This is a genomic window from Psychrobacter aquimaris (genome assembly GCF_016107525.1).
Lineage (GTDB): Bacteria > Pseudomonadota > Gammaproteobacteria > Pseudomonadales > Moraxellaceae > Psychrobacter > Psychrobacter aquimaris.
The window spans coordinates 1-57,671 of sequence record NZ_JABASR010000013.1; the positions used below are offsets into that span (position 1 = coordinate 1).

A 57,671-nucleotide genomic window follows, 5' to 3' on the forward strand; every position below is an offset into this window, starting at 1 on the left:
ACGACCTAAGCAGCGGTAGTTCAGTTGGTTAGAATACCGGCCTGTCACGCCGGGGGTCGCGGGTTCGAGTCCCGTCCGCTGCGCCATATTTAAAACGAATTTAGACTTTCGAGTTTAAGCAAGTTTCGCCTCAAACATTAGATTGTTTGGGGTTTTTTTGTGTCTATTGATTCTGTCATACCCCTACTCATTTTCCTCTCATATTATTTATCCCAAACCACCCTACCAGCTACTTCAACACATCTCCTTCTTTACAAAAAATAAAGCTGACCATTTAGTCAGTTAATTTAATAAAATCATAAACTTAGCAAATATCAAATACTTAGAACGCTTGATAGACCATTATTCTGCGCCAGCTTATGGTTGTCAGTCATTATAAAACATGCTTAACTGTTTCAAAGTGTTAAGAATTATTGCGAATAATATAGCCAACAGAGCATTTTTTGTATTTTTAACAATACTTATCTTTATAGCATTTATCTTCATTGTTTTAGATTGCTATCAAAAATTGACCGCGCTTCATCCTTAGCAGCATTGACCCGATTTGACAGGAAGTTAAAACGCGTCTCTGTCATATATCCAGCCTGCTAGGGTGACCCACTATATATAAAGGAATATTACTGTGCGTTATCACTTATTTGCAAACCTGCCACTGGCTAGCCAATTATGTAGGACCAATATTCAGAAAAAATTATTTTTCAGCAGCTCATTAACCACCGCTTTAGCCGCGCTCGTTGCCTTGGGGACGATGAGTAGCAGCCATGCAAAGGTGCTTTTCACCAATACCAGTCTTTCTGTACTTTATGGTAATGACTATGAAATGGTAAAAGACGGAGAATTAACGACCATCACTTTGGAGCACGCATCTACCCACAGCTGGGGCGGCGTATTTTTCTTCGTCGATCGTCATCAAGGCGCAAATGATATTGAAAACAATAGATTTAAAGAAACGTATGGCGAGTTTGCACCCAAGCTTAAGCTTACAACGTTCGATGATAGCTTTATCAAGCAGCTCAATCTAGCGGGTCAATATGAGTTTGGCTCGAACAGCAAAGGCTTTAGCCAAGACAACTATATGATAGGGCTAGGGGCAGATTTGAATGTCCCTATCGCAGGTATGAAGTACGCCTCAGCTTCCTTGTATCATGTCTTCAATGATAATACTGATGATGACCAGCAAATCACCTTAACTTACGGTTGGGAGAAAAAAAATTTTGTGGTAGATGGTTATGTAGACTACTCTTTTAACAACGATGACTTAAAAAACCAACTACATATCAATCCACAAATAAAGTATAACTTACAACCACTATTAGGCATTGATAATCGCTTAGAAGTCGGTATGGAATATAGCTACTGGAAAAATAAGTATGGCAGTGATACAACTCAAAATGTGCCTAGCGCTCTAGTGAAGTTTCATTTTTAACCGTTTAACTGTTTAACTGGTTTGACGAATAGTTCTAAAATAGCTCTCAACTATTTATTTTATATGTAGTAGATTAACACTTAGGATTCCACTGATTCTCAAGCTGGATACGCATCCATACGGTTTGTAAGGCTGTTACGACGTATAATTATTGGCTATTCATATCCGCTAAACAATCCTCTTTAAGTGACTTTATCAATGGATATGTTTCAAACTTATTCAACATTTCCTTATTATAAAAGGGACAAAATATGGAATATAACCACATACCCAGACAGTCATTGGGCTTCTTCCCTACTCCATTGATAGTACTCAGCAGATTGAGTAAAGCGCTTGATGGACCTACTATTTTTATGAAACGAGATGACAACACGGGTCTGGCATTGGGTGGAAATAAAACCCGTAAGCTTGAATTTATCATGGGTGATGCCCTTGCTCAAGGTGCTGATAGCGTGATTACGGCAGGTGCCGCACAATCAAACCATTGTCGCCAAACTGCGGCGGCAGCAGCAAGCTTGGGACTTGACTGCTATTTAGTATTGGGCGGAGAAGAGCCCGAACAAACAAGTGGCAATCTTTTATTAGACAAAGTTTTTGGATCGCATATTTACTGGGCAGGTGCCAATCGCAAAGGAGAAGACATTCCTAAAATATTTGAGCAGTTAATAAAACAAGGTAAAAAACCATATGTCATACCCTATGGCGGCTCCAATGAGCTGGGTGCTTTAGCCTTTGTAGAAGCTTTTAAAGAGTTGGAATCGCAACGTGAAAGCATGGACGTATCATTTACTCATATCGTTTTTGCTTCTAGCTCTGGTGCAACACAAGCAGGCTTGATGCTTGGCAAAAAAATGCTTAACTCGCCCGCACAAATCGTAGGTATCAATATCGATAAAGGTGAAACAGACAAAGTGCCTTTTGATCAACATACCCTCGCGCTCGCCAATAGCACTGCCTCCCTCATCGGTGCCGATCATCAGTTTTCAGAGACCGATTTAATACTCAACTCTGATTATGTAGGCGAAGGTTATGGCGTGGTTGGTACATTAGAAAATGAAGCCATTGCGATGACGGCTCAAACAGAAGGCATACTTTTAGATCCTGTCTATACAGGTCGTGCGATGGGCGGACTCATAGATATGATTCGTTCTGGCAAAATCAAGAAAACCGATCGTGTCTTATTTTGGCATACTGGCGGGGCGCCTGCTTTATTTGCCTACTCAAATGACTTAGATATGATTAAAAAATAGATAAATCAGCTTATTGATTCATTAACTCGATCTGTATGTATTAACTGAAACCTTATGAGCGTTGATTCAGCCTGCTCACACTAGCGATCAACGCCACCATAATCACTCCAATAATAATTAGAATTCCAGACATCATGTGTGCTGCCTCGTAATTCAGCGCCTCTACTTGCTCGTATATCGCAATCGAGACCACTTTAGTCTCATCGGATATACTACCCCCGATCATCAAAACCACACCAAACTCACCAATAGTATGGGCAAAGCTGATTAAGCTGCCGAGCACAATACCAACACGCACTTGTGGTAGAGCGACTCTGAAAAACCGTTTAAAACGGCTTGGCTCCAATAAATGTGCCATTTCCATCACGCTTTGTGGAATACGTAAAAATTGGGCGTAAACAGGTTGAATATAAAACGGCAAGGAGTAAATAATAGAACCAATGACCAGACCTTCAAAGGTAAATATCAAGGGGCTGATATTATGTTCGCTAAGCCATTTACCAATACCGACACTAGGGCTTAACAGTAATAACAGATAAAAGCCGATGACGGTAGGTGGCAAAACCAATGGCATGGCAATGATACCCAGAAGCAAGACTTTAAGACGTGCCACCACTTTCCTGCGGCTGGGCTTAGCGAGCCAATAAGCCACAGGCGTTGCGAACAGTAATAGACAGATGGTAGTGACACTGGCAAGCTTGATACTTACCCAAAATGGGCTAAGCATGTCTGACATAAGAGACGGGTCTATCATAATGTCATTGCTCGTTGCTCGTTGCCATTGGTTATGAGGATAAAGGGTATATTGTATCTAATGATATACGATTGAATAGACAAATATAATTGAAGCACTTATGAATAACTGGTTTATAAATAAATATTGTAGCGTTTATCAGTCACAGTATCAGTCTTCTTGTGTCGATATTATTTATTAAAACCTAACAAGATTATAGTCTGTTGCAAAATAATCATAGCGTAAAATAAAAAAGCACCCTAATAAGGTGCTTTTTTATTGTATTCACTAAGCTCATCGTAGTAAATATTACGGTCAAAAATGATGGTTAAAAAATTTCTTTTAACACGGTAATATTAGAATCAATGCTAGTCAAAAATCGTTCTATCAATATGCTTCACCACGAGGCCAACGATGACGCACTACGCTGAGTGATAAAGCCGTCTGGAGTCTGACCATTGTCTGCTTGCCAGCGCTGGAACGCCAATCGAGTATTGGTGCCCACGATACCGTCAGCGCCCTTGGTATCGTAACCTGAGTTGGTCAAACGCTGCTGTAAATTTCGTACTTGCGCTGTAGATAATGGACGCTCATAACGCGGCCATGACTTCTGTAATCCGCCCTGACCAGCAAGCGCTTTACCCAATAAGCTGACACCTAGCGCATAGCTCGATGAGTTGTTATAAACCTTGATCACATCAAAGTTTGGGCTGAGTAGCAGCACTGGACCATCCTTGCCCGCTGGTAGCCACAGTTCCATTTCGGTATTGGCATCCAAATAGACATCAGCTATCGTATCCACACCCATCGCCGCCCATCTCGCGGCAGGCTGCTTACTACCAACCACGGAATAATCGAATGAGGCAGGAACAGTCGCTTCGTAAAATGGCGCTAGACCCCGAACCCAACCTGAATTGCTCAAATAATTAGCGGTGGACGCCAATGCGTCACTTGTTGACCATGGATTGCGGTGACCATTACCATCGCCATCCACTCCATGCTTCAGCCAAGTATCAGGAATAAACTGCGTTTGCCCCATGCCACCTGCCCAAGAGCCATCCAGCTGCGACCAAGACACATCACCGCGTTGCAATAGCGTCGCTAATGACAACAACTGAGTTTCGGCAAATTCTTGGCGGCGACCATCATAAGCCAGACTAGCAAGCGAGCTTGGTATACTGCTATTACCCGTCACCACGCCGTATGACGACTCCATACCCCAAATAGCAGCGATTATTTCTGCATTGACACCATATTGCGATTCTAATTGCGACAAAAATGACCGTTGCTCGGCAAACTTACGCTTACCAGTACTCACACGCCCATCAGAGACGGCAGAATCAACATATTCCCATGGCATCTTAGAAAACTCTGGCTGTCCTGAGTCAAGGGAGATGACTTGTTGATTTAAATAAGCCGTATCAAGTAGACGACGCACCGTCGCTGCATCATGACCTGATGAAATCGCCCGCATAGAAAAATCCGACTTCCAATCAGAGAAGCTGTTATAACTTGGCTTTGCCACTGGCTGCGGCTTAATGACGGGCTTCGGTGTTGGTTTCACTTGAATGGTTTGAGTTTGGGTAATCTGAACGTTGCCTTGACGCACGGGTTTGCTAGGTTTTTGCATCGCCTGTTGGCTGGTACACCCAACCATCACTAACGCAGGAAACAGGGCAAGATATTGTTTTTTTAACATCATAAAATTCTCAAGTATGAATAAGTAAAGCAACTCAAATAAACCGATTTAGTTAAGGTGGCTTTATTCAAGCACTCTGAATAAAGCCACTAAGCTCGCCAAATCAGTCACAACTTGGCATCACATTTAACGCCCCAGTACCGCACGTGGATCAATAGGATTACCATTTAAGCGCACTTGGAACTCTAAACCGACCTGATTGGTTTCGCCACTATTACCCATATTTGCAATGCGCTGGCCGCGCTGTACAGCATCGCCTTCTTTGACCAGTAGCTGACTATTATGCGCATAAGCAGTGATGTAATTATCACTATGACGAATCATAATAAGATTGCCATACTCTGGCAGACCATCGCCCGAGTACAGTACAGTGCCAGATTGGCTAGCAAGTACTGGATCACCGATATTACCGGCAAACCACATACCCATCGTGCCCGCTGCCGCATCAAAGTTACGGGTCACTTGATTGCGACTTGGATATTCATAGCCTGACGTTGCGTTAGCCGTCACTTCGTATACAGGGCTTTGCGAGCTATTATTAGGCACGCTCGTTACAGGTGGTGTGTACGTTGGCTGTGTCGTTGTAGACGCGTTATAACGACTGTTATTGGCTGGTGTAGCTTGCCACAGCTTGAGCCATTGACCACTATAAATCGTATATTTACTGTCCAAACCATTCAGCGAACCGATTTGACGGTAACTGAGACGATAGCGCTCAGCAATCTGGCTGACCGTATCGCCACGCTGTACGCGATGGTAGTTAGGAACGCCTTGTGCATTGGTAATAATCTTAGGTCCCGCTTGGTTGGCTGATTGGTAAGTAGGCTTGGTTGCACAGCCCACCATCGTTAACGTTGCTGCTGTTAAAGTACCTATCAACGCCACTGTTACAAAGCGAGATCCAGCAATAAGCTTCTTCATACAAGATTTCCTATTCTTTATGTTACTCACAAACTCCTTGTGTTACTCACAAGCATTTTGCTAACTTTTATACCGTTTAGTATTCGGCAAATACCACCATTAATGATTCGATGATAAATCATTTTCTAAGGCATGTCCTCATTTTGAAAATGGTGATAAAAATGAGACAAATGGCAGCCAAACAAGAAAAATAGCGCAGATAATATCAGGATATTGACCAGCAGTTTGACGCATTTTGGCAGCGTAAATTTATAGCATTAACGCCGACAGCGTTTTAAGCGTGTCTGCTGGGGTATGATGCAGGCGCACTGGCGATAGACTAATATAACCCGCCGCTACCGCTTGATCATCCGTCATATCTGTTGCAAAGGACTGCAAACCTTCATTTTCTAATGGCAACTCATGTGGGCGTTTACGTAGCGACAACCAATAAGCATCGCGCCCGCGTGGATCGACTACATGATGTACAGGACGCGCAATCTGACGGTGCCCTAACGCCGTTATTTTCCGACCTTTGATATCATCAGCACTATCCACATCAGGAATATTAACGTTTAATACATGATAGGGCAAATTTTTGCAAGCATCTAATATCGGTGTTTCTATCAATACTTTAACAATTTCAGCTGCCGCCATTTGATAATGACTGGCCTGCTCTTGCCCTTCTCCTTTGACGCCGCCGCCCACTAGGGAGGTCGCAATGGCAGGTATTCCAAAGAGCTGTGCGGTTGATGCAGCACCAAAGGTACCTGAAAATAAAACGTCTTGACCAAGATTGGCGCCGGAATTAATGCCAGTAATCACGCAGTCAAAACGCGTATCACGATACAACTCATGTAACGCCAAATACACACAATCCGCTGGCGAACCATTTACCGCTATAAAACCAGAATCCAATTGATGAGTATATAATGGCGTCGAGAGGCTCAAGGCACTCGCGCAGCCACTTTGCTCACTGTTTGGCGCGACCACTACCACCTCTGCCATCGTAGACAGTGCTTGATATAGTGCCAACAGGCCTGGCGCATAAACCCCATCATCATTACTAATTAAAAACTTCATTTTCACTCAATATACTCATTAATGACCGTCTGTCCACTTATGAACTTTATCATCATAAAATTGCTATAATCAGACCCGCAAATAGAGGTTAGATTCTTTAACGATACTTTCGATGCTTGCATTTACATTGGCTTTTTCTGCATACACAATATGTGATAAATGGCAGTTGGATTTGCTATAAAATAAAAAAAATCCAACACCACAATCCATATAAAGTGACACTATATTTATATGAGAAAATTGCTATAGCAAAGCGCTAATGCAACCATAATTGTGGGCGATTATACCCTAATAGTACGCTGACACGAACCCTGTCTTTGCGCAGAATCCACCTGATTTATGATTTCATCCCTACGATTTCGGTATCAATAACAGCAGAAATTCTTGGCGTGACGTTACAATAGGCAACAACGTACAACAATATGAACTTATACTTTCATGCTGACGTAACTTATGAGTCTATGCTACTGATATGTTGCTAAAAAAGAGCTTTGGCTCACAAGATATCCACACATAAATCAATATTTTATGTGACTTTTGTTTTTTTACCCATTAACATATCACCATTAAATAAAGATAAGCGAGTGTAATACTGAATGAAAAATCAATCGATATTATCTGTAGCTTCTGTGATAGCAAAGACGGCGTCGAAAGTTGGTCTTGCAGGACTGATAACGTCTGTTGCCATGCTATCTCAAGCATCCTTTGCGGCGAACAATCCCGCCACCACCATACCTCTAGATATGTCTGGCATCAATGTCACTAAACATGAAATTGCGGTCATGCAAGTACTATCAGAGATATGCCCACCGATGCTCAATGGCAAACAAAAACAGCGCTTTTATAAATCTTATACTGTGCAGCTTCACGAATTGATGCCGTCTTTAGAAGATCCGAAAGCAGCGATCCAATATCTATCAACCCAGCAAGATTATCGCCAGATATTACAAGGCATTCGTAGTTGGACAATGGGTTTCTCCAAACAAGAAAATAAAGCTCTATGCGAAGATTTAGCGAATGCTGAATACTAGTAGCGGAACGTCATAAGTAAGCCTAATAATCACAACGTTATAATTGGCTTGCTTATCATACCCCCTATTGTATCGCCTACAATAAATAAGCCACAGCGTTGAGTTTAGATTGATAAAGCCAGCTATAATCAATGATAATAAATCATGGTATTATCTATTTTAGAATGCTGAACATGAGCTATTTAGCCATAACTTATAAGCTTGTTCATCAAACTTATAAGGATAAAAAGCTTGCTGTAATCCTGTTGAAATCTACAGGTGATGCAGCAGGCTTTTTTATGACAGTCAAATTGTTTTATTCGGGACATTGTAGTAGTCCTAGAGCATGTCCTCATTTTGAAAAGGTTAATAAAAATGAGAGAAATTGCAGTTAAGCAAGGGAAATAGCACAGATAACGTCGAGATATTGACCAGCTTTTTGACACAGTTTGACAAGACTTAGCCATCTTTAGCGCATTTAGTCGCTTTTGTTTAAATTAAGGACACTCCTAGTCTGAGCAAACGTTTGCTCCTAGCCACGCTTTCTTTTTAATCGGGTCTTTTTTTGTATTTATCGATTCCCCATCGGTTGGCATTTTGCTAAGATAAGGCGTTAATTTTATGTCTGTCGCTCAGCCATCACTACTCTTATTAATACATTGTTTTTAAAAAGAATGTTTAAGACAGGCTACTTGAAAGAATGCATGAGGTTTAGTACGGGGCACAAGCGATAGATACATTTGGTTTCATGATGCGGTGTAACGATATATGACAGTAAAGCGTGTAAAAAATCAGCTGGTGCAGCTGGTAGTTGGTGTGAGTATCTCTATGAGTGCAGTGATGGCAAACGCAGCCATACAGCCGCCTGAGATGGATAATACCGCCTATGTATTGATGGACTATAATACTGGTGAGATTTTGGCGCAAAAAAACGCCAATGAGTCGCTACCGCCAGCGTCTTTGACGAAAATGATGACCAGCTACATCATTGAGCAGCGCTTAGCATCAGGTGACCTCAAAGAAGACGACCAAGTCATAATGAGTCCAAATGCCTGGTGCCGTGGTAGCAGCAGCCAGTCTTGCATGTATGTGCCGGTAAATAAATCCGCTAGTGTTATTGACATGCTACGCGGTATTATCATTCAATCAGGTAACGATGCCTCAAAAGCCATGGCGGAACATATCGCTGGTAGTGAAGCCTCATTTGCTATCTTGATGAATGAACAGGCAGAAAAGCTTGGCATGGAAAATACCCATTTCGTCAACTCTACTGGTATGCCTGACGAAGGACACGAGGCATCAGCACTAGATTTGGCTAAATTGTCACGTGCTATTATTAAAAATAGCGGCGACTATTACGGTATTTATTCAGAAAAAGAGTTTACCTATAACGGTATCACTCAAGGTAACCGTAATGCCCTACTCGCAACTGACCCCACTGTTGATGGTCTAAAAACTGGCCACACTGATGCAGCAGGCTATTGCTTAGCGGCTTCAAGCAATCGTGACGGCATGCGTCTGATTTCTGTGATTATGGGAACCGATAGCCAACAAGCACGTGCCGATCAATCACGTGAGCTGCTTAATTGGGGCTTTGGCCACTTCACTACCGTCACCAAAGCCCCTGCTGGACAATTCGTCAGCAAAGTCCCGGTATGGTTCGGTGAAGCCGATGAAGTCGAGTTAGTCACTGCAGATAACCTACAAATTCTGACCAGCAAAACGCAAAAAAATAAAATCACGACTGTGGTCGATATTCCTGAGAGCTTAGAAGCACCCATCAAAAAAGGTCAAGAAATTGGCAAAATGATGGCCGTTATTGATGGTAAAGCCGTGGCTTCAGTGCCTATTATAGCCACCAGCGATATTGAACAGTCGGGCTTTATGAGCCGCACTTGGCAGCGTGTAGTACGTTGGGCACAAAACCTATTTTAAAAAATATCAGGAAAGTGCTATTTTTAAGAATATTGCTAATAAAAAAGACGCCTCAAAACAGGGCGTCTTTTTTATGTCCTCACTCACCACAGAAATTGTATTATTCCTATAAAACAGCGTCATAAGGAAACAGGTGTAAACATGGTATTTAGTAGACTAAGAAAGTTTGACACCGTTCACCATATTTTGCAGGTTAGGAGCAATCACACTTTTCGAAAATTCGATGGTCAAAGCCATTTAAAATAAGTACAAGGCAATCGAGTACATTAAACGAGGTTAGTACCGTAAACATGAAAAATACTGTAACTCTATTACTTCCATACCAACCAGCGCTTAAGCAAGTCGCTTAATGCTTTATCTTTATAAGTGGCACCATAACAGTAATCCACACCAGCCGCTTTTAAACCATGCTCAAAACTATCTAACTGCTTCGCTCGATGTGGTGGATACCAATATACCAGTAAAGCCCGATGCTCGCTTTCAAATTGTCGAATACGCTTGGCTAACGACGCAGCTTTACTTGGAAAAATATCTTCTGCAAACATCACCATATTCACCTTTCTTATACTCATCTCATCTATAACCAATGCTTCATGCTGGCGATAGATGACCGTAGCGCCTAAACGCTCTAGCTCCTTCGCTAAAAATCCAACCTCATGATAATAATAGTAAATAACAGTCAATCCAGCCAATAAGTGCTGCTGCCGAGACTGATGTTTATTGGTCATCGATATAGTTAGCATGAACTGGGTTCCTAACCCTAACGTACTATCTACCTCTATAGTAGCACCCATAAGCTGAGCCATTTGCTTGACGACTGGCAAACCAACACCTGAGCCTTCATATTGACGAGTTTGTGATGAATCCACTTGGAAAAATGGATTAAAAATATCATCAATATGGTTGCTATCGATACCAATACCCGTATCTTTCACGCTGATTTGCCAGCGATTACTTTTATCAAAATGGGTCAATTGCGACGTAATAGTCACCTGTCCCGCTGGGGTAAATTTAATCGCATTGTTCAGTAGTATCGATAATATTTGTTTTATTTTTTCCGCATCACCTTCAAGGCAGTAGTCTATATGATGAATGCGGCTAATTAACTCTAGCCTTTTCTGCTGAGCAATAGGCTCATATTCTGCCAACAGATCGGCGATCAACTGTAATGGGTTGAACGTAATACAATCAATATTCATCTGACCTTTTTGTATTTGATTCAATTGGATAATATGATCAAGCGACGACACCAGTTTGTCACTACCATCACTGATGATTTCGACCGCATCTTTTTGCTCTCTGTTGAGGGTATCGTAATCTAACAGCTGCAAGCCGCCTACGATAGCATTTAGCGAGGTTTTTAGCTCATGGGTTATCATACTTTGAAAGTTATGCAGCTGCACATCAAGGGATATGTCTTTGTTATGCAATTGCTGCTCAAAAGCAGCCAGCGCTTCATAATCTTTTCTGACTTTCTGTAAACGATCAAACAAAGTAGTAAAAGTTTGCTTAATTTGCACCAGTTCCTGAAACTCAAAAAGCTGTGGAATCACTGGTAACTGCTCAAGTTCTGGGTTTTTCACAACGATGTAGCAGACTTCATTCAGAGCATTAATATCTCTGACTGGCCATTGAAGTTTGCGCAGAATGTATAATACCCAAAGTACCGTCAGTATCGTAGTGATAAGCCATAATAGTAGATTGGCTCGGAACCAATTTAAACGCAAGGTGTTTAGATCTAAAGTTAGATTGATATAGCCAACTAACGCGCTATTTTTATTAGCTTCACCAGACGTTGATAATCTATACTCGCCATCTGATGAAGTCGTAAACGATTGCTGACTGGCCTTTAATGTATCTAGCGCGCTATCATCATCGTCAGATGCGCTGGTGACTGGATAATTAAAACTGACCGTATCTGCAAATAAAGCATTTTTCCAATCGTCTCTAGATTGATTAACATTATCAATAGGTTGGGGGGTTGAATAAAATAAAATACTTCTAATGCTTGGCTCACTCTCTAACAAAAATCTCACTTGCTCAGCCACGATATCAGCACCATCGGCTGTCGATGCACTAACAGTCAACAGGGTAGCCAGCTGCTGGATATGTTGACGCTTCTCTTTATAGTGGTGTAATAAACCATAAATAATAGACATTAAGAAGCCAGCCAACACAGCCAAAAGAATGGCTTGTAAGACAGAGCGCCAGATAAACGTAGGAATGGTTCGAGAGGGATGGTTGTTCATATCACTCAACTGAGTTAAGACAACTTTTTATTATAGTATAGGTATTTTATAGGAGTAGTAAAGGAAATATAACATATTAATAAAACTTAATAATGTATGAATATGTCATGATGACTGATATAGCCATCACGACAAAGTACATTACAGAGAAGCATGAAAGATAGAATAAAATAGTCTTTATTTGCTACCACAATAAAAAGACGATCATTATTTTGCTAAATTAACGCTTTTTATCTTTATTGGTAAATTTCTGCTTATCTTTGGTGGTAAATTTCTGTGCCCGATTACGCTCACGTTGGCGCAACTGTTGCGTCTTCGCTTTGGTTGGGGTATCGCTCTTGTTGGCATATGGGTTGTCATTTTGTTTAAGTACGACGTTGAGCGGCGTGCCTTCGAGCTTAAATACTTGGCGGAATTGGTTTTCAAGATAACGCTGATAGCTCTTAGGTAGCGCACTGGTTTGGTTGCCATGAATAACAATCACAGGCGGATTATGACCACCGATGTGAGCAAAGCGCAGTTTAATACGGCGACCCGCAACCGTTGGCGGTGGATTGGCTGTCACCGCATCTTGTAGAATCTGAGTCAAACGATTGGTTGACACTTCAAACATCGAAGACTTATAAGCACGTAAGATAGATGGGTATAGATTACCCACACCAGTACCATGTAATGCTGAAATTAGATGCACTTTCACATAAGGGATAAAGTTAAAGCGGCGATCCATCTCGATCTTGATATAATTTTTCTGATCAGCAGTCAAACCATCCCACTTATTAATCGCAACAACCAGAGCACGACCCGCATCTAGCGCATAACCAATCATATGTAAATCTTGATCAACGATACCTTCATGTGCATCAATAACAATAACGGTTACGTTAGAATCTTCGATTGCTTGCAAGGTTTTAATAACAGAGAATTTTTCTACTTTTTCGTCAATTCTGCCGCGGCGACGCACACCAGCAGTATCGATCAAGACGTAGTCTTTACCTTCGCGTGTATAAGGAATATAAATACTGTCACGCGTGGTGCCGGGCATATCAAAAACCACTACTCGGTCTTCACCCAATAGACGATTGACTAGCGTTGATTTACCGACGTTTGGACGACCGATAATCGCCAGCTTTAGACCTTTTGGCTCTACGATATTCTCTTGCTCAGGCATATCAGCAGTCAATATTTCAAGCAAATTACCGACACCGCGACCATGACTGGCCGCCATCGGATATGGCTCACCCAATCCTAATGCATAAAACTCGGCAGGCGCAGCGTCGTGAGCACCATCGACTTTATTGGCAACGACATAGACTGGTTTACCAAGCGTATGTAAAAACTTACCAATCTCAGCATCTGCACCAATCATACCAGCACGAGCGTCAACGACAAATACAATGATATCTGCTTCATGAATCGCCGTATGCGACTGCTCAGACATATAGTCATCAATATTGCCGCTACCATCATCCGCTTCACCAATACCACCAGTGTCTACAACGATAAAAGATTTGTCTTCATAGGTCGCATCACCGTATTGACGGTCACGAGTCAGTCCTGACAAATCAGCAACCAATGCCTGCCGACTTTTTGTGAACTGATTAAATAAGGTAGATTTACCGACGTTTGGACGACCAATTAAGGCGACCACAGGCTTGATACTCATGGGTTACTCTCAGTGAAATGCACGATGGCGGGCAGTACAGTTATTCTTATAACCAGTGATATAACAGTAGTCGTGAATAGGCTGCTCTTGACCGCAAATTAAAATGAATGATAAAAAAATAGCAAAAATAATCGTCAGCTATTTTACACTTAGCAAGTGGTACATAGGACGACTAAATTATAGATAAATAATATATATATATATATGGATAACACCTACGGCGCATCGGTCGCATAGAGTACGCGAAAGCCTGTGTTTAAACAAGCGATTTACACAAGGCACTAAACGCTGACGAAGCAGCGTTTGTGTTCTCTAAAATTACAATCAACCAGTTGGCTTACAGTTGACTTAACGATAGTATCAAAACACACTATCTGAGTAACTGTTAACCGATAAAAAGCTTAGCGGGCTAACTGCCAAATAGCAACTTGTCCTGACGTGCTTTGGGTCATTAAGCGGCTGCCTTGTACCTGCAAGCTACTCAAAGCGCCCTTGGTTTGTACACGGCTAACGATTTTACCGCTAGCTGGATCAAATAAGTGTACCACGCCGTCAAAATCACCCACAGCAATATAATTGCCAATCATCACAGGATTGGTTAAATGACGATAAGCCAGCTCTTCACTTTCCCATAACATCTCACCAGTACTGCGATTATAGGCAACCACTTTACCCTCTAAACTGGTAGCAATAACTTGCTGGTTATTTACAGCAAGTGATTTTAAGCTGGCAAGTTCGTTGACAAACATGACTTGGCGCGAAGCCAAATCAATACCGAGCAACTGACCACTATAACTGATGGCAAATAACTGGTTATTATCGACGATTGGCGTACCATCGACATCACTCATGCGCTCAACTTCGCTACTGCCAGTACCAACGCCAACACGTCTTGACCACTGCGGTAAACCACTATCAGTCGTTACCGCATGTAAGCGACCATCGGCAGTCGCTAGTAAGGCTGTCTTACTGTCTAACAACGTTGGCGCCGCACTACCGCGCACACTGATGGCTGGTACTTGCGTGGCAAACTGCCAGACAGACTGACCTGTCTGTAGTGACAAGCCATGTAAAAAGCCATCGTTCGCTGATAGAATGACACGGTTATTAGTAATTAAAGCAGGTGTCAGTACTGATCCTGATAGCTGCTGCTGCCAGCGTTTTGTACCAGTCACACTATCAAATGCCATCACTTGACCGCCGCGTGTGCTAATAATCGCTGTCTGGCTCAAGGCATCTAAAGCGACGCCACCCGTGATTTGATCGCCAACGTTGATCGACCATAAACGTTCGCCTGCACTGTTAAAGCCGGTCAAATCCCCACCGCGCGATGCAGTGACGATTTGTCCATTGACATAACCTACTTGCAAATCTAATGGATCTTTTTTACTGGCTTTTTTGTTGCCAATATCTGTGCTAAACACAGGTTGCAAAACACTAATAGGCTCAGCAATCTGCACCAGCTTGACTGGGTCGTTGACGACGGGTTTAATACCGCGATTACACCCAATCACCGCAGTGCTCATCACTGCCAGTACTGCCACATGCATCACCGTCGATTTGATGGTTTTAGCTTTTGATATATTGCTAGAGCGAATAGATTGAGTCATTATGAGTTCTCACTACAAATAAATTATTATTAATTAGTAAATTGGTTATCAGTAAATGTAAGATCGGCGATTAGTACTGACCAAGCACATTCAATGAGTGCTGGCTGTCCATGCGACGCTATTGTTTTACTGCACCACTTAGCTTGTAGAACGGTTATAGATACGCGCTATTGACTAGCAATTATCAGGCATTAGGTAGAACGCAAACGCTATTATTGGTTAACAGCGCTTGTCAGCAATTATTGCGCAACCTCAGCGGCAGCATTTTCTTCCACTAAGGGCTGTGCAGGACTACTTGACTCTTGAATCAGACTGACTGGTTCGTCTATAGGCTCAGGTACGATGCCCAGACTCTCCATCTTTAATGCCAATACTGCACGCGTTTCTTGACGGTTGCGTAACAGCTCCCAAGCATTATTGTACGACTGGATCGCTGAGTCTTTATTACCTTGTGCTAAATAAATATCCCCTAACAATTCTTGTTGGCTGGCTTCAAAGGAGCTTGGCATATCATTGTTTGCTTCTGCTAATGCAGCATCCGCATCGCCCGCCGCCAGTAACGTTGTCGCATAGCGCAAACGAGTAATTGCTTGTAAACCTGCATCACCTAAATCAATAGCCAATGCTTTTTTGAGGGTTTCACTTGCCTCGGTAAATTCATTATTATCTACTTGCTGACGCGCTTTAATCATCAGTGCCTGCCAAGCGTAAACCGACTCACCATGCTTGCTGACTAGCGCATCAATATCTTTGTTTAACTGGGTACGGCTTTGTGCAAGTGCTGCCTGTGCTTCTGCTTCTAAATCAGGGTTTTGTGAGGCCAAACTGACTTCTTCATTCAATCGCTGAATGTCTGCATAATGATCTGCTGCAACGGTGTCTACGCGCGCATGGTTGTCCTGCCAATATGTCCAACCGAAATAAGCGGCCAGTGCCAACAAAATCGCAGTGACAATATAGCTGCCATACTGCTTTAACGCTTGCATTGAATTGTCTGCATTCGGCGAATTGGGTGTCAGAGCCATATGTGTTTACCTGATAAAATTGTTATGAAATTGCTAATGCTAAAACCGCAATCGATTACTGACGAACAAATTTTTCTTTGCTCGACAGCCAATCTGTCGCAACCGTCTGTTGTTCGCCCGTCTGCATGTCTTTAACGCTAAGGGTGTTATCATCCAGCTCTTGCTGTGCAATAATAACAGTCAATGCAGCACCTGACTTATCGGCTTTCTTCATTTGCGCTTTTAGGCTCGTCGCACTCGCCATTTTCACCCGAATATCTGGGCGACTATAGCGTAGGCGTTGGGCATAGCCAATACCAGCACTATAAACTTCTGGATGCGCAACCACAAAGACATCACAAGCGGGAACATCAGCAATCGGCGCAACCGCTTCCATTAACAATAACAAACGCTCAAGCCCCATGGCAAAACCAACAGCCGGCTCAGATTTTACTGGCTTATTGCCATCAGTACCGATAGATTTTAATTGCCCGATCAGACCATCATAACGGCCGCCAGCACAAACAGTCGCTTGGCTACCAAGTTTGTCGGTCACCCACTCAAAAACCGTTTTGTTATAATAATCAAGACCGCGTACTAGGTGCGGATTGATCTCGAAATCGATACCAAGCTCAGTCAGATACGTTTGCACTTGTTCAAAGTGCGCTATACTCTCTTCACCTAAAAAGTCAGCCAACTTCGGCGCATCTACCAACACGGCTTGTGTACTTGCTTCTTTACTGTCTAAAATACGTAGCGGATTGGTGGTCAAGCGACGCTTACTGTCTTCATCCAGCTGATCTTTTTTATCGGTTAAATAAGTAACCAATGCTGCGCGATAAGCATAACGCTCATCTAGCTCGCCTAAACTATTCAGTTGCAAGCGCATCTCATCTTTTAGACCCAACTCCTGCCACATCAAATGGGTCATAGCAATCAGCTCAGCATCAGCATCTGGTAGCGCACTACCAAAGCTCTCAACACCCAATTGGTGAAACTGACGATAACGGCCTTTTTGCGGACGCTCATAGCGAAACATCGGACCGATATACCATAACTTAGGCGTATCACCGCGCAGCAAGTTGTGCTCAATCACAGCACGTACCGCCCCTGCCGTACCTTCAGGGCGCAGAGCCAATGGCGTTGGCGGCTCAGACTTATCGGTAAAGCTATACATCTCTTTTTCGACAATATCAGTCGCACCGCCAATGGCACGCGCAAACAAATCGGTTTGCTCAACGATTGGTAAGCGAATATGCTCAAAGCCATATCTGCCAAGCACTTCAGCCAATATCGCTTCTAAATGTAGCCATTTTGCGGACTGGTCAGGCAAAATATCATTAAACCCTTTAATAGCTTTAATCATGGTACGGTCGTATCCTTAAAAATTTTAACAAATGTCTCTTTTATTTTTTGCTCATAATAGTGTTTTATTTTACACGGATAATCTCATTCTCGCGTTTTTTAGCCAAATCTTCGGCATGTGCACGTACCATGCCTTCTATTTCATCAACCAAATTATTGGTATCAATAAGATGACTTTTTTCACCCATACGATATACCAATGATTTTGGTGCGGCACCAACAATGCCAATATCAGCCTCTTTTGCTTCACCTGGACCATTTACTTTACAGCCAATCACAGACAGGTTCATCGGTTCACGAATGTCTTCTAAGCGCGATTCTAAAGCAGTCATGACTCGAATCACATCAAATTCTTGGCGCGAGCAGCTTGGGCAAGCAATAAAGTTGACACCATTAGAACGTATATTCAGCGATTTTAAAATATCAAAGCCGATTTTAATTTCTTCTTCAGGCTCTGCGGCCAGTGAAATACGAATGGTATCACCGATGCCGTCTAATAATAAACCGCCAAGTGCAATCGCGGATTTGACCGCACCCGTACGATAAACACCTGCCTCGGTGACGCCTAAATGCAGCGGATTATCAATCTGGGCAGAAATCAGGCGATATGCATCCAAGGTCAAAAACACATTACTGGCTTTAACCGATACTTTGTATTGATCAAAATTTAGACGCTCTAGTATATCGATATGACGCATGGCTGATTCAAGCATCGCCTCGCCAGTTGGCTCAGTATATTTGCGCTGAATGTCTTTTTCGAGCGAGCCTGCATTGACACCAATACGAATAGGGATGTTGTAATGTTTGGCACAAGCAACCACTTCGCGTACTTTAGCATCGCTACCGATGTTACCTGGATTAATACGCAGACAGTCAGCCCCTGCTTCGGCAACTGCTAACGCAATCTTGTGGTCGAAATGCACATCAGCTATCAAGGGGACACTGACTCGTTTGCGAATTTCGCCAAAAGCTTTGACCGTATCCATCGTTGGCGTCGACACCCGCATCAAATCCGCACCAGCTTCAACACAGCGTTCGATTTGGGCGACAGTTGCTGCCACATCGCAAGTATCTGTATTGGTCATACTCTGCACACTAATCGGCGCATCACCACCAATCGCGACATCACCGACATATATTTTTTTGGTAAGACGACGGTTAATAGGCGCTGACGTTGACATAGACAAACCCTTCAGTTGGAGCGAAAAAACGCAGAAAAAACACACTTATAATAGCTTGCAGATAGCAACTTTCAAAAATAAATCTTGTACAGCAGTTGAGAAGACTAGCATTTAAAATTATCCGCTTTAAAATTAAGGCGCTAACTCAAAATTGGCTTGCTTATCCGTTGCATAAGTATTTAGAGCAACCGCTTCTTGATTGAGCATTAAGCTGACATTATCGACATTATCAATTTGCACATTAAACGGCGGCGTACCTGACAATTTATAATCTCCAGATGTCTGCGAGCCACTCATTAGACTGCTACCAGAGGCATCAGTGATACTCACGACGGCGGTATCCGTCAGTTTGACATCTAAAGACGCTGGACTTGCATCGCCGCCTAAGTTTAGAGCAGAGCCAGAGGCACCGACGCCTAGCTCATCAGTATTGATTGCCGCACCTTGCGCTTGCTCTATCGCTGAGACGTCTTCGACCGTCGATACTGGCTGCTCGGTATTCTCTTTACTTGCGTTACTCACCATGCGAAATAAGAAAATCGCTAAAATAATGACACCAATGACGGCGATGATCAGTAGTGGGTTAAAACGAATACGATTATGCGTATCACGTTGCAACGTGCCCATTGGGCGCAGTGGTGTATCCGTGTTGTTGACTGACTTGGCTTTTAGCTCGGTAGGATAAGCAGCATCAAAGCTGGTCGCTATCTTTACAGGATCCAAACCCAAAAACTTAGCATAATTGATTGCAAATCCACGGGCAAAAGCAGCTTGCGGCATCTCCGAAAAATTTTCACTTTCAAGCGCTTGCAAATGTCGCTTTAGAATAAATAACTCGGCGGCTACCTCCTCTAAGCTGACTTGCTTATTTTTACGGGCTTGCTGCAACATGGCACCAAATGATCCCTGAGCGTTAGATTGAGTGTTTGATGATGGGGTGGTCATTTCCATGGTGCCTCTGGATTATTAAGCCAAGTCTTAAGTTGTTTTGCTTCATCACTTAAAGGATAAGCGGATAAAAGCTGCTGTGCCAATTGCTGGCGCGTCGTTATGTTATTTTGTGCAGCGGCCAATTTGATGCCTTGTAGTAGCAAGCGCGGGCTAATACCCTGCCCTTGTACCAGTATCAAGGTTTCATCATAAAGCCGTTGAGCCTGTGGAACACGTTGCTGCTCAAGCAATAAATCGACCAACTCGATATGGGCAATAATACTATTGCGATTGCCATCAAGTGCCCGTAAAAATGCTTTGGCAGCAGCACTACTATCACCTAGCTGTAAGTAAGTACGCCCTAGATTCTCTAGCGCACCAATACGGCCCTCGTAACCTAATGCTGAACCTGCAATCTCAAACTGCTCTGCCGCCTCACGATAGCGCTTCATTTGTGACAAATAAACGCCGTAGTTATTGTGGGCTTGCTCAAAATCTTTATCAAGCGTGATCGCTTTTTTAAAATACTGATCGGCTTTTTCAAGATTGAGACGACTGCCCTCTTGCTGCAGCAAAACGCCCATCATATCATAGGCTGGCGCGTAACGGCTATCGGCAGCAAAGGCTTTTTCGAGTTGGCGCTGAGCGGTATCAAGCTCATTTTTGCGGATATATTGCGCGGCAAGTGAAGTGCGCACGCGAGCAATTTCTTGTTGATCTAAGTTACGATTGTCATTGGGTCGCGTGGACGTTTGATAAGGCGTGATGCTTGTCAAATCATTGGTCGGCTTGCTTTGGCAACCAGTGAGCAGTAACACTGCCAATGCCGTTGCTAACACCATACCCTTCGACGTCACCATTGGGACAATAGCCACTTGTTCAGTCGCCGTACTCAATCGCTTATAAGTCTGAGAAGATACTTTTTGATAATTGAACTGACAAGAATTTCTAGAAGTCATCATAGCCGCCATCATAAAACTGTGATTCAATGCGTTCGATCCTCGAGGCATCAGTTTAATAGATTTAGCCCGCATAAGTACAATTTAGTTGTTATTAATTGCTGTGCACATCCAAACTAATCGTTATTGCTACATTTTTATTACCATTGCGACAGATAAAAGACAAATAAGCTGCTACATCAGAAATGTCTATTCACTATTTACATGACAGCCATACTAAGGCGTGTCCTCAATTCAATAGACTATCCTCTAAATGGGCTAAAAACGGCTAAATTTTGCCAAACATCGTCAAATAGTTTATCAGTATCTCGATATAATTTGCGCTACTTCCCTTGTTTGACGGCAATTTATCTCATTTCTATCACCATTTTTAAAATGAGGAAACGCCCTAAACGCTTTCACGATCTTTGATGCTTTGCTGCCACGCGGCTGAACGACGTGTTCTGTCGGCAACTTGCCCAACCAATTGACCACATGCCGCATCTATATCATCACCGCGTGTTTGGCGTATGGTACAAACAAAACCTGCTTCGCTTAATATATTACTAAAGGCATGAATACGATTATTACTCGACTTATCATAATTTGCATGAGGGAACGGGTTAAACGGTATCAGGTTAATCTTACTGGGTAAATCGCCCAATAATGCGACCAATTGCTCAGCATTCTCATTACTATCATTGACACCATCTAACATCACATATTCAATAGTCACATGTTTTTTGTGGCGCGGGTTCACTTCAAAAACGTAATTTCTCGCTGCCGCCATGAGCTGCTCTAATGGATATTTTTTATTGATCGGCACTAATTCATTACGCAGCTCGTCGTTTGGTGCGTGTAATGAAATCGCTAAAGCCACGTCAAGCTCCTGTGCCAACTCGTACATCTTTGGAACGACGCCTGAAGTCGACAAAGTAACGCGGCGCTTTGATAAACCATAGGCATGGTCACTGAGCATCAATTCCATAGAGCTGACAACGGGACGATAGTTTAATAACGGCTCCCCCATGCCCATCATGACGACGTTGGTGACGTTGTTTTCCCATAAACTATGGTCAACACTTTCTAAACTATCGTTTTCATCGGCCATATAAGAGGCATTTGCTACCCATAATTGTCCGAGAATCTCAGCCGCTGTTAAATCGCGCTCAAAGCCTTGCTTGCCGGTACTACAAAAGCTACAGTCCAGCGCACAGCCTACTTGCGAAGAAATACACAAGGTTTTACGACCGTTTAATTTACTATCATCTGCGGGAATCAGTACCGTCTCAACCAACGAGCCACCAGTGACTTCAAATACCCATTTACGCGTACCATCATCACTATATTGCCGATGGATTACTTTTGGCGGAATGACGCAGGCATTGGCTGACAATTTATCACGCAAAGATTTACTCAGATTGGTCATTTGCTCAAAATCAGTGACACCCTGCTGATATATCCACTTGATCACTTGCGTCGAGCGAAACGGCTTTTCGCCAATACTCTTAAAGTAATCCGCCAGTTGCGCTTGTGTCATCCCCAATAAATTGGTTTTTGCCTGAGCTTCATCTACCAGCTTGATGTTAGCAGGTGTGTGTTGGGTCGGTGCTTGAACAGTGGACATAATAGTAACCTTTTTGCATAAGCTTAAATAAGCGCTGCAATTATTGATATGAGTGTTGCCAGTCATACGCAATGTATGAATGCATGAGCAATCCGTTATGAGCGCATTTTTTATCTAAAATTGATAAGAACCTGCTGACAAGGGATTGATAACGCTATATAAACTAATAATTAGGGAGAGAATTTGAAATTTCAATGCATAGTTAGACCATTATAATAGCTAAAACGGCTTATACCAAAAGATATAAGCCGTTTCGCGACACTAATTATTAATCAGCACTATTATGCATAACAACTATTATGCACAAAAGAAGCTATTAATAAAAACTGCTATTAACGCGTACGTGCACAAACTTCATCTTCATTGAAGAAGTAGCTGATTTCACGTGCTGCTGACTCAGCTGAATCTGAACCATGTACCGCGTTTTCATCGATGCTGCTAGCGAAGTCAGCACGAATAGTGCCTTCAGCGGCATCTTTTGGGTTAGTAGCGCCCATAATGTCGCGATGCTTAGCGATCGCATTTTCGCCTTCTAATACTGATACCAATACTGGACCTGAAGTCATAAATGATACTAGATCATTATAAAATGGACGCTCAGCGTGCTCAGCGTAAAAACCGCCCGCTTTTTTATCATCAAGTTGCATCATTTTAGCAGCAACAATTTTTAGACCTGATTTTTCAAAACGATCGTAGATAGCGCCGATGTTGTTGCCAGCTACTGCGTCAGGTTTGATGATAGATAAAGTACGTTCGTTAGCCATGAAAAGCTCCTAATAAATGATAAATTTGATAAAAAACGAAATAATAAAGGGGTTATTTTATCTTTGGCCGCAATGTTGACTTAAGCAGATTTGAATAACTCATGGTCTATCAATGCGATAATATGAGCGCCAACACAGGATTGCTGCCTATTATAATGATTAGCGCTATAAATGATAGGGTTAATTTATGACCGTACCTTGCATAAAAGTAAATTTATCACAACAGCTTATCTTAAGACAAAGTAAGTATTCGTCAATAGCGTATGCTTGCCTTATCTATCTAATCGTTAATTATCTTTGTCATTTATGAGTATAAGACTAACTTAGCAAAACTCTATGTAAATGTGACTAACAAAAACCCCTCAGCATATAATGCTGAGGGGTTTTATTAATACGAAACTATGAGGCTAACTGCTTTTAAGCAATACTCAAAACAACTACTCGCCTAAGCGGCTGTCTCGACAACTGCCAGCGCTACATTCACGCACACGATCATTTAAGAAGTTCACTCGCTCAGTTGTTACCCGAGTCGCACAGCCCATATTGACAAAAAAACCTTCGTCATTATTATAACTACACTGGTCATTACGCTCGCGTATCCACGCCAGTTGTCCACGCTTTAATTTGGATTTTTGCGAGGTATTTAAGCGTTTAGTCAGTTTTGCATAAGAATTATTCAGCTCTTTATCTGCCTCCAAATATACTTTCGTTAAGCAATATAAATCATCGAAATCATTGTTGGGTTTATCACAGTTTTGCGCGCCCCATGACAGCATAGGAAACATAAAAGCCGCAGAGGTTAGCAGCGCTAAAGATGTTTTTCCTATAGAGTGTTTGATAATATTGGCTGTCATCGCCTTTTCCTTTTCATGTCATGTAGTTATAAAGCTAAATCCATTTATAACATATTACACCAAATAAAACCAAAATAATGTTAGCAAATTATTTTTTACTATTCTTTCTTATCCTAGGGTATGTCCTCATTTTAAAAATGGTGATAGAAATGAGATAAATTGCCGTCAATCAAGGAATGTAGCGCAAATAATATCGAGATATTGATAAGCTATTTGAAGATGTTTGGCAAAATTTAGCCATTTTTAGCCATTTTTAGCCATTTTTAGCCATTTTTAGCCCATTTAGAGAGTAATCGATTGAATTGAGGACACGCCCTAGTCTGTTTTATTATTAAGCATCTTGTTTTTTTGTCGTTAGAGAATAATAGTGATAAGCGATTTTATTATTTGGAATTAATGCTAATTGGCATAATAAACAAAACTCATGAAAAGTTACTCATAAAAAAAACCCCAGTACTCAGCACTGGGATTTTTTTGATTGATACTACAAGCTATCTGACTCTTATAGTAAAAAACTAAGCATCATATGGGTCACGCAATACGATTGTCTCTTCACGGTCAGGACCGGTCGAGATAATATCAACTGGGCAACCAATCAACGCTTCGATACGCTTGATGTATTTTTTCGCATTTTCTGGTAGGTCGTCATAGTTGGTTACACCAACGGTTGACTCGCTCCACCCTTGCATTGTTTCATATTTAGGCGTTACTGACTCATAGAATTCAGCATCATGTGCGCCTGCGCACTCAGTCTCAGGCAGGTTATAACCCACACCAATTAGCAACTCTTCAAGACCATCTAATACGTCAAGCTTGGTCAAGCAGATACCTGACATAGAGTTAAGTACCACTGCACGGCGTAATGCTTCAGCATCGAACCAACCACAGCGGCGCGCACGACCAGTCGTTGCACCAAACTCATGACCGACTTTGGCTAAGTGAGCACCAACATCATCGAACAACTCAGTTGGGAATGGGCCGCTACCAACGCGCGTAGTGTACGCTTTGGTGATACCCAGTACGTAGTCTAAATACAATGGACCAATACCTGTACCCGTTGATACGCCACCAGCGGTTACGCTTGAGCTAGTCACAAACGGATAAGTACCATGGTCGATATCAAGCAATGTACCTTGCGCACCTTCAAACATGAGGTTTTTGCCAGCAAGACGCAATTGATTAAGGTCTTCGGTCACATCAGTAACCATGCCTTTAATCTCTTCTTTCCATTCTTTGCAAAGCTTAAGTGTCTCATCAAAATCAATCGCTTCAACTTTATAATACTGAGTCAGTTGGAAGTTATGATATTCGATTAAGTTACGTAGTTTTTCTTCTAGATCTTCACGGAACAAGTCAGCAAGCTTGATCGCACGGCGTGCTACTTTATCTTCGTAAGCAGGACCGATGCCGCGACCCGTCGTACCGATTTTGCCAGTACCACGTTTGGCTTCGCGTGCTTGGTCAAGTGCTACATGATAAGGCATGATAAGTGGGCAGTTTGGTGAAATACGTAGGCGCTCACGTACTGGTACGTTGTTGTCTTCTAGCTCTTTCATTTCTTTTAGAAGTGCGTCAGGTGCTAATACTACGCCGTTACCGATGAAACAAGTAACGCCTTCACGTAAGATACCTGATGGGATTAAATGCAAGACAGTGGTTTTGCCATCAACAACTAACGTGTGACCAGCGTTATGTCCGCCTTGAAAACGTGCAACTGCTGAAGCTTTTTCAGTCAGCAAATCAACGATTTTGCCTTTACCTTCATCGCCCCATTGGCTACCCAAAACTACGACATTCTTACCCATGATCAATCCTTACCTTTATGTATTGAGGTGTGTGCAATAACGATTAAAAACTGCGATAACTTTCATTATCATGAATTTAAAGACGTTAAAAAAATGGTACTAATATTAAAAATGAATGCTTAAATACTCTGTAACTGCCAATGATTATCTATAAAGCTCAAACGATGCGTCACATCAGAGGGACGATCTTCTGCATTTAATGGCATGGTGACACGGTAGCCTTGCTCACGTAGACTCTCAACCTGCTGTAGCAGTATCTGTCTCTGTTCTTGGCCCGCACTGCTCAATATTTCATAATCGACCAATACGATAATGGGTGCTTCAAGCTGGGTGTGTGCAAGCAAACGACTGACATCCATACTAAAGCCAGTGGCTTCACGTGGCTGATTGATTGCTAACTGATTGCCGCTTTGCATACCATCGAAACGACCGCCGCGTACCAGTGGCTGCGTCTCACTATTGATATAGCCGTTGAATACAATACCCGTGTGATAATGATAGCCTGATAATTCCGTCACATCGATACTCACAGGGCATTGCCACTGCTCTTGTAGATGTGTTTTGAGGCGTTGTAATTCAGTGATAGCAGTTGCGACTTGCGTGTCCTGCTGTGCAGTATCTGACAGCTTTGCCAATAGATTGGTAATATCATGACCAAAGCGTGCCAATGCGTAAAAGTCATCACCCAATGGCAATGACTGGCAGACACGTTTTAGCTCTGGCAGGTTTTTATTGGCATATAAATGCATGAGTTGTTCAGTGTCATTATCAGCCAATTCAGCCAACTCTGCCAAGCGCTTAAATATTGCTACGTGACCCAAGTCGATATGTAGCGCAGCACTCATATTTAGCTTATTTATCATACCAAACAACACATCTATCAGCTCAATGTCTGCGGCAATTTCTGCACAGCCAAATATTTCAGCACCGAGTTGCAAAGGTGTACGTGAGCCAAACAGCCCTGATGGCAACGTATGAATCACATCACCTGCATAACAATAACGCGCAATACCTGTACCGCCATGATGCGCATCAATACGCAAAATCTGCGGAGTAATATCCGCACGCAGACCCATCAAGCGACCTGTTAACTGATCGATAATCTTAAAAGTTTGGCGCTTTAAATCTTCTGAAGCGCCACTTAACAATGACTCAGTAAATTCAATCATTGGTGGATTAACCAACTGATAGCCATGACCAATAAGTTGCTGCGTCAGCTGATACCTAAGCACTTCTTGCTTACGCGCATCTTCGAACAGCACATCCACCACCCCATCAGGCAACAACCAACTATTGGCAACGTCGCTGGCAAAGTTGTTCAAATATGGCATGCTATTGGAGGTAGCAGTGTTTTCAGCAGGCTGAGCTGCCGCTTCATTTGTCGTATTTAACTGGGCAGGTTTTGCAGAATCAGAACTGACAGACACAATAAATCCTTGTTTGGCGTATCGCTTACCAAAAACGCGGTACTGATGCGGTACTTAAAGGTTATATTTACAATTGCATTGACGCCATGCATTTTTATTTTTAACGCGCAACATCATTGACCCAATTATTTATAAACAAACTAGGTAGCCGCAAAAGGGTGAGTAATAAGTATAATTTAGAATGATAAGACGAGTATCTTTATGCGCTAATAAACGGCGTTAAATAATCAAGGCACTTTATGCTTTAGTTTAGCATAGCAGCCAAGGTTCGCCTAGTGACAATTAGCCACAATTACTATCTAATTACGTCTTATCAGCACTTAATCTATGAAGGTTATCTGTAGACTATATAAGTAATCGTTGACTCAAAAATGGTTACCATCATTTTATATGATAAAGAAAATAATGAGCAAAGTGAGAACAACGCCTTCGATACCGACTCATGGTACACTAAGCCATATTTTTATCTCGGAAGCCTTATGTCATCTGATTACCACCCAAACCCTGCCAACAATCAAGCCAATGTCTTAGGTACGGCACTTGCCAGCTGCTGCTTTGACCCTATTACTGGTTATTACCGCAACGGCTTTTGCCATACTGGCAACCATGACGTTGGTCAACACACCGTATGCGCCAAGATGACCAGCGAGTTTTTGAACTTTTCTGCCAGTCGCGGCAATGATTTGATTACGCCGCTACCTGAGTATGGATTTTCTGGCCTCAAGCCTGGTGATTATTGGTGCATTTGCGCGTTACGCTGGGTTGAAGCTTTGGACTTTGATATTGCCCCGCAAATCAAACTAGAAGCTTGCCATGAAAGCTTATTGAGCTTGGTCGATATTGATACTTTGAAAAGTTACGCCCTTTAATAACGATCATTATTAACAACAATCATTATAAGTTCTGATTGTGACACGTTTTTTACTTTATAAAGGGAGGGTGTATGGAAAACAATAACGACCAGTTGATCAAAAAAACCGCGCGTATTGCACCTAACTCTAATATCAATCGTATTTACGCCGATATGAATGATGAACATCTCTATCTAGACAATGATGACAGCTATATCTATGGCGATGCTGATACCACCACTGAGGACACTATCGAGACCATGACGGTCTACGATCCTGACTCTGAACGCTATGAAGATATCGATTTATCCAGTGAGGACGAGGTCGTCAACTGTTATGCCTACTCACGTAAAACAGGCGAAAACCTCGATAAATTAGCGCTAAACGATGTCAGTCGTGCTTTGAGCAATAATGGTCAATTTATTTGGCTCGGGCTTTATGATCCTAGCCTAAAAACCATGGTCAAAGTCAAAGAAGCCTTTGGGCTGCATGAACTGGCAATTGAGGATGCATTTGCTGATCACCAGCGTGCCAAAGTTGAAAACTATGACAATGACATGGTGTTTGTGGTATTGCGTACCGCTAAGCTTGAGGACAATGTCATTCGCTATGGCACCACCGCGATATTTATGGGTAAAAACTACCTGATTACCATCCGTAATGGCCCATCCAACTCCTACGCACCTGTCCGCGAGCATTGTCATCGTCGCCCTGAAAAGCTGCGTATGGGGCCGATATTTGTGCTGCATGCCATTCTCGATTTTATCGTGGATAACTATATGCCGATTACCGATCGCTTGGGGCGCTATTTGCGTGAGCAAGAACGCTATGTGTTTACCTATGAGTTTGATAAAGGTACGCTGAAAAACCTTTATGAGCTCAAATCGCAATTGGTACACATGCGCGCGATTATTTTACCAGTACAAGATATCTGTAGTTTTTTTATCAATCATAAAAAAAGCGAGCTGGTCTCTGGTTTTTCTCAAGCCGCTAAGCCCTACTTCCGCGACGTCAATGACCATTTACTACATTCCTTAGATGCCATTAATGGTTTGAATGAGATGCTGAGTGTGGTCATGAATACCTATATGGCCATGGTCAATATGGGACAGAACGAGGTGGTACGTAAGCTTGCTGCTTGGGCAGGTATTCTAGCTGTACCGACGGCCATCGCAGGTATCTATGGAATGAACTTTGACTTTATGCCCGAACTGCATTGGCAATACTCCTACTTTGTCATCATGATCCTTATTGGTTCATTATGTGGCTATTTATATTACAATTTTAAAAGGCTTAAATGGTTATAACTGAACAATGCAAAAAGCTTGAGTGGCGTACGCAGCCATTATGGGGAATTGGCATTGTGGCACGTGATCCAGAAGCGCGGTTTTTGCATGATGGTCGTGCCAGCAGCTTGACTGAGGCGATACTCTGGCATGGTGGTGAAGCAGACGGCGCAAAGACACGCTTTACACGTTATCCGCCACGCAAAAATAAACATTAATGACCTTCTTAGAAGGGATTTAACGCTCAAACAGTAGATTATGAGATTTAAGAAGGCAAAAAAAGGGCTACCAGTGGTAGCCCTTTTTTTATGCTGCTATTCAATAGTTATTCACGGCGATGCTTGGTATGGCTATCAGGCGCTTGAGCATTATCAGGTAACAGTGCTTTAATCGTTAAGTTTGCATGCTGTTTATCAAGATTGTCCTCTGGACGGCCAAACGTTTTTGCTGTCCAAGTTAATACTACGATAGAACCGCTCAATAGCATAATGGCCACAGAAATTGTCGCCAGTAGCCATAAATGAAAATAGTCTGAGACTGCCTGTACATCAACCACCAAATGTCGTGACAATGCCGTTATAGCGATAAATATCAAAAACTGTACTGGCAGACGGTGTGTTTTAAAATAAATACCTATCATAGCCAGCAGCTCAAGGTAAATAAACAACATCAATATGTCTTTTAAATCCGCTGAGCCTTTTTGAATAATACCAACGAACTCTTTGCCAGCAGTCCAAACGACAACCACACTGATTAGAAATAAAATAACGTAATGACAGACATCGACAAACTCTCTACCGATACCTTGTAGTCGCTCATGAACACCTACGTTTTTTTTAGCCATGTTTAGGTCCTATCAACTGAGATGTGGTTGATTCAGCCTGAGTCTATATTACCTCAGGCCCCTTATTTATCGGCAATCAGTATTCGTATGGCTATCTTCTTAGCCGATATTCAGACCCGCTGATTTTTCAGCAGCATCGACCGTTTGGCGAATGAGAGTATTAATGGTCATTGGACCCACGCCACCTGGTACAGGCGTATAAGCACTAGCGATATTTTCTACGCCTTGCAATTCGATATCGCCGACGCCGCCATTATCCGTTGGATGAAAGCCTGCATCAATGACCACAGCACCCGCTTTAATCCACTCTGCTTTAATCAATTCAGGCACGCCCACTGCCCCAACCACGATATCAGCACGCTTGATATGAGACTCTAAATCTTGCGTTCTTGAATGGCAAATCGTTACGGTACAGTTGGCATTTAATAGCATCATCGCCATAGGTTTACCCAAAATAGCACTGCGACCGACCACTACTGCCTCTTTACCTGACAGCTCGATATTATGATGCTCTAATAAGTGCATGATGCCTTGCGGGGTACATGAACCATAAGCGCTCTGCTGCATCGCCATACGCCCAAACCCCAGACAGGTCACACCATCAACGTCTTTTGCCAAGTTAATCTGCTCAAAGCAAGCACGCTCATCGATATGTGCAGGTACTGGATGCTGCAGCAAAATACCATGGACGTCTGGATTGCTATTGAGCTCATCTATTTTCGCCATCAGCTCTTCAGTGGTTGTCGCACTTGGCATCTCAACGCGTATAGAATCCATGCCGACGCGTTTACAAGCGTTGCCTTTCATACGTACATAAGTCGCAGAAGCTGGATCGTCACCGACCAATATTGTCGCTAAGCTTGGAGTACGTCCTGTCTTAGCTTTAATAGCGTCTACACGCGTACTCAGTTGCTGTTCTATTTGTTTAGCAAGTGCTTTACCGTCCAAAACGGTAGCAGATCCTTGGGCAGTTGACATAGTAACTCCAATAGAGGGTGCGATAAAAAAAAGTAAAGACAGCGCCCGCAACTACTTGCATGCCTGTCTTATGCTTGATCAATGTATGATTAAGACTGATATTGTACCTGTCTGGGCTAAAAAATCCTAGCGTAAGATAAGACTTGAATGCCTATAAATCTCTATCACTCGCCAATCCAACAATATCATGCCATTACCGATGCAACCCTGATAACATCTACCGTTTTATAAAAAACTCCAATAGCAAATAAAAAACCAATAGCTGCGACTATTTATAAATACTCAATACGCCTTAATAAGCGATATCCTCACATCACTTAATCACTTAATCACTTAATCACTTAATCACTTAATCACTTAATCACTTAATCATTGAACCAAACACGCGATCGATTGCATCTACCGTTTGCGCTATCTCGGCAGTGGTTAAGGTAGGATGAACCAAAAACATTAAGCTAGTCTCTCCCAACTGTTTTGCTATTGGCAATCTATTTGCTGGACGCAAGCCTGTAGCATCGAATGCTTTTTCTAAATATACCTCTGAGGCAGACCCTGAGTAGCAAGGCACGCCTAGCACATTTATTTCCTCAATGATGCGATCACGCGTCCATCCCTCAGCTAGGTTAGTTGGTTGCACATAAACATACAATTTATAATAAGCATGATTAGAGTTTGGAAACTGAGCAGCTTGCTCTAATTTCGGCACCGATAGATAGCCTTTTTCTTCCCATTTAGCACATGCCCCTAATATCGCTTGAGCATGAGCACTGCGCTTCGCTATCCAGTCACTCATTTGTGCCAATTGAATACGCCCAATGACTCCTTGAATTTCGGTCATGCGCCAGTTGGTCCCAAAGCTCTCATGCAGCCAATTGTAGCCGGGCAGCTGCTCAGTCTCATAGACCGCCGCATAGCTTTTGCCATGGTCTTTATACGCCCACATTTTTCGCCATAGCTGCTCGTCATCAGTGGTGACCATACCACCCTCGCCGCCTGTGGTCATGATCTTATCTTGACAAAAACTCCACGCGCCAATATGACCGATACTACCAACGCTGCGACCTTTGTAGCGTGCACCATGCGCTTGTGCACAGTCTTCAATGACATATAAATGATGCTGATCTGCCAGTGCCATGATGCCATCCATATCACAGGGCCAACCTGCCAAATGCACGCAGACGATGCCTTTGGTTTTGTCCGTTAATACCGCCGCTATCGACTCTGGCGTGATGTTCCCTGTCGCCTCATCAACATCCGCAAAAATGGGCGTCGCTCCTGCATTAACCACTGAGGAAATACTGGCAATAAAAGTGCGCGGCGTCACGATCACCTCATCACCCACGCCTATACCAAGTGCCTGCAATGCCGCGTCCAATGCCAAAGTTCCGTTGCCCAATGCTATCGCGTATTTGCTACCCGCCCAGTCAGCGAACTCCTCTTCAAACTGACGGCATTCTTGCCCTGTCCAATAATTGACCTTGTTAGATAACAATACTTGACTGACTGCATCCGCTTCTTGCTGAGTAAAACTAGGCCAAGGTGAAAAAGGAGTATTTAGCATGCGTTCCTCATCAAAGCGTATTTTTATCGACGCTATTACCTGTGAATTTGCTCATGGTCGCTTCACCATCAGCACTAATACCATCCTTGATAATGACTTTTTTTACTGTTTTAAATAGAATTTTAATGTCTAACCATAATGACTGATGATCGACATACCACGTGTCGAGTGCAAATTTTTCATTCCAACCAATGGCATTACGACCATTAACTTGTGCGTATCCCGTAATACCTGGACGTACATGGTGGCGACGCGCTTGCTCATCATTATATAGGGGTAGATATTCCATCAATAATGGTCGCGGCCCCACCAAACTCATATCGCCTTTAATCACATTCCATAGTTCAGGCAGCTCATCGAGACTGCTATTGCGCAAAGCCTTACCAAATACAGTCAAACGCTCATCATCCTCCAAAGGATTGCCATCGGTATCGATAGCATCTTTCATCGAGCGAAATTTAATCATCTCAAATGGCTTGCCGTTTAGACCAGGACGAGTTTGTTTAAATATCACTGGTGAGCCTAAATTTTTTTTGACTTTATATGCCGTCATAGCATACACAGGAGATAATATTAGCAAGGCAGTCGTGGCCGCAGTGATATCGAACAGTCGCTTTATCATTTTGCAGCCCGCCTTTTGTCTTTTACGTAGCCATCCCTACTGCGTAAATAAAAATTTAAATAACTTTGCCACAATTGCTTGCGTTCAAAATTTGCAATGGCCCAATCTCTTGCATCAGGATATCTCTTTTCGAATTCTCTATCAGTAGCGGCAGTACTGATCGTTTCGGCAACAGACGACATATCCTTAAAATTAAATTTTCGGCCACTGACTCCTTCTTTGACACTATCTTTTACACCAACGACATCATAGGCAAAAGTTGGAACAGCACAACTTGCTGCCTCGATAGCGACACTTCCAAACCCTTCACGATAGCTCAAAAATAAATGCAAATCAGCACACTGAAAAACCTCGTGCACATTTGGGTTGGCTGGTATATATACGCCTCTATTATCTTTGACAATTTTCTCAACGACTGTTTTCCCTACGTCGTCTTCAAAGTCTCCCATGAACATAAAATGAACGTTTTCTTCTCTTAGTTTTTCAGATATATACTCAATATCTTTGAAGCCTTTATCATCACAAACTCGTCCTACCACGCAAATCACAAAGGTATCTTCAGGTACCTTGTATTTCTTTCTTAATGCCTCTTTTTCTAGCTGAGCCACAGGTTGTAGCAAATCAGTATCGATGCCGTTAAATGAGCCCTTATCAATGACACTTGCCTTACTTTTTTTGAGGATGTTTTCTTCCAAGCATACGCTGAGCAAAGACTCAGAAACAAATAAAACCTCGTGAGATAAGCCAAAACTTAATATATCCAGACCCTGAAACACTCTCTTTTTTAAACCTGAGAAATTCTCATAGGCTCTACCTACACTAAAAGCAATTCGTCTCTTTTGCAATGTAAAAGCACTTGCGATACTCCCTAACAACAAGGCTTTAGGAGTTAGATAAACCACCACATCAAAACGATTCGATAGCATATAACGGATTAAAAGCGCGAGTGACTGAGCATCTTTAAGCAAAGAAGGCTTACGCTGGAAATTTAAATTAATCACATTACCTATTTTGCGCTCACGTAAAATATCTAGCTGCTGTTTATCGCCACCACAGATTAAGGTGATATCAACAGCCGAGTGATCTCTAATGTACTCAAGCTGATCGCGATATAGCACATTAAATGACACTGCATCTGTCATTAGAAAGCATATCTTTAATGTCATTTCAGCACCTCAGCATTTTTTATATATTATTTTATCAGTGACGTTTTATGAATGATGTCATTCGGCACAAATACTATTCACTACTGACTGATGATGATTTCTTAGCGTGTCAGATATTGTTAATTTATTTCTTTTATTGGCTATCTTTTGTAATAATCCTATCGAATCTAAAAAAGTAACTGTGGTCAGTTTTGCTGATAATTTTAAAGAACCTAAATAACTGTTTCCTTTATATTCACAGTACGTTTTAAAACTGTCTTTGTATGACCTCGTTATTTTAGATAATGATAAATTCCCTTCTTCTCTATAATAGTATAATAAATCGGGCAATACCGCTAAATTTAAATCTTGATTTGAGATGGCTCTACACCACAAATCGTAATCTTCAGACCTTGGATAATTTTCATTATATTTATTTCGTTCATACCAACTCTTTTTTGCCAAAACAGCGGCATGTACAATAGGATAAGCAGCAGCTATTTCTTCAAACTCTGTGTAAATTTGATCGACATGACGGCAACCATACACTTTATTAAAATTATCAATCGACACGACACCTGTAGAAACCAAATCATACTCTGGGTTTTTTTCTAAAAAACTTAATTGAATCGCTAGTCTATCTGGGTGAATGAGATCATCGGCATCCATACGCGCTATATAATCATAGTTAGCTTCTTCAATAAGCTGGTTTAATCGAGCAGGCAGTTTTTTATTTATGCCATCAGCAATTACCTTTATCCTATGGTCAGCCTCTTCAAAACGCTTGGCGATGGCCAATGACGCATCAGTAGAGCCATCATCGATTAATATAAGCTCCCATAACTCATGCGTTTGAGCCAATATAGATTTGATAGCATCTTCCAAGTACGCTTCAGCATTATAAATGGGAATACCAATAGATATATATCTCTGATTTTTCATTAGAAAACCTCAAATATCGGATTGATAAGATACGGACTTAAGTTACTAAATCTCGATGTCGTCAAGATAAAATACATGAGAAAAATAACGATACTCGCCATATATAAATAAATATTATTGATTCTTTTTAAAACCATAGGTAGTATCAAAACCAATGTCCACGTAAAATACGCAAGCAGCCTTTGTGGGCCTGAAGGACTGGTGCCCAACATCGCTAACGGTATGATAAAAACCACGCCTGCCGCATAAAATGTTATTAGTTTTTGAAAATCTTTGTCTTTAATTTTATATAGATAACTGACAAAGATGATTAAAATCATGATCGCCGTATAAAAACCAAGCGTTAAAAACCCGCCTGCTTCATCCGATGCTTTCGCATAACCCTCGTATCTATCATTAGTAGAAGAAATGTAAGAGACCAACACCCCACTTACTAATAGAGAGCCTAAGAATGTTGCCAAAATTTTATATAAAGGCTTTACTCTTAAATTAACGATAAAATAAAATGGAATCATAAATAACGCTGTTACATGAAACAATGAAGCAATTGCACAAATCAGTAGGTATGGAATAAATCGTTTTTGTAATAAATAAGGAATGGCTAATGTAAATATCGCCATTGCCAACCCTTGACGCAGTCCATTAAAAGAAAAGGTATAAACGCCTAATGTAATAAATAAAAATACTGAGAACCAATAATTTACGCTGTATTTTTTAATCACTCTAAGATAGCAATAGACAATAATCAAACTGGTAATAACAAGCAGCCAAAAATAATGAGTGGTCACCCTTAATAGTGCATATTCTAATAGCTGATAACCAAACTCTATGTCTTCGTTGAATCTAAAGTACTCGGCATTTAATTGACTATTGAAATTTCTCGTATAGTTTCCTGTATCCGTACCGACTCGGTAGCTACGAATGCCTGCAAATAATGTCAATATAATTAGTGGCACCCAAAAAGACGTACGGTTGAGAGATTTTTTCTCCAGTACGATCCAAAAAATAACAAGGCTAAGAACCAGCAGGTATGGAAGCATTTAACCCTCTATAAAAGTAGATGTCGTCAATCTTACATAAATCGGATATGGTGGCAGGCGCGCGTGCAGTCTGTCATCTATAGTACGATCACCCACCTCGCTTCTTTTTTCCTTCCAAACTATCTTGAAACGACTATAGATAAGAAGCCACCAATCCGTCACATACTCAAGTACTTTTGCATTAACTGTTGCGCGTTGGTAGCAGCGCTAAATCCGTATAGATTCAGCGCCGCTGTTATGTCTTTTTCATTGGTCTTTGGTTGTTTAGACGCTAATAAACACTCAACCCAATCCTTAACTGAGTGAATCGGTAAAAACTGTACTAATCCAAGTCCTAAATCTACCTCAGGTGACACTTGGTCCGAAACTAATGCCTTTAATCCAACTGTTTGACTCTCGACCAATACGACAGGGAAACCCTCATGCAACGAAGGCATGATCATATAGTCGGCGCTGGCCATTAATTCAGTAATATCCGTACGCATACCCAAAAACTTGACGGTATCTAGCAGTGATTTTTCTGCCACTTGTTGTCTGAGCCTAGTCTCCAATGAACCTTGTCCAACAATATATAAGGTAAAGGCGATCTGGCGTTTTTTTAACTGCTCAGCGATTTCTAAAGAAAACTGATGGTTTTTAACCTCGTTTAGACGACCAACTTGGATGATTTTTAGCCCTTCATCGTCAAATTCTTGATTGATATAATGTCGTGATTGGTTAGCAATTGTCATCATCTTTTCTATATCAACCGCATTGGGCAAGAGCCACACATCTTCTGTACTGCCAAATAAATAACTTGCCGCCTGTTCGCCGCAACTCATTTTATCAGTGGCTAATTTACGATTGCTGATTAATGCCCATTGTTCATATATTTTTTTAATAACATTGGTTTTACCATTACTGGTGCTATGAGAATGTGAAATGCGATGCGGCACGCCAGCACTTTTCGCGGCTAACAGATGAAAGGCATTGTTTAATAACATGTGCGCATGAACGATTCGATAGTCAGGGTGTTGTTTAAGGAATTGTTTAAGCTTCCACATACGCGCTAATGAATGACTGGCCAAAATAGGTATAACTCTACCGCCCAGCGCTATTATCTCAGCATCATAGTCGCCGACTTCCTCAGTAAAAGTGATAAAATCAAACTGAATCTGGCTATGATCTATATGACGATATAGATTCATAAGCATGGTCTCTGCCCCAGCCCGATCCATTTTGCCCACTATGTGCAGCACTCTCTGAATAGTCATCTCTTTACCTATTAAGAAGCCATAAAACCAAACGTATTTTTCAAAATTGTTTTAAATCTATTCTCTCTTGACCTTTAATCTTGCTCTTTTATTTAGCACTTGACGAAGTATCTGTAACATAGGCAAGGCAACTTGGCTTGGCATACGCACTATGTTACTAATCATCATATTTCTTACGGTCAAATCGTTCTTATAGCCCTTTAGTCGTAACGTTTTATCTGCTTTTTTAGCTTGTGCCAATGCAGCTGCCAAATAGTCATTATCTATACGAGTAAGAATACTCCAATGGCTTTGTTTAATTTTATTGGCGAGTGTTTTTTTAACCTCATCCGCTTGATAGTCCTCTACTAGGCTGATGACTTCTGAGTGGATAACGAAGAGGTCTAATAGCTTTTTATCCGTTGATCCTGTGATCGACGTGCCCCGCTGTCTGTATAGATAAAAACTAATGGGTAATTGATACTTACTCTGAGTAGATAAGCCAAGGTGCCAATGAAATGGCCAATCCTCATAGTATAAACCCACTGGAAAATACAATGAGGCAGACCTTACGACACTAGCTCGAATAAATTTAAGCCATGCAAAATGCGGTAAACTAAAATATGAGCCGTCTATTTTAGTTGCCTCAAATGTTAAATTGGCAGCGGGATACGGCAAATCTGTCTCTGTGCTTCCATCTTTGAATGGTGTAAAGCCATACGTCACGACCTCTGCGTTCATGGTGAGCGCACAAGCCACACACGCTGCCACCAAGCGAGTGTCTATAATGTCATCAGAATCAACGAACATCATGTATTCGCCTATCGCAGACTGCATACCAGTATTACGTGCCGCAGAAAGTCCGCTGTTTTCATGATGCTGGACGACTTTTATACGCTCATCTGTGAGATGTGGCGCAAGTGCTTGTTTTGAATCATCAGTAGAGCAGTCTTCCACAACGATAATTTCAATATTCTGATAAGTCTGCTGCTTGATGGACGCTAAGCAGGCATCGATATATGACGCGACGTTATATACTGGTACGATGATACTCACTAATGGCATTTCGAGAGTCGTCATATCGCTACCAGCGCTTTTTTTAGGTCATCATACTCAGCTATATCAACTGGAGACTCATCCATCGTACCGTGAGGCAGGGATAGAAGGCTATCGATGAATTTTGCAATAGCAGCGATCTCTTCCAACTCTAAAAATACGAGCCTTGGATGATTGCGTAACCAGTCCAACTGCGTTTGTCTTATCTTATGATTGGAGTTCGGGAGTACCAAGCACGGCGTACCCGATAGCAAACATAAAATCATGCCATGCAGACGGTCAGTCACGACCAATTTTGCAGCACGAAACTGGCTCAGTTTGTCAGTCAGTAATTTTGTACAATGTGCCTCATCCAGTTGCGAGCCACCAGCATGTGTGTCGGTTTTTTCAACCTGATAGCCAGTATCTGCTAAGGCTTTGTCTATCATGCTATATTGCTCAGCCGATAATGCGGCTTCTTTGTCATCTCGTAAGCAGCGCAAGATACCTGAAGGCGCTAAGCAATCTGTCGTACCAAGCACTGTTGCATTGGCGCTCATAACAATATCTGGTACGAGACCAATATGCACATTACTGTACTCAGAAAAAAGCTCGATGAGTTTGGCCGCTGTTATCGACTCTCTGGCAAAAACATGTATATCTGAATGTTTGGCGTAGACGTTCACAATACGCTGCAAGGCACGTTTAGATTGAGCAGAATCATTCCAATCTAGTGTCTGAGGAAAACAAACGATACGATTGGCAGGAAACGACTTAATGACTAATTGGCGCAGCTCCTCAATGTCAGGATACGTGCCACCCATATTACCGCCGCCGATGATAGTAACGATATCCGTCTCTTTTATTTGCTGTTTAATCGAATTGAGCACGAATCTGGTTTGACTGATAGCAACACTAATAACATTATAATCCGTCAGTACACGTTGTAAATACTGCTTTTGCGCGTGAGAAATAGCAATATCACCAATATTGCCATAGTCAGCGGCAAGAAAAATGAAACACCGTTTACCGCTTGGTAACGGCAAACCTCTCGCACCCATATACGCGGCCCAGTGTTTTTTTAGTCTGAGCGGAATGAGCTTTTTTATAGCAGCAATATTCATTTTTAACGCTCCCCTATTTGTTTTTCATTAATAGCTTCTTAACCCACATACGACGCTTTGAGCCAAAAGGAAACAACCTACTCAATTTAGGAGGTGATTGACGTTTGAGAACTTTTTCAATGTGTGGAAGCCATTCAAGACCTCTACCCGTTTTGAGCATTTCACGGCGGATAAAATGCCAATCTATACGTATTATTTCGTTTTTTAAAATCATATTTTTAAAGAGTGATGAATCAATAGGATCACTAAAGCATTGAGGGTTTTCGATACCTGCCACTAAAAGATTTAGTCGTGTTCTAACACATTTTTCACAGCGACCGCAGTTGCTATCATGCTTATCTCCAGCCCAGCAAACACGTAAATTCTGTATACCTAAGGGCCACTCTGCAAGCGCTTGAAGCTTCTCTGATCGACTAAACCCTGCGCCATCATGAATCACTCTAAAGTCACCAGAACTTAGCAGTGGATCAGTGATAGGATGTGAACCCCAAGGGCTAATTAGGGCATCATAAGAGTCACCGCTACCGATGAGTCCAATGTCTGCATATTGTTTTAAGCCACATAAGACTGAAGCGATAGCAGCAGCATGATAGTCTTCCCAATTGATATTCCAAAGTCCTCGAATATTCGTTTTAACGACCACTAAATCGATATGGATATCTGCAAGCACTTTTGTCGCTATTTTTGCCGCATCAGCAAACCCTTTTGCATCATCTAGTGGTATGTCAAAGCCATGCACAAATACCCCTGCTTTAATATCTCGCGTAGCATATCCTGCGATGCCTGTCGCATGACGATAAACAGTAAACTGGGCATCAACGCCACCAGAAAACGCAGCAATAGCACCACCTACATGCCAGTCTTGTTCTCGCATACGATCCACTTGTATATCAATCAAAAAATAACGGTCTGGTAACCATTTATTCCAAACATACTGTAGCTCTGTCAGGTTGGCTAATAGCTCACGCGACACGCTACCATGCACATGAATGGCTGCTCGCATCTGCATCGCTGGCAATAATGTGGCTAGTAAATAAGCGTCACAATCATCGTCTTCTGGCATTGGTAGGTCAGCTGGGTACAAAAACCACAATTCTTTCTCAGTCATTTGCCTGCTATCTATGGTCTGTTGCAGCAAACAACAGCGCTTTTGACCGTTCTCGTCACTATTTAAAGGCTGGGGCAACAAATCAATATTAAGCATATTTTTTCACCTTTACTTTAGACCAAGACAACTGTAAGAAAACCAGCGTCATAACATACCAACGTCGAGAAAAACATAGAATCAACACACGAATACCGCGTGCTGGATGTCGTTGATAGTAATGCGGCAAACAGTTCTGATAAACGAAAGACTGGCGTATTTTTATTAACTCTGCCCGACGATTTTTCATGCTGATATGCGCCAAATTATTAAGTAAATATGGCAGCATATGCTCGACATAACTACGAGCAAAATCTGATAATAGCACTTGCTTTTCAGTAGCACTGATCGACCAATCATGTATCCTGACTCTGGCTTTATAGTCCGCTTCAATAGATTCCAAAAGCCCTGATTTGTATTGTGAGCTTGTTATCGAGGTCGCACTTTCATAGTAGTTATATGGGCAGTCTGACACCACCGACAAACGATTCGCTTTACTTAGACATGCGATATTAAAAATACCATCCTCACCAAATTTTACGTCGCTATCAAAGCGCAGATCTGCGATTAAGTTTTTGCTATACACCTTGGTACAGGCGTACCAATATATATGTCTATTCTCTGTCACTCTCAGTTGTAGCATTTCAATATCTTGCCGTGAGTATTCTGCTGCACTGTTAGGACTCTCGACAACAGAGCCATCTAGCATCATGCGCTTATGACCAAACGCCAACATCTCGACATCTCGATCAACAGCCTGTTCAAAGACAAAATCAAAATACCAATCATCAATGGTGTCATCCGCGTCTATAAAAACGATGTAATTGCCAGTTGCTATATCGAGCCCAGTATTACGAGCTTCTGCCACGCCCCCATTTTTTTGATATTTCACCGTTATCCATGTCCTAGCATTTGCCCAGCTATGCAATAGACGAGCCGTTTCATCTTTAGAACCATCGTCAATGACTATTAGCTCAATGTCGTGACTCTTTTTCGCAACATCAATACTATTAATACAACGATCAATAGTGGCGGCGGCATTGAACGCGGCGATAATAACTGAAATCATAGTGAGCCTCTCAAATTGAGACTTCTAATGCATATCCTTTGTACCATTCAAAGCAGCCGAAAAACGTAGCTACTGCTCTATTTCAGGAATATGGACAAGACGCCGAAAAGCGACATAAATGATAGATAAACTCAGCAGCACCCCAACGAATGAGAAAAGGGCAATGGCTATCATATCTGACTCAAAAACGTAAAAACCTACATATAGTGCTACGGCACGAAATACCACTGCAAACACTTCTCTAATCAAAAGAAATCGCTGTAAACGCAATGCTGGCAATGCCGCAGTACTCGCACCAGACACTAAACTGGTCAAAAGCCAAATAGACAGCCACTGCGAATAACTACCTGCCAATGCCCACTCTGCACCGAACACTAAAGAAAAAAGATAATCACCAAAAACGAACACTGTACCGAATGGAACAATACCTACCACCAATAAAATCAACGTCACTTTTAATAAAAATTGATAAGCCTCAGATGAGTTTGCTGTGATGGCACGCGTAATTTTAGGATAAAAAACCTCTCCAACCGCCTGACCTAACAGCATCGCTGGCGCGCCAAGCACAAGGACAGCTAATGAATACTGCCCTGCAGAAGAGGCACTAAATAGTGATGCTAACAAGATAGTTGGCAACCCCACTGAAGCAGCATTCAGGATACTTTGTGGCATACGATATATCGCAAAATCACGCTGCGATATCGCGGCATGTCGAATACCCTCAGTGCCAAACCAATGACGGACATTTAATACACCTACTCTAGGTACACGAAGCATCTGCATGATAAAGTTTGTGAGCTGCCCTGCTATCGTTAATAAAACAAGCAACATACCAGAAGGCGCCAGCATACCGCCTATCAGCTTACTGCTATCTGTCACAAACTTGCTTTCGACATAAGCCCGAGCTTTCGCTTTAAATAAGCCCACTCTAATAGCAGACTGATCAGCGACAGAAAGAAAAGCACCTATTAGTAGCGTTAATGGTATGAGATATAGCATGTTTGGCGTACTTTCCATACCCATCCACCTTGCCAAATAAAACTTGCCGACATATATAACAATGAATGAGAAAACGGCTATCACCAGACTGAGTAATATAGACAATCGAGCAATTGCCGCTGCATCCTCATCACTGTCAGGCATCACGATTGCATTTGCATAGCCCATAGTGGCAATCGGAGTGATGATGCTGACGACAGCAGTAAAGGCGGCAGCAATACCGAAATCCTCAGGTCTATATAGTCTGGTGAGAAACGGCATAAAAATCATGGCGATGGCCTGTCCAGCAGCAATACCGCCACCGACCATGACCACATCTCGCACAAAATGACTGGTTTTCAACCTGTTTATTGTGCTCTGTATCAATAAACATACTTCAGAGCTCATGACATATTGTCCAATTTAGTGCCTCACAGAACTTGTAAGGAAGTTACGATAGCGCGCTTCACTCTATTAACCAATTTCATCTGTCAGTGTGGTATCTACTTTCTCTACCTCAATATCATTCTCAGAGCCTTCTCGGTAGCCTTCGACAAAAAACTTAAACTGTGTTTTCAGCCAGACTACATCTTGCTGCTTTGCTTTTTCTACCAATTCAAATAAGATATTTTCGATATCTTGCAAAGGAAAGCTGTGCTCCATTGCTTGCATAATCAATGGATGAAAAGTAGGTTCGATATTGTCTTCACCAATGATTAACTCCTCGTAGAGCTTTTCACCCGGTCTCAATCCAGTAAATATGATTTCGATGTCACCATTGGGATTGCTATCATCTTTTAGCTCACAACCCGTCAAACGAATCATACGTTTTGCCAGATCAACAATTTTGACGGGTGCGCCCATATCAAGCACAAACACTTCTCCACCGAATGCCATCGCACCTGCCTGAATAACCAAACTGGCTGCTTCTGGAATCGTCATAAAATAGCGTGTGATGTCTGGATGAGTAATGGTGATCGGACCGCCTTGCTCAATCTGTTTGGTAAATAACGGCACCACAGAACCTGACGACCCTAGAACATTGCCAAAACGCACCATGCTAAAACAAGTCTGACTGTTACTTTGGCTCAATCCTTGGCAAACCAACTCAGCCAAGCGTTTGGACGCTCCCATCACATTGGTAGGTCGCACGGCTTTGTCAGTAGAAATCAGCACAAAAGTCTCAACGCGAGCCTGTATCGCAGCACGGGCACAATAGTAAGTGCCTTTGGTATTATTGATGGTACCCTCAAAGGGATTGGACTCAACAATAGGCACATGCTTATAGGCTGCAGCGTGATAAATCGTTTTTATATGGTTTTTTTCGAATATATTGATTAATTTTTTTTCGTTACTGACACTGCCAATAATGCTAATAATCTCAATATTTTGATAATCAGCATCCGCTTTTTTGAGGTTATCAAGTTCTTGATCTATAGTGTATAAAGCATACTCAGACTGTTCATATAGCACTAAGCATTTAGGCTTATTTTTGATAATTTGCCGACACAGCTCACTACCAATTGAGCCACCTGCCCCTGTAACTAGGACGTTTTTACCAGTAATGTTTTTTTGTAGCAACTCAGCGACAGGTTCGACCGTTTCTCGTTCAAGCACATCTAGTATGTCAACGGGTCTTATATGACTGACGGTCACTATCTCATCAGCAAGCTCACGCAAGCTTGGCAAGTCTTTTATCTTAACGGAGATACCTGACAGACTGTCCATAATCTGTTTTTTACGAGCACGGCTCATAGAGGGCATGGCCAAAATTACCTGCGCCACCTTGAGTTTTTCTATCAACCATGGAAGCGCGTGAGCCGCATATATTTGTTTGCCATGCAGATAAGCTCCGGTAAGCTGCTGATCATCATCGATATACGCCACCACATTGTACTGATAAGAATGTCTCAAACTTTCTAGCAACTCTCTACCAGCTTCTCCTGCACCATAAATAATCACATTGTCACAACAGGCATTTGGACGACGGTTTTGACCTGTACCCTGTAGACGTTTCAGTAACGCGCGTATCATTAGCCTACTATTCCACAGCCAAATAAAAAATAGAAATAGAAATATAACTGGGGCTGAGCGCGGTATCGTCGCTGATGGACTCAAATAAATGATCACTTGATAAACAATAATAAGTAAAAGAAACAGTTGCAGCACACGACCCATCACTGCATCAAAAAACCCTCGAGAGGCGCTTCGATAAAAACCAATAAGATATAAGCTAGCAACCGGCACGGATGCATAAAAAGCCAATGCGGCAAGACTGATATGAGAGGCCACATACCCTTGTCGTAGCATCAATGCCAATAACAGGCAAAAGATCGATATGGCAAAATCTATACTAAATAAAAGTGTGCTTTTAGCAAGGCGTGGTAATGACAATAAATACAGAGCCATACGCTTCGACCATTGATTAAAACCACTGGACGATTGATAAGCATTGTTTGACTCTGTTTTTATAAACATAAGATCCACCCAATTAAGTTGGTTTGCTTATGAGCGACAACCACACAAACTAGCGGTTATCTCCGTAGGCATAATGATAGTGATAGCTATATTTATCCATAAGACCCTGCTGTACATCATTGAGAATAATGCCATCTACTTGTACATTGGCTTTATTCATTTGCTTGATCGCATAAACCAGTTGCCCTTCTATTGAATGATTAAACTTCGTGACGATAAGCACTTTGTCTGCATGTTGCGCGAGTACCATAGCATCTGATGCCGCCAATATTGGGGGTGAGTCGATGACAATATAATCATATTGAGTTTTTAGCTCTGCCATTAAATGATCGAATTTCTCTCCTATCAGCAATGAGGTGGGATTGTGCGACTGCCGTCCACGCGGTATAAAGTCAATCATATCCATACCAGTAGGGTGGATAAAGCTTTCAATCCCTAAGCTAGAAACCTCACTGTCTGATTGAGTACCATCAATCGGAGAAAAGTTCTTTTGATCCTGCAATAAATAATCGGCAAGTCCATCATGTAGGCTCATGTTAAACATTTTATGCAACTCGCCTAAACGCATATCACCATCAATGACTAAGACTTTTTTATTGAGCTGGGCAAATACCTCTGCTAAATTGGCAGCGATAAACGACTTGCCGACACCTGGGCTCTCCCCAGTAATCAATATTACTTGCGCGGGCTGCCCGACCACTGTCCCCATTGGCATACCAAACATTAAATTGGTTCTTAAGCTTTTAATCGCTTCATAACTTAAACTACTGTGATCAACATGAGCGAGCATGCGAGGGGTGGTCTTCTTTTTATTCAACCTCGACAGTAAGGGTGAGCGTGGAATCGTTGCAATGACAGGGATGCCCGTGGTGGCCTCTAAATGTTCTGGATCTTTTACGACATTTCTAATAAGGTTCTTCAATAGCACCAGCATTACCCCAAGCATCATGCCTATGAATGTAGTCAGCATCATGATTTGTAGTTTGTTTGGTGCAATGGCATTAAAGGTGCTGGTCGGTGAATCGATAATACGGGCATAGCCGATTTGACCAGCCTTGACGATTTTAAGTTGCTCATAGTTTTTGAGCAGCGTCAGATAGATTTCTCGATTGATGGCGGTATCTTCTGACAGCTTTAAAAACTCTCGCTGTATTTCAGGGAGACCTGCAATGGTATTGTCTATCTCTCTTATTCTATTATTCAGCACTTTGAGCTGTTCATTAATTTGAATGACCAGTGGATGTTCTTCGGTGTAATAAGTAGTTAGGTCTGCTTTTTTGAGTCTAAGCTCATTGAGCTGCTCATCAATGCGCGACTTCTCATTCAATAACAATTCAGCTTCTTTACCCACATCAATCGTGCCATATTTTTTACGAAACTCATTAAACAGTGCTTCAGAAGTCTCTAGTTTTTCTTTTAATAGAGGTATCTGCGTTTCCATAAAGGCAAGTGTTTTGGTCGTTTCTTCAGAGCCACGAGATTGGTTTTGATCGACGTAGGATTGGACAATCTGATTGAGTATAGTCGTGATTTGCTCTTGGTTGGGACCCGTCATCGACAGCTGAATAATCCCCGTTTTTTGACCTTGTTCTTCAACAGATAAGGCGCTGTTGATAGCGTCAGTCGCGGCTTTTATCGTCTGCTTAGTAATATTAATTGGGTAACCATCAGCGGGTAACTCCATGACAGTGATATTAATTTGACCGTTCGACCCTTTGAACTGATGCGGCTGCCCAAGCTGACCTTTGAAGTCATCAAATCCATTGCTCAAAACAAATCCTGTAGCAGATTTTGTGAGCGTAAAAGGTTGGTTCAAGTACGCTGGTGATACATCAAATTGGCGGACTTTGACTACGCCATTTTCGGTATCAAGTGACACATCATCCGGTGTATTTAATTGAGTGTAAGTACGATTGCTTTTTATCCTATCAAGATGACCAATGTTGGGATCTGTTAGCTTAATGCGCAGGTGCAATAGCTCAACCACTGGCTCCAATATCATACGTGATTTTATCAGCTCTGCTTCTGTCTCCGCTTTGCTGACTTCTGCACCGACCAAATCTGAGATACTCGCGCCAAGCGCCTCTATTCCTTGTGTATTTTCTTCAATCTGTATCAGCGCATCTGATTTATAGGTGGGATTCACATAGCGGGTATACAAAAGCCCTAGTAAAAGCCCCAATATCGCCATGAGAGCGATAATTTTCCAACCACGCAACAATACTAAAACCAGCGCCATTAAATCGATGTCGTCATTGTTTTTTTCGCCCGTAGACGTTGATAGGTCTTTTGAATCCATATTATTCATAACCATATACTCATCGCTCAATGTTGATCGTTTAATAGCATTCGCTGAACTTCAACGCTCTAATTGATGTCGCGTCGCTAATCTTGTCAGTCCATTGTTCAAGACTATCGATAATATCTTGTCTACTCTTTTCAAATGCTGAGTCATCCTGCTGATAAGGGTCAGCAATATCTTTATCAAGCCAATGCCCAATTCGAAAGGTTTTTCCGCGACAATGCGGCCACTGACTTTCAATCCATTTGGTTTGGCTGGTTGTCATCGTCAAAATTAAATCTGACTGACTGACTAACACTTCATTAATTTGCTTGGCAATATGAGCACTGATATCTATATGATGAGTAGCCATCAATGCAACCGCTTTTGCATCAGCAGCCTGTCCTACGAGCGCTGACAAACCAGCGGATTCGATGTGCTTTTCTGGATAATATGCCGTTAATATGGCAGCGGCCATCGGGCTGCGGCATATATTGCCAACACAAACGACTAAGATATGATTAAACGCTCCCATAACTGACTCCTATATCCCTGAAATCACATTAATTGCTGACGTTGAAGGCAGTATGGCGCTAATAATACGATTCCAGCGCGCCAAGCCAGTGGGATCGACATAAAGAATGTCATTGGCTTGCATGTCAAAACGGCTGGCTAATGCCAAACTCGTGATGCTCTGCATATCGACATAATAAATATTGGTGTATTGATACTTTGGGTTATCCCGAACGATATATACTTTGGCTGCGTTGGCTGTATTGGAATTCAATCCATTTGACTCACCTAATACATGCGCTAGGCTCAGCCCTTGCTCAGGAATAGCAACGGGCTCAATTTTGCCAAATTCACCCAATACATAGACTTTATTGCGGCTTTGACTATTAACATGAATAGCATCGCCGTCTTGTAAATAGATTTGATTGGCAGACAGTCCCATTTGATTTAATGATTGGGTGCCAAGCTTGTAACTTTTGCCTTGACGATTTAGTACGATATGGTTTGAATCACCAGCTTCAGTCGTACCACCCGCCATAGAGATGGCGCCATATACTGAGATAGGCACATCTGCGATAGCAAACTCACCAGACTGCTTAACCTCACCATCCACAAAAAACTTGCTACCACGGTAGTTGATGATTTTGACCTGAGGATCTGAATATTTGAGATAGCGTTGGAGCTTACTTTGCAAAGTAGCAGTGAACTGCGGCACACTAAGACCGCTGGCTTTGATTCTTCCTATTAATGGGAACTGTATGAACCCTTGCTGATCGACAGTCAGACTAGATGTTGAGGCATTAATATCTGGGTAATTGGTCAGGATAATATTGAGAATATCCCCTTTAGCAATGCCATAGCTGACGCGCCCAGATGTTTTTACTAAATAGGATAAATCTTGATTTAGGATGATGGCTTCTTTAAGTGGTAAGTTGGCTAAACTCAAAGGTTGAACATAAAACTGTAGACCATTTTCTGCAGTGAACACCCCTGATTCGGGTATTTTCCCAGACTGAAGTCCTGAATTTATCGTGCAACTGCTGAGCACCAATGTCAGCAATAAGCAAGACACGCTTGTTATTAAAGATCGCTTTTGTACAGAAATGAAATATTTATAAACCATAACAGTTACTCATATTTATATTCGTGAATCAAATAGAAGTGCCTTGCTGCGTTCAATATATTCATAAAAAAGGATGTATTTATTGAATATACACCTAAACTATACATAACGCAATATTTATAAACATTGATGTAAGAACAATTTTTTATTTCATCAATTTTACGTGAACCCCCTTTTATAGAAGGCTTATAGCTCATGTTAATAAAATTAAAAATACAGACAATAATGCATCAGAAGATATATTAGAAGACATCAGAAGTGCTTCTTAGTACTTATGGACTCAAAAATAAAAATTTTGCGTGGATTTTACTGTTTAACTCATCTTAATTATATTTATAAAAATCACTGTTTTATTAACAGATAAATGTAAGTAATTATTAATAAATAAATACTTTTTTAGAATGGCTAGATAAAATCTTATTTTAAAAACCTCGTTAAATTTACCAAACTTTTTTCTTATCATTATATAACAATAACTTGATACAGTTTGTAGGAACTGGTTTACGTGCTAAAGTCATCAAAATAGCGTAGAATAGTCAATCCAATTTTTTTACATTGAGAAATGTAAACCCACCGACTCAAGGACATGATTATGAAAGATGAAAAATTACAGAAAGCCCTCGCCCGTATGGGTCTTGGCTCACGCCGTCAAATGGAAGAAGTCATCAAATCAGGGCGCGTTACTGTTAATCATGGCCCAGCGACCATTGGTGATCGCGTCGAACAAGGCGATGAGATTCGCGTTGACGGTCGTCAAATTAAATATACTGCCGAAAATGAAAAGCGTCGCCGCGTATTGGCTTACTACAAGCCTGAAGGCGAAGTTTGTTCAGCTAAAGACCCTGAAGGTCGTCCAACCGTTTTTGAGCGTTTGCCAAAACTGACTCATGATCGCTGGGTGATGGTCGGGCGCTTGGACATCAATTCAACCGGACTGTTATTGTTTACCAATGATGGTGAGATGGCGCATCGCTTGATGCATCCGTCTGGCGAAGTCACGCGCGAATACGCAGTACGTGTATTGGGTGAAGTGACGCCTGACATCGCCCGTGCATTGACTACTGGTGTTATGCTAGAAGATGGTATGGCACAGTTTGAAGACATTAAAGAAGGCGGTGGTGAAGGCGTCAACAAGTGGTATCACGTCCAACTAAAAGAAGGCCGTAATCGCGAAGTACGTCGTTTGTTTGAGTCACAAGGTCTTAAAGTTAGCCGTCTACTACGCACACGCTATGGTACGATTGCCCTACCAAAAGAGTTGCGTACTGGTCGCTTCTTGGAACTGGACAAAAAAGACATCAATACGTTGACAGATCTTGTGAGCTTACGTCCTCGTTATGGTACAGGTCTGCATGGTGCGGCTAAAGAAAAGCAAGAACGTATCAAAAACAAACCGCTAAAAGCGCGTCGTACTACTGACAGTCGTAGCGATAACCGCAGTGGTAGCGACAATCGTAACAGTAGCGCGAAGCCTAAAAGCAGTACTAGCCCTGCCAGCCGTGGTACGCGCAATACTCGTGACCGCAACGACAAGCGTTAATCGCCTGAATGTAAAATGTAGTGTGACTTTAAATCTTCAATAGGTTTAAAGTAGACCACAAAAAAGCTGCCAATGATGAATAATCATTGGCAGCTTTTTTTATAGAAATAATATAAAAAGTCGCTGTCAGCCTGACGACTTATATTTAGCTATCGTGGCTATTAATATAATTCTTCATTACTCGTAACGCCTGTAACTCCTGACTTTCCATTTGTTCTAATAATCTATCTAGACGCTGCTCAATATTATCGAATACCTGCTGTAATAACTGATTGGCTTCCACTTTTTTTTCATTGTTCACATTGCCAACGCTTATATTAATATTCGCTAGATGATGATGACTGGCAAGCATTTCGGGCAGCCGAGTGTGCAACATTTTATTCAATACAAACTGTTGCTCTGTTACTGCAGGCGTTTTGTGCTGAGCTTGTAGTGATTTTTGATATGCTTGATAGCTGGTTACTTTTTCATCGATACGTTTTAATTGGCGCAGCTGTGGCTCTGACAAGTCTTTCAAATGCGCTTTATTCAATGCCAGCTGTTGCCAATTTATAGTAGATAATGACAACGGTGCATCATAATCTCGATAAGTGAGTACACCTGGCGAAATACCGACTGCTTTGTGCAGCGCATGCCAGCCTTTTTTACCCAAATAAAAGGTCGTGACGGTCGTTACAATGCCAATGCCTATTAAGATACTCATATACCCTTACTCTTCATCATTTAATCAGACCACTTTGCATTTACAGTTTGATATCCTCAGCACTCACACTCTTACCAGTTGCACCAGTTGGATTTTCAAGCGCTTTGATTTCTACCTTAGTATTAGCTCTACTGACACTACTAATATTGTGATCGAGCTTTTGCATATCTGTAGTAGCAGTATTATTAAAGCGTTTTTGTAGATAGCGGTTGGTCGCGAGCAGCTTTTGACCATCTTGATGGTAGGAGGCATTCAGCAAATCATCAAACTGAGTATTGATGGTACGCAATACATCTAATAGCGCTTCTTTTCCAGTCATATTAGAGTGCTTAATTTTGGTCGTGTCAGCGCGCGCGCCATCCCCCACATCTAAGTCATGCAAGCGGCGATAGTCAGCCACAGCAAGTGGCACATGTCTGTCCATTAAATTTTGAATCATGATATATGTTTCATTGACCGTATCTTTATCGTCTATCTTGCCATCATTATTAGTATCGCCATAAATGACCCGCAGCTTCTCCCCTTTTTCATTGATTTGGTCGAGTGCTGTTTTAACCTCAACGGGCAAGCTTTTTTCGGGGATATAACCCAATTGCGGCATCGCTTTGTACTCAAGCATTTTAGGCGCAGTCATTTTTTTGATACCACGATATCCCAGATATAACCCAGCGACTGGTAACACCCCATATAAAATAAACATGACAAACATCGCAGTAACTTGAGTCATTAGAGTATCCTAATTGTTGAATAAAATGGCTTAGCTAAATTGCTTGGTAAACTTCTTATTATTTTAAATAGCTTATTATTCTAAATAAGATAGATAGTTATCATTAAACAAAAAAATAAGGCTCTATTAAAGCCCTATATTGTTATGCATTGCGTCGCTTATGTTCAAGCCGTGTTAGGGCGTGTCCTCAATTCAATCACAGCACTGACTTATGTTATTTTGATGATGATAATTAATAGTCATTAACCATTAACTTTTTGTACGGCTTTTGACATAACGGTGCGTTGAAGCCAAACGATTCATCACCGTTTGATGCAGCTCATCTAGCAACTCATCAAGCTCATAATCAATCTCTAAAAACAAATCCGTCAGCATGTCACCTGCCGTCATTTTTCCTTGCACCATATTGTTTTTGGTGCGGTGCGGACTAAAGCGCTGTAATTGCTCATAATGATGTAGCGCTTCTGGGATGCTCTCTGACACCAGCTTATCGATGACAAATTGGCGTTCATTATGTTGCTGTTGTTGCTGCTCATTGAGCTCACTGCTCCACTCACGATAGCGTTTTAACTTACCATTGATACGGTCTAGTATCGCAACCGCCTCGATGGGCATGGCGTTTAGGGTGGCTTCATCGACCACATCAACAAGCTCAGTCATAATCGGGCAGCGTCCATGTTTGAGATACCACAAGGTATCGGGGTCAAAAGGCGGTCTATTGGTCGGGCGCATCTGAGCGCGATTGGACAGATAGCGATCAGTCAATGGCGTCGGCGTTCTGATATCACTCACTTGTGCTAAAGCATCACAAATACGACCTGCACGCTCAGGAGGCGTCAGCACAGAACGCTGATTGACAGTTTGATCGTTCTCATCATTGTTATCAGTCACCTTTATATCTTGACTGATAGCCGTTTCCTGAGCATTTTTGGCTGCGAGCGTTGGCAGGTCATTTTGAGCTTGCCCAAATGACTTTAGCATTCTTGTCAGACTTACCACCATGACCTACCTTGCCCCTCGTGCCGTGCACGCTTATTGCGCTCGTATTGCATAGATTTATCCAATAGCGTATCTTAACAGCTTTTTACCGCGCTGCCAGTAAGCAAAATGTCAACACCTCTCATCCGCCCCATGCTAAGCACACTATTATGAATGCGACCGACTACACCTCTGGATTCTTACTTGGGCTATCGCTCATCATCGCGATTGGCTCACAAAACGCCTTTGTACTCAAACAAGGGCTCAAACGTGAGCACATATTTTTTGTCTGCTTATTTTGCGCGGTCAGTGATGCACTTTTAATCTCTGCTGGCGTTGGCGGTTTTGGCGCAGTCACGGCGCAATACCCACAAGTGGTCAATATCGCAAAATTCGCTGGCGTCGTATTCTTGCTAGGCTATGGATTGCAAAGCTTATATGCCAGTGTACGTGTCACACATGCACTCACCGTCGAGGGACAGGTCGTCACCAGCTTAAAAAAAGCCCTATTATTATGTTTTGGCTTTACATGGCTTAATCCACACGTCTACTTAGATACATTGGTACTCGTTGGTATGGTTTCAACGGGTGCTAGCAGTAAGCTGGCATTTGCAGTCGGTGCCATCAATGCCTCATTCTTTTTCTTTTTTGCATTGGGTTATGGGGCGCGATTGCTTAGACCATTATTTGCCAAACCAAAAGCGTGGAATATACTCGATGCTTTGGTAGGGATACTTATGTTGTATTTGGCGTGGCACTTATATAGTAGTTAGTATTGCTTTGGTATTTTATATTCATGCACCAAAATCGTTCGTCAGTGGTTTTATAGCACCAAGTTAGAACTTATTATAAGGGTAGAATAAAGATTTTTTGAATATGGTGCGTAAATGAGCGCTTTTTTTGGATTGGTATAGAACTTGCCTTAATCAAAAAGCAGTTATGAAATTGTTGCTTTTAAAAAATTAAGGATATGATTTATGTTGAAAAGAACGGCTTTATCTCTACTTATTTTAAGCACGTTTACTTTATCGTTTGCCAATGCAGAAAACTTCCAAGTGCTAAAGGAAATAACAAATAAGCCCACGCAACTAAAAGAGGGCAAATACCAAGGTAACTATTATGTGCCTTCCACCCTACAAACCATCAGCTGGGGCTATTTACCTAATAGAGACGCCAAGCCTGTTTTGAGCGTACCATCTGGCAGTCGTGTTACCTTCGATACGGTTTCTCATGAGGGGTTACTCGAAGATCAAGGACGTGATGCAGAAAAATACTTTAAGTCAAAAGGCGTCAAAGCTGACTATGTTTTGGATGAAGCAAAAAAGATTACAGGCTCCAGCTTAGAGCATGATTTTCATAAAGACGGACCACATATTGTGACAGGGCCGCTTGAAATACAAGGCGCCATGCCAGGTGATATTTTAAAAGTAGAAGTTATTAAAATTGAACCTCGTGTGCCCTATGGTGTTATCTCTAATCGCCATGGTAAAGGGACATTGGTTGGAGAGTTTCCAAAAAAATCACAGCAAAAAAATGCCTCTAAAGATCATCCCGAACGCTTTGGTAATGTCTCTGTTTTTACGCCTATAGAAAAAAATGCTAACGGTGACTATGAAGGTATTATCAAGACAGAATCTGGTAAGTCTATTCGCTTTCCACTCAATCCATTCATGGGCCTGATGGGTGTGGCGTCCAATACTTCAGAACTGGTACATTCTGTTCCTCCTGCAATACACGGCGGTAATATGGACATCAATGATTTAGGCGATGGTTCAACGGTATATTATCCTGTGCAAGTTCCTGGCGCACTCTTCTATACAGGCGACAGTCATTTTGCTCAAGGAGATGGCGAAGTCGCACTCACCGCACTCGAAGCCTCAGCCCGTGCTACCTTTAAGTTTACATTACTAAAAGCTGGTAAAGATAAAATACCTGGTAAGACATTGTCACAACCACTGGGTGAAAATGCTGAATTTTGGATTACGCCGGGTTTAGATGAAGACTTGGATGAAGCCATGAAAAAATCGACTCGTGAAGCCATTGGTTTTTTAAATAGAGAGTATGGTATTGATGAAGCGTTGGCTTATGCTTATTTAAGTGCGGCGACCGACTTTGAGGTGTCACAAGTCGTCGATAAAACGAAAGGCATCCACGCAAAAATTCGTAAAGCGGACTTTAAAGAGTTTAGTGAAGAATAAGTAAAACAAGCGTCTCTCATACGACAATAGCAAGCACTTAACGCAGGTAGATTATCTGGAGGCTAAGTGCTTGTTTTTACACTAAATCAGGAAACAAAGTGCGTAAGCCATTAACGATAATTTCGATAGAAACTGCCGCCAATAACATTCCCATAATTCGGCTCATGATATTTAGCCCAGTATCACCTAACAAACGACTGATACGACCTGCCGCCATCAATGCTAGGTAACAAAACAAACTGATAAATAAACCAGCAATCAATATGGCTGATACCTGCAAAATACCAGAGACTTGTGAAGAATAAATAATCACCGTCGAGATACCACCCGGTCCAATCATCATTGGAATAGCGATTGGCACAACTGCTGCTGCCATGGTAGGCGGCGCGTCTTGTACATGGTCAACATCGAAGTTTTCTTGATCAGGCTTCACGGGATTACCGTCGCCATTCATCATATTAAGAGCAATCAAAAACACCAAGATACCACCTGCCAGCTGAAACGAGCCGATAGAAATACCAAGTGCTTTTAGTAATGTCTCGCCTGCTACCGTAAAGAAACTAATCGTAATAAAAATCGTCAAACAAGCAACACGCGCCACTTTGCGTCGATTATTCATCGAATAACCACGGGTCAAATCCAAAAATAACGTCAAAGCGCTAAAGGGATTAATCAGTACCATAAAGGCTAAGATTATCTTGATGATTTCAGTATTCACTGAGCGCTCGCTTGTCTATTAGTCAAATCGGGCAAAAAGATAAGGTCATCGTGCAAGTACAACGATGACCCAATAGTTGGTTGAAAATGTCATTGTATCATAGGCAGATAAGCTAATTAAATCATTAACTTTGCTTAACTTTCTGACAGCAGACTATCTATAAAAACAGATACTTAACATTGACCAGTCAACCGTCATTTGGCGGGTAGATAAGCTGATGAAGACTAACGGTTAAAAAAGGGATGTTGAACATTATGCACTGAAATCAAGACCGATATCTAATGCCGTGGTACTGTGCGTCAAATAACCCATAGCAATAAAATCTACACCCGTTTTTGCCGCTGCTTGCACCGTTTCAGGGGTAATACCGCCTGAAGCTTCTGTTCTCGCGCGGCCTTTACACATCGCTACTGCCTGCGCTAGCATTTCAGGGGACATATTATCTAATAGCACCAAGCTCACGCCAGCGTCTAATGCCTGCTCTAGTTGCGCTAAAGTATCGACTTCTACTTCGATGGGAATTAAATGCCCAGCGAAGTTTTGCGCTTGTCTAATCGCAGTCTTGATATCACCCGCGATGGCAATATGATTGTCTTTGATTAAAATAGCATCATCCAGTCCCAAACGATGGTTGCGCCCGCCGCCGCAGCGTACCGCGTACTTTTGTACAATGCGCAAGCCTGGAATGGTTTTACGTGTACAAGTAATTTGCGCAGCATACTCTGCCACACTATCTACAATTTTTCTCGTATCTGTCGCAATGCCACTCAGGTGAGTCATGAAATTGAGCGCGGTACGTTCTGCTGTCAGTAAATGGCGGGCATTACCACGGACGGTGGCCAAAACTGTACCCGCGTCAACCCATTCACCATCAGCAACTTGAGCCACAAACTCAATCTGAGGATCAACCAGAGCAAACGATAAACGTGCCAAATCCATACCACATATCACGCCTGCTTGACGCGCTTTAATCTCTAGCTTCGCTTGTATATCGGCTGGAATGGTGGCTTGTGATGTGACATCCCCGCGTCTGCCCAAATCCTCAGTTAGCGCAGCTTCAACCAAAGGTCTAAGCAATACGTCATCCAATGCTGGTTCTTTTTTAGCT

Annotated in this window: 49 protein-coding genes and 1 tRNA gene (1 of these 50 running past the window's edge); 11 read left to right on the forward strand and 39 right to left on the reverse strand. The window is 42.0% G+C overall.

All coding sequences use genetic code 11. The features are described from left to right. The first annotated feature begins 9 nt into the window (after positions 1-9). From JFC10_RS11640 to JFC10_RS11650, 3 genes are all read left to right on the forward strand, one after another. A tRNA-Asp gene (locus JFC10_RS11640) sits at positions 10-86 on the forward strand. Between the two features lie 536 nt (positions 87-622). Beyond that, entirely contained in the window at positions 623-1,426 is an 804-nt protein-coding gene (locus tag JFC10_RS11645; protein ID WP_227685815.1) for a DUF5020 family protein, read from the forward strand. Between the two features lie 251 nt (positions 1,427-1,677). Beyond that, positions 1,678-2,676 (forward strand): D-cysteine desulfhydrase family protein, encoded by a 999-nt coding sequence (locus JFC10_RS11650; protein WP_198332933.1) that lies wholly within the window; start codon positions 1,678-1,680, stop codon positions 2,674-2,676. A 52-nt stretch (positions 2,677-2,728) separates the two neighbouring features. Here the strand turns inward: JFC10_RS11650 and modB are convergent, their stop codons facing one another. From modB to surE, 4 genes are all read right to left on the reverse strand, one after another. Beyond that, a complete protein-coding gene (modB, locus tag JFC10_RS11655) occupies positions 2,729-3,430 on the reverse strand; it encodes a molybdate ABC transporter permease subunit (protein ID WP_198332934.1) in 702 nt (233 codons plus the stop codon). A 376-nt stretch (positions 3,431-3,806) separates the two neighbouring features. Then, positions 3,807-5,111, reverse strand: coding sequence for a lytic murein transglycosylase (locus JFC10_RS11660; protein ID WP_193011655.1), 1,305 nt, complete (start codon positions 5,109-5,111; stop codon positions 3,807-3,809). A 123-nt stretch (positions 5,112-5,234) separates the two neighbouring features. Continuing rightward, on the reverse strand, positions 5,235-6,029 hold the full coding sequence (locus JFC10_RS11665; protein WP_198332935.1) for a M23 family metallopeptidase: 795 nt from the start codon (positions 6,027-6,029) through the stop codon (positions 5,235-5,237). A gap of 249 nt (positions 6,030-6,278) precedes the next feature. Beyond that, a complete protein-coding gene (gene surE / locus JFC10_RS11670) occupies positions 6,279-7,091 on the reverse strand; it encodes a 5'/3'-nucleotidase SurE (protein ID WP_198332936.1) in 813 nt (270 codons plus the stop codon). A 596-nt stretch (positions 7,092-7,687) separates the two neighbouring features. Between surE and JFC10_RS11675 the strand changes: the two genes are divergently transcribed. Both JFC10_RS11675 and JFC10_RS11680 read left to right on the forward strand, forming a co-directional pair. After that, positions 7,688-8,122, forward strand: coding sequence for an MCR_0457 family protein (locus JFC10_RS11675; RefSeq protein WP_193011652.1), 435 nt, complete (start codon positions 7,688-7,690; stop codon positions 8,120-8,122). A gap of 747 nt (positions 8,123-8,869) precedes the next feature. Continuing rightward, positions 8,870-10,036, forward strand: coding sequence for a D-alanyl-D-alanine carboxypeptidase family protein (locus JFC10_RS11680; protein WP_198332937.1), 1,167 nt, complete (start codon positions 8,870-8,872; stop codon positions 10,034-10,036). Between the two features lie 311 nt (positions 10,037-10,347). Here the strand turns inward: JFC10_RS11680 and JFC10_RS11685 are convergent, their stop codons facing one another. The 13 genes from JFC10_RS11685 to JFC10_RS11745 form a co-directional block, all read right to left on the reverse strand. Then, on the reverse strand, positions 10,348-12,285 hold the full coding sequence (locus tag JFC10_RS11685; protein ID WP_198332938.1) for a sensor histidine kinase: 1,938 nt from the start codon (positions 12,283-12,285) through the stop codon (positions 10,348-10,350). 220 nt (positions 12,286-12,505) lie between these two features. Next, complete coding sequence (gene der / locus JFC10_RS11690) at positions 12,506-13,948, reverse strand: ribosome biogenesis GTPase Der (protein WP_193011649.1); 1,443 nt, start codon at positions 13,946-13,948, stop codon at positions 12,506-12,508. Positions 13,949-14,349: 401 nt separating this feature from the next. Next, on the reverse strand, positions 14,350-15,558 hold the full coding sequence (gene bamB, locus JFC10_RS11695; RefSeq protein ID WP_198332939.1) for an outer membrane protein assembly factor BamB: 1,209 nt from the start codon (positions 15,556-15,558) through the stop codon (positions 14,350-14,352). Positions 15,559-15,797: 239 nt separating this feature from the next. Further along, positions 15,798-16,583: a YfgM family protein gene (locus tag JFC10_RS11700; protein WP_198332940.1), complete on the reverse strand. Its 786-nt coding sequence runs from the start codon at positions 16,581-16,583 to the stop codon at positions 15,798-15,800. 55 nt (positions 16,584-16,638) lie between these two features. After that, positions 16,639-17,928: a histidine--tRNA ligase gene (gene hisS / locus JFC10_RS11705; protein ID WP_198332941.1), complete on the reverse strand. Its 1,290-nt coding sequence runs from the start codon at positions 17,926-17,928 to the stop codon at positions 16,639-16,641. Positions 17,929-17,992: 64 nt separating this feature from the next. After that, positions 17,993-19,108, reverse strand: coding sequence for a flavodoxin-dependent (E)-4-hydroxy-3-methylbut-2-enyl-diphosphate synthase (gene ispG, locus JFC10_RS11710; RefSeq protein ID WP_198332942.1), 1,116 nt, complete (start codon positions 19,106-19,108; stop codon positions 17,993-17,995). 132 nt (positions 19,109-19,240) lie between these two features. Continuing rightward, positions 19,241-20,053 carry a helix-turn-helix domain-containing protein gene (locus JFC10_RS11715; protein WP_198332943.1) on the reverse strand — a complete coding sequence of 271 codons (813 nt, stop codon included), beginning with the start codon at positions 20,051-20,053 and terminating at the stop codon, positions 19,241-19,243. Further along, positions 20,050-21,000 (reverse strand): type IV pilus biogenesis/stability protein PilW, encoded by a 951-nt coding sequence (pilW, locus tag JFC10_RS11720; RefSeq protein WP_227685814.1) that lies wholly within the window; start codon positions 20,998-21,000, stop codon positions 20,050-20,052. The genes JFC10_RS11715 and pilW overlap by 4 nt, the downstream gene beginning before the upstream one ends. Before the next feature lie 385 nt (positions 21,001-21,385). Next, positions 21,386-22,603 carry a 23S rRNA (adenine(2503)-C(2))-methyltransferase RlmN gene (rlmN, locus tag JFC10_RS11725; RefSeq protein ID WP_198332944.1) on the reverse strand — a complete coding sequence of 406 codons (1,218 nt, stop codon included), beginning with the start codon at positions 22,601-22,603 and terminating at the stop codon, positions 21,386-21,388. A gap of 332 nt (positions 22,604-22,935) precedes the next feature. Further along, positions 22,936-23,367: a nucleoside-diphosphate kinase gene (ndk, locus tag JFC10_RS11730; RefSeq protein ID WP_193011877.1), complete on the reverse strand. Its 432-nt coding sequence runs from the start codon at positions 23,365-23,367 to the stop codon at positions 22,936-22,938. 437 nt (positions 23,368-23,804) lie between these two features. Next, a complete protein-coding gene (locus JFC10_RS11735) occupies positions 23,805-24,221 on the reverse strand; it encodes a lysozyme inhibitor LprI family protein (RefSeq protein WP_193011875.1) in 417 nt (138 codons plus the stop codon). Between the two features lie 515 nt (positions 24,222-24,736). Next, positions 24,737-26,026, reverse strand: coding sequence for an adenylosuccinate synthase (locus JFC10_RS11740; RefSeq protein ID WP_193011874.1), 1,290 nt, complete (start codon positions 26,024-26,026; stop codon positions 24,737-24,739). 119 nt (positions 26,027-26,145) lie between these two features. Beyond that, positions 26,146-27,453: an ATP phosphoribosyltransferase regulatory subunit gene (locus JFC10_RS11745; RefSeq protein WP_198332945.1), complete on the reverse strand. Its 1,308-nt coding sequence runs from the start codon at positions 27,451-27,453 to the stop codon at positions 26,146-26,148. Positions 27,454-27,932: 479 nt separating this feature from the next. Between JFC10_RS11745 and JFC10_RS11750 the strand changes: the two genes are divergently transcribed. The 3 genes from JFC10_RS11750 to JFC10_RS11760 all read left to right on the forward strand — a co-directional run bounded on the left by JFC10_RS11750 (position 27,933) and on the right by JFC10_RS11760 (position 29,808). Next, positions 27,933-28,322, forward strand: coding sequence for a DUF2237 family protein (locus JFC10_RS11750; RefSeq protein ID WP_045451983.1), 390 nt, complete (start codon positions 27,933-27,935; stop codon positions 28,320-28,322). 74 nt (positions 28,323-28,396) lie between these two features. Beyond that, complete coding sequence (gene corA / locus JFC10_RS11755; protein ID WP_198332946.1) at positions 28,397-29,611, forward strand: magnesium/cobalt transporter CorA; 1,215 nt, start codon at positions 28,397-28,399, stop codon at positions 29,609-29,611. After that, on the forward strand, positions 29,602-29,808 hold the full coding sequence (locus tag JFC10_RS11760; RefSeq protein ID WP_198332947.1) for a di-heme oxidoredictase family protein: 207 nt from the start codon (positions 29,602-29,604) through the stop codon (positions 29,806-29,808). Before corA ends, JFC10_RS11760 begins: the two co-directional genes overlap by 10 nt. Before the next feature lie 107 nt (positions 29,809-29,915). On the opposite strand, the gene JFC10_RS11765 is transcribed toward JFC10_RS11760, so the two are convergent. The 17 genes from JFC10_RS11765 to JFC10_RS11845 form a co-directional block, all read right to left on the reverse strand. Then, the gene (locus JFC10_RS11765; RefSeq protein ID WP_193011868.1) at positions 29,916-30,434 is read right to left on the reverse strand and encodes a phosphate-starvation-inducible protein PsiE; all 519 of its coding nucleotides are present in this window, start codon (positions 30,432-30,434) and stop codon (positions 29,916-29,918) included. 99 nt (positions 30,435-30,533) lie between these two features. Beyond that, positions 30,534-31,412, reverse strand: coding sequence for a bifunctional methylenetetrahydrofolate dehydrogenase/methenyltetrahydrofolate cyclohydrolase FolD (gene folD, locus JFC10_RS11770; protein WP_198332948.1), 879 nt, complete (start codon positions 31,410-31,412; stop codon positions 30,534-30,536). A gap of 361 nt (positions 31,413-31,773) precedes the next feature. Further along, positions 31,774-32,973 carry a DegT/DnrJ/EryC1/StrS family aminotransferase gene (locus tag JFC10_RS11775; protein ID WP_198332949.1) on the reverse strand — a complete coding sequence of 400 codons (1,200 nt, stop codon included), beginning with the start codon at positions 32,971-32,973 and terminating at the stop codon, positions 31,774-31,776. 10 nt (positions 32,974-32,983) lie between these two features. Then, positions 32,984-33,595, reverse strand: a complete 612-nt coding sequence (locus JFC10_RS11780; protein WP_193011865.1) for a sugar transferase — start codon at positions 33,593-33,595, stop codon at positions 32,984-32,986. Then, positions 33,592-34,737: a glycosyltransferase gene (locus JFC10_RS11785; protein ID WP_198332950.1), complete on the reverse strand. Its 1,146-nt coding sequence runs from the start codon at positions 34,735-34,737 to the stop codon at positions 33,592-33,594. Before JFC10_RS11785 ends, JFC10_RS11780 begins: the two co-directional genes overlap by 4 nt. Positions 34,738-34,818: 81 nt before the next feature. Then, positions 34,819-35,682, reverse strand: a complete 864-nt coding sequence (locus JFC10_RS11790; protein WP_198332951.1) for a glycosyltransferase family 2 protein — start codon at positions 35,680-35,682, stop codon at positions 34,819-34,821. Then, on the reverse strand, positions 35,682-36,722 hold the full coding sequence (locus tag JFC10_RS11795) for an EpsG family protein (protein WP_198332952.1): 1,041 nt from the start codon (positions 36,720-36,722) through the stop codon (positions 35,682-35,684). Before JFC10_RS11795 ends, JFC10_RS11790 begins: the two co-directional genes overlap by 1 nt. A 158-nt stretch (positions 36,723-36,880) precedes the next feature. Then, positions 36,881-37,975: a glycosyltransferase gene (locus JFC10_RS11800; RefSeq protein ID WP_227685812.1), complete on the reverse strand. Its 1,095-nt coding sequence runs from the start codon at positions 37,973-37,975 to the stop codon at positions 36,881-36,883. A 57-nt stretch (positions 37,976-38,032) separates the two neighbouring features. After that, a complete protein-coding gene (locus JFC10_RS11805; protein WP_198332953.1) occupies positions 38,033-39,034 on the reverse strand; it encodes a glycosyltransferase family 2 protein in 1,002 nt (333 codons plus the stop codon). Next, positions 39,031-40,113: a polysaccharide pyruvyl transferase family protein gene (locus JFC10_RS11810; RefSeq protein ID WP_198332955.1), complete on the reverse strand. Its 1,083-nt coding sequence runs from the start codon at positions 40,111-40,113 to the stop codon at positions 39,031-39,033. The genes JFC10_RS11805 and JFC10_RS11810 overlap by 4 nt, the downstream gene beginning before the upstream one ends. Positions 40,114-40,126: 13 nt before the next feature. After that, the gene (locus JFC10_RS11815) at positions 40,127-41,317 is read right to left on the reverse strand and encodes a hypothetical protein (RefSeq protein ID WP_198332956.1); all 1,191 of its coding nucleotides are present in this window, start codon (positions 41,315-41,317) and stop codon (positions 40,127-40,129) included. Further along, the gene (locus JFC10_RS11820; RefSeq protein ID WP_198332957.1) at positions 41,310-42,326 is read right to left on the reverse strand and encodes a glycosyltransferase family 2 protein; all 1,017 of its coding nucleotides are present in this window, start codon (positions 42,324-42,326) and stop codon (positions 41,310-41,312) included. The genes JFC10_RS11815 and JFC10_RS11820 overlap by 8 nt, the downstream gene beginning before the upstream one ends. A gap of 69 nt (positions 42,327-42,395) precedes the next feature. Beyond that, complete coding sequence (locus tag JFC10_RS11825; RefSeq protein WP_198332958.1) at positions 42,396-43,667, reverse strand: oligosaccharide flippase family protein; 1,272 nt, start codon at positions 43,665-43,667, stop codon at positions 42,396-42,398. A 111-nt stretch (positions 43,668-43,778) separates the two neighbouring features. Next, the gene (locus JFC10_RS11830) at positions 43,779-45,782 is read right to left on the reverse strand and encodes a polysaccharide biosynthesis protein (protein WP_198332959.1); all 2,004 of its coding nucleotides are present in this window, start codon (positions 45,780-45,782) and stop codon (positions 43,779-43,781) included. A gap of 49 nt (positions 45,783-45,831) precedes the next feature. After that, complete coding sequence (locus JFC10_RS11835; RefSeq protein WP_227685810.1) at positions 45,832-48,090, reverse strand: polysaccharide biosynthesis tyrosine autokinase; 2,259 nt, start codon at positions 48,088-48,090, stop codon at positions 45,832-45,834. A 31-nt stretch (positions 48,091-48,121) separates the two neighbouring features. Then, positions 48,122-48,598: a low molecular weight protein-tyrosine-phosphatase gene (locus JFC10_RS11840; protein ID WP_198332961.1), complete on the reverse strand. Its 477-nt coding sequence runs from the start codon at positions 48,596-48,598 to the stop codon at positions 48,122-48,124. A 9-nt stretch (positions 48,599-48,607) separates the two neighbouring features. Beyond that, positions 48,608-49,648, reverse strand: a complete 1,041-nt coding sequence (locus JFC10_RS11845) for a polysaccharide biosynthesis/export family protein (protein ID WP_320159288.1) — start codon at positions 49,646-49,648, stop codon at positions 48,608-48,610. 643 nt (positions 49,649-50,291) lie between these two features. Between JFC10_RS11845 and rluB the strand changes: the two genes are divergently transcribed. Beyond that, on the forward strand, positions 50,292-51,239 hold the full coding sequence (gene rluB / locus JFC10_RS11850) for a 23S rRNA pseudouridine(2605) synthase RluB (protein ID WP_198332963.1): 948 nt from the start codon (positions 50,292-50,294) through the stop codon (positions 51,237-51,239). A gap of 145 nt (positions 51,240-51,384) precedes the next feature. Here rluB and JFC10_RS11855 read toward each other — a convergent pair whose 3' ends face one another. The 3 genes from JFC10_RS11855 to JFC10_RS11865 all read right to left on the reverse strand — a co-directional run bounded on the left by JFC10_RS11855 (position 51,385) and on the right by JFC10_RS11865 (position 53,650). Then, entirely contained in the window at positions 51,385-51,942 is a 558-nt protein-coding gene (locus tag JFC10_RS11855; protein WP_198332964.1) for a hypothetical protein, read from the reverse strand. A gap of 40 nt (positions 51,943-51,982) precedes the next feature. Beyond that, positions 51,983-52,669: a hypothetical protein gene (locus JFC10_RS11860; RefSeq protein ID WP_193012297.1), complete on the reverse strand. Its 687-nt coding sequence runs from the start codon at positions 52,667-52,669 to the stop codon at positions 51,983-51,985. 249 nt (positions 52,670-52,918) lie between these two features. Then, positions 52,919-53,650, reverse strand: coding sequence for a hypothetical protein (locus JFC10_RS11865; protein WP_198332965.1), 732 nt, complete (start codon positions 53,648-53,650; stop codon positions 52,919-52,921). Between the two features lie 167 nt (positions 53,651-53,817). Between JFC10_RS11865 and JFC10_RS11870 the strand changes: the two genes are divergently transcribed. Beyond that, on the forward strand, positions 53,818-54,420 hold the full coding sequence (locus tag JFC10_RS11870) for a LysE/ArgO family amino acid transporter (RefSeq protein ID WP_193012299.1): 603 nt from the start codon (positions 53,818-53,820) through the stop codon (positions 54,418-54,420). Between the two features lie 204 nt (positions 54,421-54,624). Continuing rightward, the gene (locus tag JFC10_RS11875; protein WP_198332966.1) at positions 54,625-55,845 is read left to right on the forward strand and encodes an acetamidase/formamidase family protein; all 1,221 of its coding nucleotides are present in this window, start codon (positions 54,625-54,627) and stop codon (positions 55,843-55,845) included. Positions 55,846-55,921: 76 nt separating this feature from the next. On the opposite strand, the gene JFC10_RS11880 is transcribed toward JFC10_RS11875, so the two are convergent. Together JFC10_RS11880 and nadC are read right to left on the reverse strand one after the other, a co-directional pair. Next, positions 55,922-56,563, reverse strand: a complete 642-nt coding sequence (locus JFC10_RS11880; RefSeq protein WP_083475671.1) for a MarC family protein — start codon at positions 56,561-56,563, stop codon at positions 55,922-55,924. A 252-nt stretch (positions 56,564-56,815) separates the two neighbouring features. After that, positions 56,816-57,671, reverse strand: the 3' portion of a protein-coding gene (gene nadC, locus JFC10_RS11885; protein ID WP_198332967.1) for a carboxylating nicotinate-nucleotide diphosphorylase. The gene runs 5 nt beyond the window's last position; 856 of the gene's 861 nt are visible here — the last part of the coding sequence; its start codon lies beyond the right edge, outside the window — the gene reads right to left on this strand; its stop codon occupies positions 56,816-56,818.

Excerpts from the sequence above, each read along its gene's own strand:
- JFC10_RS11650 (WP_198332933.1), top strand. The coding sequence starts at position 1,678 with ATGGAATATAACCACATACCCAGACAGTCATTGGGCTTCTTCCCTACT.
- modB (WP_198332934.1), bottom strand. The coding sequence starts at position 3,430 with ATGATAGACCCGTCTCTTATGTCAGACATGCTTAGCCCATTTTGGGTA.
- JFC10_RS11660 (WP_193011655.1), bottom strand. The coding sequence starts at position 5,111 with ATGATGTTAAAAAAACAATATCTTGCCCTGTTTCCTGCGTTAGTGATG.
- JFC10_RS11665 (WP_198332935.1), bottom strand. The coding sequence starts at position 6,029 with ATGAAGAAGCTTATTGCTGGATCTCGCTTTGTAACAGTGGCGTTGATA.
- surE (WP_198332936.1), bottom strand. The coding sequence starts at position 7,091 with ATGAAGTTTTTAATTAGTAATGATGATGGGGTTTATGCGCCAGGCCTG.
- JFC10_RS11675 (WP_193011652.1), top strand. The coding sequence starts at position 7,688 with ATGAAAAATCAATCGATATTATCTGTAGCTTCTGTGATAGCAAAGACG.
- JFC10_RS11680 (WP_198332937.1), top strand. The coding sequence starts at position 8,870 with ATGACAGTAAAGCGTGTAAAAAATCAGCTGGTGCAGCTGGTAGTTGGT.
- JFC10_RS11685 (WP_198332938.1), bottom strand. The coding sequence starts at position 12,285 with ATGAACAACCATCCCTCTCGAACCATTCCTACGTTTATCTGGCGCTCT.
- der (WP_193011649.1), bottom strand. The coding sequence starts at position 13,948 with ATGAGTATCAAGCCTGTGGTCGCCTTAATTGGTCGTCCAAACGTCGGT.
- bamB (WP_198332939.1), bottom strand. The coding sequence starts at position 15,558 with ATGACTCAATCTATTCGCTCTAGCAATATATCAAAAGCTAAAACCATC.
- JFC10_RS11700 (WP_198332940.1), bottom strand. The coding sequence starts at position 16,583 with ATGGCTCTGACACCCAATTCGCCGAATGCAGACAATTCAATGCAAGCG.
- hisS (WP_198332941.1), bottom strand. The coding sequence starts at position 17,928 with ATGATTAAAGCTATTAAAGGGTTTAATGATATTTTGCCTGACCAGTCC.
- ispG (WP_198332942.1), bottom strand. The coding sequence starts at position 19,108 with ATGTCAACGTCAGCGCCTATTAACCGTCGTCTTACCAAAAAAATATAT.
- JFC10_RS11715 (WP_198332943.1), bottom strand. The coding sequence starts at position 20,053 with ATGACCACCCCATCATCAAACACTCAATCTAACGCTCAGGGATCATTT.
- pilW (WP_227685814.1), bottom strand. The coding sequence starts at position 21,000 with ATGATGACTTCTAGAAATTCTTGTCAGTTCAATTATCAAAAAGTATCT.
- rlmN (WP_198332944.1), bottom strand. The coding sequence starts at position 22,603 with ATGTCCACTGTTCAAGCACCGACCCAACACACACCTGCTAACATCAAG.
- ndk (WP_193011877.1), bottom strand. The coding sequence starts at position 23,367 with ATGGCTAACGAACGTACTTTATCTATCATCAAACCTGACGCAGTAGCT.
- JFC10_RS11735 (WP_193011875.1), bottom strand. The coding sequence starts at position 24,221 with ATGACAGCCAATATTATCAAACACTCTATAGGAAAAACATCTTTAGCG.
- JFC10_RS11740 (WP_193011874.1), bottom strand. The coding sequence starts at position 26,026 with ATGGGTAAGAATGTCGTAGTTTTGGGTAGCCAATGGGGCGATGAAGGT.
- JFC10_RS11750 (WP_045451983.1), top strand. The coding sequence starts at position 27,933 with ATGTCATCTGATTACCACCCAAACCCTGCCAACAATCAAGCCAATGTC.
- corA (WP_198332946.1), top strand. The coding sequence starts at position 28,397 with ATGGAAAACAATAACGACCAGTTGATCAAAAAAACCGCGCGTATTGCA.
- JFC10_RS11760 (WP_198332947.1), top strand. The coding sequence starts at position 29,602 with ATGGTTATAACTGAACAATGCAAAAAGCTTGAGTGGCGTACGCAGCCA.
- JFC10_RS11765 (WP_193011868.1), bottom strand. The coding sequence starts at position 30,434 with ATGGCTAAAAAAAACGTAGGTGTTCATGAGCGACTACAAGGTATCGGT.
- folD (WP_198332948.1), bottom strand. The coding sequence starts at position 31,412 with ATGTCAACTGCCCAAGGATCTGCTACCGTTTTGGACGGTAAAGCACTT.
- JFC10_RS11775 (WP_198332949.1), bottom strand. The coding sequence starts at position 32,973 with ATGCTAAATACTCCTTTTTCACCTTGGCCTAGTTTTACTCAGCAAGAA.
- JFC10_RS11780 (WP_193011865.1), bottom strand. The coding sequence starts at position 33,595 with ATGATAAAGCGACTGTTCGATATCACTGCGGCCACGACTGCCTTGCTA.
- JFC10_RS11785 (WP_198332950.1), bottom strand. The coding sequence starts at position 34,737 with ATGACAGATGCAGTGTCATTTAATGTGCTATATCGCGATCAGCTTGAG.
- JFC10_RS11790 (WP_198332951.1), bottom strand. The coding sequence starts at position 35,682 with ATGAAAAATCAGAGATATATATCTATTGGTATTCCCATTTATAATGCT.
- JFC10_RS11795 (WP_198332952.1), bottom strand. The coding sequence starts at position 36,722 with ATGCTTCCATACCTGCTGGTTCTTAGCCTTGTTATTTTTTGGATCGTA.
- JFC10_RS11800 (WP_227685812.1), bottom strand. The coding sequence starts at position 37,975 with ATGACTATTCAGAGAGTGCTGCACATAGTGGGCAAAATGGATCGGGCT.
- JFC10_RS11805 (WP_198332953.1), bottom strand. The coding sequence starts at position 39,034 with ATGACGACTCTCGAAATGCCATTAGTGAGTATCATCGTACCAGTATAT.
- JFC10_RS11810 (WP_198332955.1), bottom strand. The coding sequence starts at position 40,113 with ATGAATATTGCTGCTATAAAAAAGCTCATTCCGCTCAGACTAAAAAAA.
- JFC10_RS11815 (WP_198332956.1), bottom strand. The coding sequence starts at position 41,317 with ATGCTTAATATTGATTTGTTGCCCCAGCCTTTAAATAGTGACGAGAAC.
- JFC10_RS11820 (WP_198332957.1), bottom strand. The coding sequence starts at position 42,326 with ATGATTTCAGTTATTATCGCCGCGTTCAATGCCGCCGCCACTATTGAT.
- JFC10_RS11830 (WP_198332959.1), bottom strand. The coding sequence starts at position 45,782 with ATGTTTATAAAAACAGAGTCAAACAATGCTTATCAATCGTCCAGTGGT.
- JFC10_RS11835 (WP_227685810.1), bottom strand. The coding sequence starts at position 48,090 with ATGAATAATATGGATTCAAAAGACCTATCAACGTCTACGGGCGAAAAA.
- JFC10_RS11840 (WP_198332961.1), bottom strand. The coding sequence starts at position 48,598 with ATGGGAGCGTTTAATCATATCTTAGTCGTTTGTGTTGGCAATATATGC.
- rluB (WP_198332963.1), top strand. The coding sequence starts at position 50,292 with ATGAAAGATGAAAAATTACAGAAAGCCCTCGCCCGTATGGGTCTTGGC.
- JFC10_RS11855 (WP_198332964.1), bottom strand. The coding sequence starts at position 51,942 with ATGAGTATCTTAATAGGCATTGGCATTGTAACGACCGTCACGACCTTT.
- JFC10_RS11860 (WP_193012297.1), bottom strand. The coding sequence starts at position 52,669 with ATGACTCAAGTTACTGCGATGTTTGTCATGTTTATTTTATATGGGGTG.
- JFC10_RS11865 (WP_198332965.1), bottom strand. The coding sequence starts at position 53,650 with ATGCTAAAGTCATTTGGGCAAGCTCAAAATGACCTGCCAACGCTCGCA.
- JFC10_RS11870 (WP_193012299.1), top strand. The coding sequence starts at position 53,818 with ATGAATGCGACCGACTACACCTCTGGATTCTTACTTGGGCTATCGCTC.
- JFC10_RS11875 (WP_198332966.1), top strand. The coding sequence starts at position 54,625 with ATGTTGAAAAGAACGGCTTTATCTCTACTTATTTTAAGCACGTTTACT.